The 57,671-nt window shown below is 69.1% G+C and carries 53 protein-coding genes and 1 tRNA gene (2 of these 54 cut by a window edge); 34 read left to right on the forward strand and 20 right to left on the reverse strand.

Features of this window, described 5'->3' with window-relative positions; translation table 11 throughout:
* On the reverse strand, positions 1-835 hold the 5' end (the start) of the coding sequence (locus tag VGB75_02650) for an FtsK/SpoIIIE domain-containing protein (protein ID HEY0165918.1). Its footprint begins 3,422 nt before the window's first position; only the first 835 of its 4,257 coding nucleotides appear in the window; it begins with the start codon at positions 833-835; its stop codon lies off the left edge, out of view.
* Between the two features lie 182 nt (positions 836-1,017).
* Here VGB75_02650 and VGB75_02655 point away from each other — a divergent pair, with 182 nt between their 5' ends.
* From VGB75_02655 to VGB75_02665, 3 genes are all read left to right on the forward strand, one after another.
* Complete coding sequence (locus tag VGB75_02655) at positions 1,018-1,311, forward strand: WXG100 family type VII secretion target (protein ID HEY0165919.1); 294 nt, start codon at positions 1,018-1,020, stop codon at positions 1,309-1,311.
* A gap of 36 nt (positions 1,312-1,347) precedes the next feature.
* Positions 1,348-1,926, forward strand: a complete 579-nt coding sequence (locus VGB75_02660; protein HEY0165920.1) for a suppressor of fused domain protein — start codon at positions 1,348-1,350, stop codon at positions 1,924-1,926.
* A gap of 106 nt (positions 1,927-2,032) precedes the next feature.
* Positions 2,033-2,536 carry a MaoC family dehydratase gene (locus VGB75_02665; protein HEY0165921.1) on the forward strand — a complete coding sequence of 168 codons (504 nt, stop codon included), beginning with the start codon at positions 2,033-2,035 and terminating at the stop codon, positions 2,534-2,536.
* Positions 2,537-2,539: 3 nt separating this feature from the next.
* Here the strand turns inward: VGB75_02665 and VGB75_02670 are convergent, their stop codons facing one another.
* Positions 2,540-2,935, reverse strand: a complete 396-nt coding sequence (locus VGB75_02670) for an NUDIX domain-containing protein (protein ID HEY0165922.1) — start codon at positions 2,933-2,935, stop codon at positions 2,540-2,542.
* A 55-nt stretch (positions 2,936-2,990) separates the two neighbouring features.
* Between VGB75_02670 and VGB75_02675 the strand changes: the two genes are divergently transcribed.
* The 10 genes from VGB75_02675 (at position 2,991) to VGB75_02720 (ending at position 10,234) form a co-directional block, all read left to right on the forward strand.
* The gene (locus VGB75_02675) at positions 2,991-3,620 is read left to right on the forward strand and encodes a DUF6758 family protein (protein HEY0165923.1); all 630 of its coding nucleotides are present in this window, start codon (positions 2,991-2,993) and stop codon (positions 3,618-3,620) included.
* Between the two features lie 236 nt (positions 3,621-3,856).
* Positions 3,857-4,009 (forward strand): hypothetical protein, encoded by a 153-nt coding sequence (locus tag VGB75_02680; protein ID HEY0165924.1) that lies wholly within the window; start codon positions 3,857-3,859, stop codon positions 4,007-4,009.
* 22 nt (positions 4,010-4,031) lie between these two features.
* A complete protein-coding gene (locus VGB75_02685) occupies positions 4,032-4,583 on the forward strand; it encodes a PH domain-containing protein (protein HEY0165925.1) in 552 nt (183 codons plus the stop codon).
* Between the two features lie 40 nt (positions 4,584-4,623).
* Positions 4,624-5,505 carry a PHP domain-containing protein gene (locus VGB75_02690; GenBank protein ID HEY0165926.1) on the forward strand — a complete coding sequence of 294 codons (882 nt, stop codon included), beginning with the start codon at positions 4,624-4,626 and terminating at the stop codon, positions 5,503-5,505.
* 175 nt (positions 5,506-5,680) lie between these two features.
* Positions 5,681-5,929 (forward strand): DUF6458 family protein, encoded by a 249-nt coding sequence (locus tag VGB75_02695; protein ID HEY0165927.1) that lies wholly within the window; start codon positions 5,681-5,683, stop codon positions 5,927-5,929.
* A gap of 56 nt (positions 5,930-5,985) precedes the next feature.
* Positions 5,986-6,141 carry a DUF6131 family protein gene (locus tag VGB75_02700; GenBank protein ID HEY0165928.1) on the forward strand — a complete coding sequence of 52 codons (156 nt, stop codon included), beginning with the start codon at positions 5,986-5,988 and terminating at the stop codon, positions 6,139-6,141.
* A gap of 263 nt (positions 6,142-6,404) precedes the next feature.
* Positions 6,405-7,022 (forward strand): RNA polymerase sigma factor, encoded by a 618-nt coding sequence (locus tag VGB75_02705; protein HEY0165929.1) that lies wholly within the window; start codon positions 6,405-6,407, stop codon positions 7,020-7,022.
* Positions 7,023-7,075: 53 nt separating this feature from the next.
* Complete coding sequence (locus VGB75_02710) at positions 7,076-8,089, forward strand: hypothetical protein (GenBank protein HEY0165930.1); 1,014 nt, start codon at positions 7,076-7,078, stop codon at positions 8,087-8,089.
* 19 nt (positions 8,090-8,108) lie between these two features.
* Positions 8,109-9,368: a hypothetical protein gene (locus VGB75_02715; GenBank protein HEY0165931.1), complete on the forward strand. Its 1,260-nt coding sequence runs from the start codon at positions 8,109-8,111 to the stop codon at positions 9,366-9,368.
* The gene (locus VGB75_02720) at positions 9,365-10,234 is read left to right on the forward strand and encodes a PD-(D/E)XK nuclease family protein (GenBank protein HEY0165932.1); all 870 of its coding nucleotides are present in this window, start codon (positions 9,365-9,367) and stop codon (positions 10,232-10,234) included. Before VGB75_02715 ends, VGB75_02720 begins: the two co-directional genes overlap by 4 nt.
* Positions 10,235-10,244: 10 nt before the next feature.
* Here the strand turns inward: VGB75_02720 and VGB75_02725 are convergent, their stop codons facing one another.
* The 3 genes from VGB75_02725 to VGB75_02735 are packed head-to-tail and all read right to left on the reverse strand — an operon-like array spanning position 10,245 to position 14,040.
* The gene (locus VGB75_02725; protein HEY0165933.1) at positions 10,245-11,075 is read right to left on the reverse strand and encodes an alpha/beta hydrolase; all 831 of its coding nucleotides are present in this window, start codon (positions 11,073-11,075) and stop codon (positions 10,245-10,247) included.
* On the reverse strand, positions 11,072-12,382 hold the full coding sequence (locus VGB75_02730; GenBank protein HEY0165934.1) for a hypothetical protein: 1,311 nt from the start codon (positions 12,380-12,382) through the stop codon (positions 11,072-11,074). Before VGB75_02730 ends, VGB75_02725 begins: the two co-directional genes overlap by 4 nt.
* A gap of 17 nt (positions 12,383-12,399) precedes the next feature.
* Entirely contained in the window at positions 12,400-14,040 is a 1,641-nt protein-coding gene (locus VGB75_02735) for a DEAD/DEAH box helicase (protein ID HEY0165935.1), read from the reverse strand.
* A gap of 272 nt (positions 14,041-14,312) precedes the next feature.
* Between VGB75_02735 and VGB75_02740 the strand changes: the two genes are divergently transcribed.
* On the forward strand, positions 14,313-14,963 hold the full coding sequence (locus VGB75_02740) for a ferritin-like fold-containing protein (GenBank protein HEY0165936.1): 651 nt from the start codon (positions 14,313-14,315) through the stop codon (positions 14,961-14,963).
* Positions 14,964-14,983: 20 nt separating this feature from the next.
* Here the strand turns inward: VGB75_02740 and VGB75_02745 are convergent, their stop codons facing one another.
* Both VGB75_02745 and VGB75_02750 read right to left on the reverse strand, forming a co-directional pair.
* Positions 14,984-15,283, reverse strand: coding sequence for a DUF3107 domain-containing protein (locus tag VGB75_02745; protein HEY0165937.1), 300 nt, complete (start codon positions 15,281-15,283; stop codon positions 14,984-14,986).
* Positions 15,284-15,389: 106 nt separating this feature from the next.
* The gene (locus VGB75_02750) at positions 15,390-16,046 is read right to left on the reverse strand and encodes a TetR/AcrR family transcriptional regulator (GenBank protein ID HEY0165938.1); all 657 of its coding nucleotides are present in this window, start codon (positions 16,044-16,046) and stop codon (positions 15,390-15,392) included.
* 114 nt (positions 16,047-16,160) lie between these two features.
* On the opposite strand from VGB75_02750, the gene VGB75_02755 reads away from it, so the two are divergent.
* From VGB75_02755 to nudC, 11 genes are all read left to right on the forward strand, one after another.
* On the forward strand, positions 16,161-17,255 hold the full coding sequence (locus VGB75_02755) for an alpha/beta fold hydrolase (GenBank protein HEY0165939.1): 1,095 nt from the start codon (positions 16,161-16,163) through the stop codon (positions 17,253-17,255).
* A gap of 4 nt (positions 17,256-17,259) precedes the next feature.
* Positions 17,260-18,270 (forward strand): DUF3152 domain-containing protein, encoded by a 1,011-nt coding sequence (locus VGB75_02760; GenBank protein ID HEY0165940.1) that lies wholly within the window; start codon positions 17,260-17,262, stop codon positions 18,268-18,270.
* Between the two features lie 113 nt (positions 18,271-18,383).
* Entirely contained in the window at positions 18,384-19,544 is a 1,161-nt protein-coding gene (gene moeZ, locus VGB75_02765) for an adenylyltransferase/sulfurtransferase MoeZ (protein HEY0165941.1), read from the forward strand.
* Positions 19,545-19,590: 46 nt separating this feature from the next.
* Positions 19,591-19,905: an MGMT family protein gene (locus tag VGB75_02770; protein ID HEY0165942.1), complete on the forward strand. Its 315-nt coding sequence runs from the start codon at positions 19,591-19,593 to the stop codon at positions 19,903-19,905.
* 123 nt (positions 19,906-20,028) lie between these two features.
* A complete protein-coding gene (locus tag VGB75_02775; protein ID HEY0165943.1) occupies positions 20,029-23,199 on the forward strand; it encodes an ATP-dependent DNA helicase in 3,171 nt (1,056 codons plus the stop codon).
* On the forward strand, positions 23,196-26,531 hold the full coding sequence (locus tag VGB75_02780; GenBank protein HEY0165944.1) for a UvrD-helicase domain-containing protein: 3,336 nt from the start codon (positions 23,196-23,198) through the stop codon (positions 26,529-26,531). Before VGB75_02775 ends, VGB75_02780 begins: the two co-directional genes overlap by 4 nt.
* A gap of 60 nt (positions 26,532-26,591) precedes the next feature.
* A complete protein-coding gene (locus tag VGB75_02785; protein HEY0165945.1) occupies positions 26,592-27,995 on the forward strand; it encodes a dipeptidase in 1,404 nt (467 codons plus the stop codon).
* Between the two features lie 9 nt (positions 27,996-28,004).
* Positions 28,005-28,814 (forward strand): hypothetical protein, encoded by an 810-nt coding sequence (locus tag VGB75_02790; protein HEY0165946.1) that lies wholly within the window; start codon positions 28,005-28,007, stop codon positions 28,812-28,814.
* Positions 28,815-28,840: 26 nt separating this feature from the next.
* Positions 28,841-30,157 carry a pitrilysin family protein gene (locus VGB75_02795; protein HEY0165947.1) on the forward strand — a complete coding sequence of 439 codons (1,317 nt, stop codon included), beginning with the start codon at positions 28,841-28,843 and terminating at the stop codon, positions 30,155-30,157.
* Complete coding sequence (locus VGB75_02800) at positions 30,154-31,473, forward strand: pitrilysin family protein (GenBank protein ID HEY0165948.1); 1,320 nt, start codon at positions 30,154-30,156, stop codon at positions 31,471-31,473. The genes VGB75_02795 and VGB75_02800 overlap by 4 nt, the downstream gene beginning before the upstream one ends.
* A 39-nt stretch (positions 31,474-31,512) precedes the next feature.
* On the forward strand, positions 31,513-32,430 hold the full coding sequence (gene nudC / locus VGB75_02805) for an NAD(+) diphosphatase (protein ID HEY0165949.1): 918 nt from the start codon (positions 31,513-31,515) through the stop codon (positions 32,428-32,430).
* A gap of 10 nt (positions 32,431-32,440) precedes the next feature.
* On the opposite strand, the gene VGB75_02810 is transcribed toward nudC, so the two are convergent.
* Both VGB75_02810 and VGB75_02815 read right to left on the reverse strand, forming a co-directional pair.
* Entirely contained in the window at positions 32,441-33,073 is a 633-nt protein-coding gene (locus VGB75_02810) for a hypothetical protein (protein HEY0165950.1), read from the reverse strand.
* 1 nt (position 33,074) lies between these two features.
* On the reverse strand, positions 33,075-33,323 hold the full coding sequence (locus VGB75_02815) for a mycoredoxin (protein ID HEY0165951.1): 249 nt from the start codon (positions 33,321-33,323) through the stop codon (positions 33,075-33,077).
* A 243-nt stretch (positions 33,324-33,566) separates the two neighbouring features.
* Here VGB75_02815 and VGB75_02820 point away from each other — a divergent pair, with 243 nt between their 5' ends.
* The 5 genes from VGB75_02820 (at position 33,567) to VGB75_02840 (ending at position 37,334) form a co-directional block, all read left to right on the forward strand.
* On the forward strand, positions 33,567-35,630 hold the full coding sequence (locus tag VGB75_02820; GenBank protein ID HEY0165952.1) for an ATP-dependent DNA helicase UvrD2: 2,064 nt from the start codon (positions 33,567-33,569) through the stop codon (positions 35,628-35,630).
* A gap of 205 nt (positions 35,631-35,835) precedes the next feature.
* The gene (locus VGB75_02825) at positions 35,836-36,003 is read left to right on the forward strand and encodes a hypothetical protein (protein ID HEY0165953.1); all 168 of its coding nucleotides are present in this window, start codon (positions 35,836-35,838) and stop codon (positions 36,001-36,003) included.
* A 241-nt stretch (positions 36,004-36,244) separates the two neighbouring features.
* Positions 36,245-36,532 (forward strand): WhiB family transcriptional regulator, encoded by a 288-nt coding sequence (locus VGB75_02830; GenBank protein ID HEY0165954.1) that lies wholly within the window; start codon positions 36,245-36,247, stop codon positions 36,530-36,532.
* Positions 36,533-36,715: 183 nt separating this feature from the next.
* A complete protein-coding gene (locus tag VGB75_02835; GenBank protein HEY0165955.1) occupies positions 36,716-36,913 on the forward strand; it encodes a hypothetical protein in 198 nt (65 codons plus the stop codon).
* Positions 36,914-37,154: 241 nt separating this feature from the next.
* Complete coding sequence (locus VGB75_02840) at positions 37,155-37,334, forward strand: hypothetical protein (protein HEY0165956.1); 180 nt, start codon at positions 37,155-37,157, stop codon at positions 37,332-37,334.
* A gap of 75 nt (positions 37,335-37,409) precedes the next feature.
* Here VGB75_02840 and VGB75_02845 read toward each other — a convergent pair whose 3' ends face one another.
* From VGB75_02845 to VGB75_02855, 3 genes are all read right to left on the reverse strand, one after another.
* Positions 37,410-38,720 carry an AarF/ABC1/UbiB kinase family protein gene (locus tag VGB75_02845; protein HEY0165957.1) on the reverse strand — a complete coding sequence of 437 codons (1,311 nt, stop codon included), beginning with the start codon at positions 38,718-38,720 and terminating at the stop codon, positions 37,410-37,412.
* Positions 38,721-38,724: 4 nt separating this feature from the next.
* A complete protein-coding gene (locus tag VGB75_02850) occupies positions 38,725-39,834 on the reverse strand; it encodes a hypothetical protein (GenBank protein ID HEY0165958.1) in 1,110 nt (369 codons plus the stop codon).
* Between the two features lie 774 nt (positions 39,835-40,608).
* A complete protein-coding gene (locus VGB75_02855) occupies positions 40,609-42,102 on the reverse strand; it encodes a zinc-dependent metalloprotease (GenBank protein HEY0165959.1) in 1,494 nt (497 codons plus the stop codon).
* 127 nt (positions 42,103-42,229) lie between these two features.
* Between VGB75_02855 and VGB75_02860 the strand changes: the two genes are divergently transcribed.
* Both VGB75_02860 and VGB75_02865 read left to right on the forward strand, forming a co-directional pair.
* On the forward strand, positions 42,230-42,490 hold the full coding sequence (locus VGB75_02860) for a hypothetical protein (GenBank protein ID HEY0165960.1): 261 nt from the start codon (positions 42,230-42,232) through the stop codon (positions 42,488-42,490).
* Between the two features lie 144 nt (positions 42,491-42,634).
* The gene (locus VGB75_02865; GenBank protein HEY0165961.1) at positions 42,635-43,657 is read left to right on the forward strand and encodes a S16 family serine protease; all 1,023 of its coding nucleotides are present in this window, start codon (positions 42,635-42,637) and stop codon (positions 43,655-43,657) included.
* Positions 43,658-43,703: 46 nt separating this feature from the next.
* Here VGB75_02865 and VGB75_02870 read toward each other — a convergent pair whose 3' ends face one another.
* The gene (locus tag VGB75_02870) at positions 43,704-44,285 is read right to left on the reverse strand and encodes a PPA1309 family protein (GenBank protein HEY0165962.1); all 582 of its coding nucleotides are present in this window, start codon (positions 44,283-44,285) and stop codon (positions 43,704-43,706) included.
* Positions 44,286-44,294: 9 nt separating this feature from the next.
* On the opposite strand from VGB75_02870, the gene VGB75_02875 reads away from it, so the two are divergent.
* Together VGB75_02875 and VGB75_02880 are read left to right on the forward strand one after the other, a co-directional pair.
* Entirely contained in the window at positions 44,295-47,366 is a 3,072-nt protein-coding gene (locus VGB75_02875; protein HEY0165963.1) for a UPF0182 family protein, read from the forward strand.
* Positions 47,367-47,477: 111 nt separating this feature from the next.
* A tRNA-Met gene (locus VGB75_02880) sits at positions 47,478-47,551 on the forward strand.
* A 157-nt stretch (positions 47,552-47,708) separates the two neighbouring features.
* Here VGB75_02880 and VGB75_02885 read toward each other — a convergent pair.
* From VGB75_02885 to VGB75_02915, 7 genes are all read right to left on the reverse strand, one after another.
* On the reverse strand, positions 47,709-48,284 hold the full coding sequence (locus VGB75_02885; GenBank protein HEY0165964.1) for a hypothetical protein: 576 nt from the start codon (positions 48,282-48,284) through the stop codon (positions 47,709-47,711).
* A gap of 57 nt (positions 48,285-48,341) precedes the next feature.
* Complete coding sequence (locus VGB75_02890; protein ID HEY0165965.1) at positions 48,342-48,668, reverse strand: DUF4365 domain-containing protein; 327 nt, start codon at positions 48,666-48,668, stop codon at positions 48,342-48,344.
* A gap of 1,119 nt (positions 48,669-49,787) precedes the next feature.
* Positions 49,788-51,008, reverse strand: coding sequence for a hypothetical protein (locus VGB75_02895; protein ID HEY0165966.1), 1,221 nt, complete (start codon positions 51,006-51,008; stop codon positions 49,788-49,790).
* Positions 51,009-51,108: 100 nt separating this feature from the next.
* A complete protein-coding gene (locus tag VGB75_02900; GenBank protein ID HEY0165967.1) occupies positions 51,109-51,462 on the reverse strand; it encodes a hypothetical protein in 354 nt (117 codons plus the stop codon).
* Positions 51,459-51,857, reverse strand: a complete 399-nt coding sequence (locus tag VGB75_02905; GenBank protein ID HEY0165968.1) for a hypothetical protein — start codon at positions 51,855-51,857, stop codon at positions 51,459-51,461. Before VGB75_02905 ends, VGB75_02900 begins: the two co-directional genes overlap by 4 nt.
* A gap of 431 nt (positions 51,858-52,288) precedes the next feature.
* Complete coding sequence (locus tag VGB75_02910) at positions 52,289-53,452, reverse strand: hypothetical protein (protein ID HEY0165969.1); 1,164 nt, start codon at positions 53,450-53,452, stop codon at positions 52,289-52,291.
* A protein-coding gene (locus tag VGB75_02915) for an ATP-binding protein (protein HEY0165970.1) crosses the window boundary here: on the reverse strand, positions 53,449-57,671 show its 3' portion. 1,072 nt of this gene lie beyond the right edge of the window; the window shows 4,223 of its 5,295 coding nt (coding positions 1,073-5,295); the start codon falls outside the window, past its right edge; the stop codon is at positions 53,449-53,451. The genes VGB75_02910 and VGB75_02915 overlap by 4 nt, the downstream gene beginning before the upstream one ends.

Below are 57,671 nucleotides of genomic sequence, written 5' to 3' on the forward strand. Positions count from 1 at the left end.
CCTGGTCGCGACTTCGACGCCATTCCCTACGGTCGACAGCTGCCCCTGCCAGCATGGTCAGCGGGCTCAGCAACGCGAAGGCCAGGAATTGGTTGTTGCGCATCAGAAGCGCGAAGCCGACACCGAGCACCGCGGGAGCCAACCCGGCCACCCATTGCAGACGGGGCCGGCCCAGGACCGGCTGCTCAGCGGGAAACTCGACGGGATCGCGGCTCAGGGGGTCTGCGATGTGCGGCGGCCGGTGCACGAGCAACCCACCCTGGCCGTCTGCGCTGACCGCCGCGGGCGGTTCGCCGGCGGCGAGCACGCTTAACAGCGAGTCGCCCACTCTGAGCGCCGCGCCCAATCCGACGGGGCGCGGCTCGGTGGTGACCTGAGTGCCGTTCAGCCAGGTGCCATTGGTGGAATCCAAATCACGCACCGTGATGCCTCGAAGATCGACACAGAGCTCGGCGTGCCGCCGTGACACGTCCGGGTCCTGAAGCTCCAGGTCAGACCCTTGGGCGCGCCCGATGAGGTGGCGTCCACGTGATAGCGCCCGCAGCTGGCCGCTGTCCGGGCCGCCGACCACCCGGAGCTGGAGTGCTGAGCCAGCCGAGCAGGCTCGCATTCCACTGGCGCCCAGGGTGATCACGCAGCCAGAACGCAGGCCGGGCCCACCCAGCAGCGCCTCCTCGGGCAGCGGCCTGCCTCCGCTGGCTAGGGCGGTGACCGCGGAATCTCCCGCCAACGCCGCGAACAGCGGAGCTAACTGCCTGGCTGTGGTCCCGCTCTGGGCGCGGATCTCGATGTCCCGTTCGCCATCTCGGGATCGGAGCGTCAGTTTCACCCGCATGCCGAGAGTGTCGTCGATCTCAGGAGCTGATCACCGGCTGGTCGCGGCAGCTGTGGATAACGGCGCCTTGTCCACAGGACGGCCGCGACCGCCTCCCGCCGGCCCGTGACGCGCATACGGTTGGCCCGCTGATCGCCACCTTGATCAGGCGCCTACCGGACACGAGCAGAGGATTACCGCACATGACGGGATTGAAAGTCTCACCACAGCAGCTCAGCACCCTTGGCGGCAGTTGCGCTCGGACCGCCACCGATATCCGCGGCCAACAGGCCAACCTGAAAGGTCAGTTGACGCCGCTGTTCGGCGCAGACTGGTCAGGCGCAGCCGCCACCCAGTTCGCGGCCTTGTACGAGCAGTTCAACAAGAACGCCGAAGGCCTGACGGCCGCCCTGGAAGGAATCGGCGGCCTGCTCAGCCATGCCGGTCAGAGCTATGCGGCGGTGGAGCAGCAGATCGCCGCTTCTTTCCGGGGGTGAACGGCCGGGTCGCCGGCCAAGCGATAGCGTCCAGGGGTGACTGGCGCATCCTCGGACATCCTGCACCTGGTCGAAGCGGCCTATCGGCAGCATTTCGAAACCGTTCCGGCCCGTGCCTCGGTGTCCTTTCTGGGCCTCGATCCGATCGAGGTCCTGCGCTACGCCGACGGTCGCCAGGATCACTACCTCAGCCTTGGCATGTCCCGTTACCCGATGGCAGACCCTGCCGAGCTCGTGATCGCCGCGGACAGCGCGCCCCGGGCGGAGCTGCTGTTGTCGGTGGCGGGCCGCCCGGATCTGCTGTGGCGCAAGCTGGCGGTGCTGGCAGCGGCGCCGGCGGTGGAGGGCGCGGTGTATCAGGTGGGCAACCGAGTGGACCTGACTGAGCCGCTATGCCCAGGTTCTCGTTGCACCGGCGGGGTTCTGGCAACCGCGGGACTGCAGCCGGTCACCGCCCCAGGGGTGGCGGCCGTGCAGATCCTGCGGGTGCTTCCGGCGACCCAGACGGAGCTTGCCTGGGCAAGGGTCCACGGCAGTGAGCAGCTGCAACAGCGCTGGCTGGCCGCCGGAACAGACCTGGCTGACCTGACGCGCGACCCTGTCGAGTTGAGCTGAGGCTGGCTGGCGTGCTCGGGTGACGAATGGCACGTCGCCTTGAGCGTCTTCAACGACACGGCGTCCGGCACGATAACCGCAAGCAAGCCGACCCGAGGAGGTAGCTGTGCAGTTCGGCCGTAGCTATGAGGAGTTCGAGGTCGGCACGACCTATCGGCACTGGCCCGGCAAGACCATCACCGAAGCCGACGACCACCTCTTCTGTCTCATCACCATGAACCACCACCCGTTGCACCTAGACGCCAATTACGCGGAGAACACCACTCAGTTCGGCAAGAACGTGGTGGTCGGCAACCTGATCTACTCGGTGCTGCTGGGCCAATCGGTGGCCGACGTCTCAGGCAAGGCCATCGCCAACCTGGAGATCGAGTCGTTGCGCCACGTGGCGCCGACCTTCCACGGTGACACGATCTACGGCGAGACCCTGGTGCTCGACAAGTGGGAGTCCAAGTCCAAGGACGACCGGGGGGTCGTCTATGTCGAGACCAAGGGCTACAAGCAGGACGGCACGGTGGTCTGCGTGTTCCGGCGCAAGGTCATGGTCCCCAAGCAGAACTACCTCGACGCTCGCGGCGGGGAGCAGCCCGGCCGGCCCACGCCGAGCAGTTGAGGCCTAGACCGGCAGCAGCCGCCAGTCGGTCAGCGCCTCGATCAGGCCAGCGGTCAGCGGTAGCCCGGTCATGCCTGCCAAATCGAACCACCCGGCGGCGGCGGCGTCATCACCGGCCCGCAGCGTGCCACCGAGGACTCGACAGAGAAAGTCGTCGATCACGTACTCCTCATCATTCGGCGCCGGTCGGTGAACCCGGCCCACCCATCGGATGACCTCGACGGCCAGACCGGTCTCCTCGCCGACCTCGCGCACGCACGCGGCCGCCGGCGATTCCTCAGGCTCGCACTTGCCGCCGGGCACCGACCAGCTCAGGGCAGCGGGGGGCTTGGAACGCAGGATCAGTAGCAGCCTGCCCCGCTCGTCGAAGACGATGCCGCCGGCGGCTGAGATAGACATGCGCCACAGTCTGCCAACATTGACGCGACGCCGGCCTCCGGTGCACCTTGGGCAGATGGGTTTCTCATGGTGCCCCCGATGCGGCAACGACCTCGTGGCCCCGACCGAATACGACAAGGCGTGGCGATGCTCGCGGCACGGCCAAACCTTGCCGCTCACCCTTCTCGCCAGGTTGGACGAGCCGGCGATCCGGCATCTCTGCGACCACTCGGAGGTGCCGCTCTGGCTGCCGGACCCGATGCCGGTGGGCTGGACGCTGGCGGGCCTGGCCACCGTCGGCGACGTGCCCGGCGGATTCAAGGCCACCGTCGTCTCGTTGCGCGGCCCCGCGCCGTTGGGTGGGACCGGGGAATGGCTGATCGTGGCGGAGGAGCCGGGTATCGGGCTCGGAGCGAGCTATGCCGGTGCGGAGATGAGCGCGCCGCCGCCGGTGTCGTCGGAGCTGCCTACTGCCAAAGTGCACGCGCTCGGCCACCCGACCCCGCTCTGGCCGGTCCCGGACTCTCCTGCCGACCGCAGCGCCTACGTGGGTGAGGCGGCCGGGGTGTGGCTGTGGCTGATCAGTTTTCCTGCCGACGCCGGCTACGCGGTGTTGGAGGACCTCGCCGTGACGGACCTGCGCGATCAGCACCTGCCGATCCTGGAATCCGGAGAGCTCTCCCTGCGGCTCAGGCCGGGCCACTGACGCCGCGCCCGGCCAGCGCCGCCATGCCGTGACCTGCCGGCAGCCGAGCTGGCAGGCGACTGGCACCCGGACTGCGGCCGAGCTGGCAGGCGACTGGCACCCGGACCGCGGCCGAACTGGCAGGCGAACTGGCGGCAAGGCAGGAGCGCCTCCCACCAAACCTGCCGGCATCCGGTAGACAGGTCTCGACCTGTGGTTGAGATCAATCGCGTCGAACGGGCATCGAGGAGTCAAGCGTGATCAAGAAGCTCGGCATGCTGCTCCTCATCGCGTTCCTGATCTTCTTCGTAGTCAACTCGCCCGCCGACGCCGCCGCAGTGGTGAAGAACACCCAACAGCTGCTCGCCGACGGGTTCCAGAGCCTCAGCGAATTCATCCGGAGCTTCTAGGACGACCTGGCGAGCGCGCGCCATGAAAGATCACGGCAAGTACCTGATCCCGTCGGAGCGGTCCGTCGTGGTCACCCGACGGCATTGGGCCAGCCTGGCCAAGGTCGGCGCGGTGTGCGCGGCCGTGTTCCTGGTGGCGCTGCTGATGGTGATGTACCTCGGCGACGAGCAGTTCTTCGCCGTGATCGGAGTGCTCGGCCTCCTCGGATCGCTCGGATGGTTCGGCTTCGCCTGGTGGTTCTGGGTCACCGAGGAGTTCGTCATCACCGACAAGCGGGTGCTCATCGTCAGCGGGGTGATCACCCGGCGGGTGGCCATCATGCCCCTGACGAAGGTCACCGATCTGACCTATGAACGCTCGGTTCTGGGCCGGATGCTCGGCTACGGAGTCTTCGTCATGGAATCGGCCGGTCAGCACCAGGCGATGAGCCGGGTCGAGTACCTGCCCAGGCCCGACCAGCTCTACCACGAAGTCTCGACGTTGCTGTTCGGCCCCCACTCGGTGCTCAGCCCCCGCGGACGTCCCGTCGCCGGCAGTGACCTCCCGACAACGCCGCTGCCTCCACTGGGCTGAGCGAGGTCATCGGGCGCCAGGGTGCACGTAGGGTGGCCCGATGATCGATCTGCACGCTCACACCACCGCCAGCGACGGCAGCGACACCCCGCTTGAGCTGGTGCGCAACGCGGTGGCGGCCGGCCTGCACACCTTGGCCATCACCGATCACGACACCACCGGCGGGTGGGAGGAAGCCACCACGGCAGTGGAGCAGCTGGACGTGGCGTTCACCCTGATCCGTGGCACCGAGTTCTCCTGCGTCTATGACGACCACGGCGTCCGGATCAGCCTGCACCTGCTCGGTTACCTGTTCGACCCGGACGCCGAGGCGCTCAAGGCCGAGCGCGCCCGGCTGCGCGAGAGCCGGCTGGGCCGCGGTGAGGCGATCGTCGACGCCCTGGTCGCAGCCGGTTACCCGATCAGCTGGCAACAGGTCCTCGACATCGCAGACGGCGGCGCCGTGGGACGTCCGCACATCGGCCAGGCGCTGCTGCAGGCAGGCGTCGTCGAGAGCGTCACCGACGCTTTCAGCCACCTGCTGTCCAGCTCGTCTCCCTACTACGTGCCGAAGCTCGAGATGCCCGTGCAGGTGGCGATCGAGCTGATCCGGCAGGCCGGCGGCGTGCCGGTGATCGCCCACCCCTGGGCTCGCAAGCGCGGCCGGATCCTGGACGAGGCGGCGTTGCGAAGCCTGGTGGACTCGGGGCTGCTCGGCATCGAGGTCGACCACCTCGACCATGCGGGCGCCGACCGGGCCCGGTTGGCCGAGCTCACCGCCGAACTCGGCCTGTTCGCCACCGGATCCTCTGATTACCACGGCACCCGCAAGTCGGTCCGGCTCGGCGCCGAGACCACGAGCCCGCAGTCCTTGCGACGGCTGCTCAACCTGGCCACCGGACTCGACGTCATCCGTTCGGAGCCGGCGGCCCAGGCGGTGTGAGGCGGTGGGTGTGACAAAACTCGACCGTCGGTCGCTGACGATGTGAGGGTGAGCAGACACCCCCAGGTCATCAGTAACGGCCGCCCTGGCAAGCACGGAGTTTCAGCCGGGCAGTCGGTCGCTTCACGGCTACCGTGATTGGACCGTCGCCGGTTTCTACCCCATAAGGAGTGCCATGAGGATCGGAGCGAGCCTCCTCTTGATCGCGTGCGGCGCGATCTTGACGTTCGCGGTCACCGCAGAGCTGAACGGGGTCGATCTCAGCGCCATCGGAGTGATCCTGATGATCGTGGGTTTGGCCGGATTGCTCATCACGCTGGTCATGGTGGGCACCCGCCGTCGCACCGATATCATCCACAGGGGAAACAGCACGACCTACATCGCGCCAGGGGATCCGGCCGATCCGGTCGATCCTCGGTACTAACTGATCGTCCGAACGACACCGTCCGCACGTAACGCAACAACTGCCTGGAGGCACCAGTGATTGTCCTCGGAATCATCCTGCTCATCATCGGAATCGTTGCCGACATCGGCATCCTGACGACGCTGGGAATCATCCTGCTGGTGATCGGCGCCATTCTCGCCATCATGGGAGGAATGGGCCGCGCTGTCGGTGGCCGCAAGCACTACTACTAAAACCGGGCCGGTCTCGCACCGAATTCCGAGTTTTATCCGAAGGCCCGTCCGCCAACGCGGACGGGCCTTCGGCCTTTCCCGTGCACCGGAGCCGAGACGGGCGCCTGTCGTTTCTCAGCCATGACCGGGTCGGTCACAGGCCGACACCCGCGTGTCAGCGGCCAATCCCACGCCCGGTGGATAGCTGATCCGGTACCGTCCTGCCAGTTCGATCTACGAGATCGACCTGAGCGGCAAGGTGGGTGCGTCACCGTGAACCGCGCATGCTGACGCGATTGCGTTCAGAGGGTGAGGACCTGCCCCACCAACGGCCCCTGCTGACGCCGGTCCGTGACGACGATCAGCTGAGCGCGGTCGTGCTGGCCGCCCAAGCCGGTCACGAGGAGGCTTTCAGCGAGCTCTATCAGGTGGTGCAGCCCGGTCTGTTGCGGTACCTGAGCGTGTTGGTCGGCCGGGACGCCGAGGACATCGCCTCCGAGACCTGGTTGCAGGTCTGCCGCGACCTGCACACCTTCGCCGGTGACGCCGACGGCTTCCGCGGCTGGGTCATCACCATCGGCCGGCACCGCGGGCTCGACCACATTCGCAGCCGCAGCCGCCGGCCCGCTGATCCCACGTCCTGGGAAGCGCTGCTGACGGTGGCCGGGCGCGATGACACCGCTGTTCAGGCGGAGGAGTCGTTGTCGACGGCAGCCGCGCTGAACCTGATCGGCGAGCTGCCCCAGGAGCAGGCTGAGGCTGTGCTGCTGCGCGCGGTGATCGGTCTGGACGCCAAGAGCGCCGCCGCGGTGCTGGGCAAGAGCCCCGGCGCGGTTCGCACCTCGGCCTATCGAGGCCTGAAGAACCTGGCCGTCAGGTTGGAGCAGGACCGCGCCGACTGAGGACGCGCGCGGCGGTGTGACAGATGCTCCCGCGTCGGCGCTGATCAGATGTCATGAGCAACGCTAACGGGCGCAGACCCCCACGCCATCCCGACGAGCAGCGACTCGTCGAGGCTGCCGAGGCCTCCGCCGCCCTGAGGCAGCTGCTCGCCGCCGCCTCGGCCCCGCCGTCGGCCGCTGAGCTCAAGGGCCGCTCTCAGGCGATCGCGGCTTTCCGAGGGGTGCACCGGCCCGTCATCCGTCCTCAGCCAGCCATTCCGAGGACCGGCCAACCCGCATCCGAACGGCGCACCCCCGCGAGACTGGCCCGGGTCAGCCGCTGGTCGGCCGCGCGGCTCACCGTGGCCGGCGCCGCGTTGGCAGTGCTGCTCGGGGGCACCGCCGCGGCAGCTGCGGCCGGGGAACTGCCAGCGGCGCTGCAGAACGCCGTCTCCGATCTTCTCAACCCGCCGGCTGGTGTCGGCTCGCCGCCAGCGCCGGACCGGTCCTCCGCCGTCCCCACTGCCCAGCCCACGCCAGGGCTCAGCCACGCGGTCCCGTCCCTGGTTCCGAACGGCCCGCCGACCACCGGCTCGGCTTCAGGCACGCCTACTCGGCCACCGGGCGCAGCCGCCGCCACCCCGCCGCAGCTGAGCGCGCTGTGCCGCGCCTACCAGTCGGCCGGCTCGCCTGCGGCGACGCTGGCCACGCCGGGTTTCGCGCCGCTGGTCACGGCCGCCGACGGCGTCGCAGGGGTCACAGGATTCTGCAGCCGGCTCATCGGTCCCGCCAGGACCGTTGCGCCGAGCTCCCATTCGAGCACCCCTCAGTCGGTCAGCACCCAGTCGGCCAGCTCTCAGTCAGCCAGCTCTGAGTCGGCCCGCGCTCAGCCGGCCAGCTCTGAGTCGGCCAGCTCTGAGTCGGCCACCTCTCAGTCAGCCAGCTCTCAGGCGGCCCGCGCTCAGCCGGCTTACCCGCACCGGCTGAGCGGGGGGCGCGAGGGCGGCAGCCGAGTGTCCCCGGCCGCCTCCGGCGCATGGCGTGGAGGGAACGACCAGGCTTGGCTGGCTGCCACTAGCATGGATTGATGATCAGATTGACGTGTCCGTGAGGCAGCTACGCACAGCCGTGATGCTGGCGATTGCTGTCGTGGGGCTGCTCTTGCTCACAGCCGGCCCGGCCGTGGCCGACGTCGATGAGGCGATCAGCACCCTGCGCTCGGAGCACCTCTACGTCGATCCGGACGCTGACCCGAAGCTGGATCAGGACGCCGCGGAGTCCGCGTTGAACCCCTCGATCAAGATCGCCGTGCTGCCCTCCGGCGCCGGCGACCCGGGGCGGCTCGCCAACCAGATCGGTCAAGCCGTCGACACCGGTGAGAAGCTCACGGTGGGTGTGTTCGTCGGCAACGCGTTCAACGCGGCCTCCAGCGAGTTGTGCGCAGGCCGGGCCGGTCAACTGGCCCGCAGGGCGGTCGATGACAACCGCGGCCAATTGCGGTCCGACGGCGACCTCACCGAGACGATCAAGGACTTCGCCGAGCTGGTCGACGCCGCGCCCAAGTGCACCGGTGGCCGCAGCCGGGGCGACAGCAGCGAGCAGACGCAGTCAACCGGTGGCAGCGGCTGGGCGACGCTCGGCGTGCTCGGCCTCCTGGGAGGCGGTGTCGTGGGGGCGCTGGTGTGGCGGCGCAAGCGCAGGGACCGGCAGGCGTTGGCCGACGCCCGCGCGCTGATCCAGCCCTACCATGACCGGCTCGCCGCCGATGTCGCCTCGCTGCAACCCGGCGACAACGCCACTGCCCGGCAGGCCCTGGCCGACGCCTCTGAGCGTTACAACTCCGGTGGGTCGCAACTGGCGACGGCGACCACGCTGGCGCAACTGGGCGGCGCCCGGCGCAGCATCCTGGAAGGGCTGCAGGCGGCCAGGACCGCCCGGCTGGCGCTTGGCCTGGACCCCGGCCCCGAGCTGCCGCCGCTGGCAGAGTCCAACGCTCCGCAACTGTCGCAGGCCCAGCAGGTCGACGTCGGCGGCCAGGCTGTGCAGGGTTATCCCGACTACACCCCTGGGGCGCCGTACTACTTCGCGGGCGGCGGCGGGTACCCAGGTGGTTGGTACTCGATGCCGTTCTGGCAGACCTTGCTCATCGCCGAAGCCTTGACGCCGGGTTGGGGTTTCGGCTTCGGCGGCTGGGGCGGCGGCTGGGGCGGTTACGGTTACGGCTCCGGCTACGACAGCGGCTTCGAGGCCGGGCGCGAATCGACCGAGCATGATGGCGGTGGCGGCGATTGGGGCGGCGGCGGCGATTGGGGCGGCGGCGGCGGTGACTGGGGCGGCGGCGGCGACTCGGGCGGTGGCAGCTGGTGACAAGCGCGCCTGAGCAGCTTGAGCTGGCAGGGCTTCCTCGGCCGCTGTTCGCGGCGACGCCGTCCAAGCTGGCCAACTTCGACTGCCCGCGGCGGTACCGGTTGACCTACCTGCAACGGCCCGCGCCGCCGAAGGGGCCACCCTGGGCGCACAACACCGTGGGCGCGGTCGTCCACCTGGCGCTGGCTCGCTGGTGGCAGCTCGAGCTGGCGCGACGGACGCCGCAGGCCGGATCCGCGATGGTGATCCGGAGCTGGCAGCACGACGGTTTCGCCGACCGTGAGCAGTCCGAAGCCTGGCGTGAGCAGGCCGCCCACTGGGTCGCCGGCTACCTGGCCGACGAGGCCGAACGCGGCGATCCCCACCGTGAGCCACGGGGTGTGGAGCGCACGGTGGCCACCCGCACCGACCGGTTGGCGATCTCCGGGCGGGTCGACCGGATCGACGAGCGGGACGGCGAACTGGTCATCGTGGACTACAAGACCGGGCGGTCCCGGCTGGACGCCGACGACGCCCGCGGCTCGTTGGCCCTGGCGCTGTATGCCGTGGCCGCCGAGTCGACCCTGCACCAGCGCTGCCGCAGGGTCGAACTGCACCACCTGCCCACCGGGGAGGTGGCGGCCTTCGAGCACACCGAGCAAACGCTCAGCCAGCACCTGAACCGGGCAGGCGAGACCGCGACCGACATCCTCGCCGCGACTGACACCGTGGCCGGCGGCGCCGAGCCGGAGCAGGTGTTCGCCCCGGTTCCGGGGCCGTCCTGCAGCTGGTGTGATTTCCGGCGGCTGTGCCCCGAAGGCCAGGCAAGCTCGCGTCCGCGGGCCAGTTGGGACGGCCTGGGACTGCTGGACTCCAGTCAGCCCTGATCAGCCTCGGTCAGCGCAGGCTCTGCCAGAAGTCGAGCAGCGCGCGCAGGGTCGCCCCGGGGTTCTCCACTGCCGGTGAATGCGCCGCGGCGGCGATCACGGCATGAGCGGCGCCGAGCCGGCGAGCCATGTCGGCCTGCACCGTCGGCGTCCAGGCGTCATCGGACTCCCCGTGCAGCACGAGCATCGGCAGGCCGGTCGCGGCGAGTTCGGCGGTGCGGTCGGCGACGGTGCGCAACTCCTGGCCCATGACCTGCAGGCCGACCGGGTCGGTGGCCATGAATCGCGTGCGCAGAAACGCCCGCAGCGCAGGCGATGAGTCCGCGTACTTCGAGTCGGCCTGCGCGCTGAACTCCAACTGGCTCCACAGGCCGGCCATGCCCCGCTCGGCCAGCGCCAGCTCGCCGACGTCGAGCAGGGTCCGCCGCTGGCCGGTCACCGCCGCCGGCCCGGAACCCATCAAGGTGAAGCTGTCGAACAGCTCGGCCTTGGCCAGCACCGCGGCGCGGCCGACCAGCCCGCCGAACGAGTGCCCGACCAGATGCACCCGGGACTCGGCCGGTGCCAGCTCGACGGCGAGTTGGCAGAGGTCCTCAGCCAGCGCCTGAAGGGTGTAACCGGCCGGCTCGCTCGCCCACTCCGATTCGAACTGGCCGCGCTGGTCAATGGCCACCGCGCGGTAGCCGGCGTCGGCCAGCGGCCGCAGCAGTGGCCGGAAGTCCTCTTTGCTGCCGGTGTAACCAGGCGTCAGCAGCACCACCGGATGCGGCCCGGCCGGTAACGCCTCGCTGTTGTCCAAAGCGGCGATGCTGCCGCTGGGCAGCGTGAAGCGAGCTCTCACTGGTACATCCGGGTGTCTGTTCCGGCGAGCAGCAACCCGTGGCCGACCGGGAAGACGGCGGCGCCGGCCGACGCCGGTGACAGGCTGACCCGCGCCAGGACCCGGCCGGTGGCGCCGGCGTGACGCTGGACCGTCGAGCCGGCGGCCAGAGCCAGCACGTCGGACCCCAGCACCGTCGCCGGCCCAGTGGCCGCCGAGGACCAGTTGACCGTCCCGGTCTTGGCGAAGCTGTACAGCCGTCCGAGCCAGAGCACCTCCACCGGTTCACCGCTGGCGGCGAAGCCGTCGACCGCGGTCGAGGCGCGGGGCAACCTCGACAGCGCGAGGCGCAACTCGGCGGGTTCGGCCAGCTGGCCCGATCTGGTGTCGGCGCCCTTGTCCGCGCTGTAGCTGTGCAGCATCCCGGTGCTCGGGTCCAGCGCGCCGACGAACGCGCTCGCCGCGACCGGCACCATGGCTCGGGGCACGGTCACCGTCCACTTCAGCTCGTCGGAGGTCAGCGCCCGCAGGACCAGCCGGTGCTCTGAGCCGCAGGTCGTGCTGATCAGCACCCCCTGGGACCCGGCCAGCGCCCGGTTGACCGAGCAGCGGTCTGGAGCTACCCAGTTCCAGCGGTCGAGACCGCCGGCGTTGTCGATGACGTGCACCGAGTGACGAGCCACGGTCAGCACCACATTGGGCGCGCTGGCGGCCTCGGTGACGCCGTTGTCGGTCATGGTCCGTTGCCACTTGAGGGCGCCTGTGGCGCTCACGAACCCGGTCACCTGGTCGCAGTTGCCGTGCCGGTTGTAGATCGCGATCGTCGAGGCGTCCTGCTGCAGCACCGAGCAGATCGTCTGATCCGAGCGGGTGTAATGCCAGCGGAGCTCACCGGTCCGGGCATCCCGGCCATGCACGCTGTGACTGTCATAGGTGATCACCACCCCCTCGTGGACCGGGGTTCCAGCTGCGGGGCGGTCCGCGTCGTGCCAGGCCAGGGCCAGCGCGTCGGCGGTGGGACCGGCCGGGATGGGCGCCGCCGCCGGAGCGCTGCTCCTGCTGACGTGCGTCAGCTCTCCGCGGGCGTAGGCGGTGCGCACGGCGAGCACCGCGGTCACCAGGACGATCGCCAGGACCCCGGCGTAGATCCGCATCGCCCGGGCGTTGCTGGCCTGATAGGCAAGCAACGCCGGATGAGCCGGCCGGGTGGTCGAGGCTGACACTGCCTGATCGCGGGCGGTCTGATCGCGGGCGATCTGATCGCGGCCGTCCGGATGGGCAGTCGGCTGGCGGGAGGCCGTGGGAGGCAGCTCGTCCGGTCCTGACACGTGAGGGTGATCCTGACTCAGCCGGCGCTGCTCTGCTCCGCGGAGGACGCGCCGGTCACCGGTGCGCCGGCCCGGGTGCGCCGACGGCGCCGGTTGCGACTGGCCGCCGGCTTGCGCTCGGACGGCTCGGTCTCCGAACCGCTCGCCGGAGCCTCAGCGCGGGAGCGGGAGCGCCCGGAACCCTCAGCGCGTGCCGATCCCTCAGGTCGCCCGGACCGGCTGGAACGCCCGGCGGGCCCGTGATCGCGATCGCCGCGGCCGGACTTCTTGCGGTCCGAGCCGCCGAGGTCCTCCACCGCTTCGGCGCCCAGACCCGCCCGGGTCCGCGCCGCGCGCGGCAGCACGCCCTTGACCGAGGTCGGGATGCTGAGCTCCAGGAAGAGGTGGTCGGAGGTGGAGTAGGTCTCGACCGGCTCGTGCAACGGCAGGTTCAGCGTGTCGCAGATCAGCTTCCACTTGGCCAGGTCGTCCCAGTCCACCAGCGTCACCGAGGTGCCGGACTTGCCGGCCCGGGCGGTGCGCCCGATGCGGTGCACGTAGGTCATCGCGTCCTCCGGGCACTGGTAGTTGATCACGTGCGTCACATCGTCGATGTCCAGGCCGCGAGCGGCGACATCGGTGGCCACCAGCACATCCACCTTGCCGGAGCGGAAGGCCCGCAGCGCCTGCTCGCGGGCGCCCTGGCTGAGGTCACCGTGCACCGCGCCGGCCGCGAAGCCGCGTTCGACCAGGTCGTCGGCGACCTTCTGGGCCGTCCGCTTGGTGCGGGTGAAGATCAGGGTCAGACCACGGCCTTCGGCCTGCAGAATCCGGGCGAGCACCTCGGTCTTGTCCATCGCGTGCGCCCGGTAGGCGAACTGGTCGACGTGCTCGGTGGCCGGGATGTGGCTGTCGGACTCGGCCCGGATCTGGATCGGCTGGTTGAGGAACTGCCGGGCCAGCGCCACGATCGGGCCCGGCATGGTGGCCGAGAACAGCATCGTCTGGCGGCCGGCGGGCAGCTGCGACATCAGCTTCTCGATGTCGGGCAGGAAGCCCAGGTCCAGCATCTCGTCGGCTTCATCCAGCACCAGGCAGCGAACGAAACCGAGGTTCAGGTGACCCTGCTGGGACAGGTCCAGCAGCCGGCCGGGCGTTCCGACGACCACGTCGCAGCCGGACTTGAGCGCCTCGACCTGCGGCTCGTAGGCGCGGCCGCCGTAGATCGTGACGACCTTGGCGCCGAGCCGCTTGCCGGCGGTGGTCAGGTCACCGGCCACCTGCACGGCCAGCTCGCGGGTGGGCGCGATCACCAGCGCCTGCGGCTTGGCGCCCTTGGCGCTGGGCAGCTCGAGCCGGTTGAGCATCGGGACGCCGAAGCCCAGCGTCTTGCCGGTGCCGGTCCGGGCCTGTCCGATCAGGTCCGAGCCGGCCAGCGCGATCGGCAAGGTCAGTTCCTGGATCGCGAAGGTGTGCTCGATCCCGACCGCCTGCAACGCGGCGATGATCTCGGGCTTGATGGCGAAGCTGGAGAACAGCGGGCTGTCGGGCTTGACCGGGGCGATCCCGACCAGCGGGGCCGGATCGATCACCGCGACGCTCTCGGCGCTCAGCTCGTCGACCGCCGGCTCATGGGTGTCGTGGGGGTGCGGGGCATCGCTGAAGGCAGCGTCTGTCATGGTGGGTATCCAATTCTGCGTACAGGTGCGAACAATTCGTGGGCACCTGTGGCGGGGCCATCGCTACTGGCCGCCAGCGCGGCAGACACCCGCTAGGACGTTGAAGCCGGCTCGAGGACGCTGAATCAGGCCAGCAGCCCACCAAAAAACCCAAGCTTCATCCCGCAGTCTAGCTGCCGCCGTCCAGAAAACCTTGCACCCAGGGTTAGCGTGGGCCGCGCACCCGCGCACCGCGGAGTTCGGCGAAGGGGAACCCAAGGGCCATGATGGCTGTGAACGAGCTAGACGAGGCTGCGATAGTCGACCTGCTGGGCGTGCTCGCCTACGGCGAGTTGAGCGCCTTCGACCGGTTGGCCGCCGATGCCAGGATGGCGCCGACGACGGCGTTGCGAGCCGCGCTGTCCGAGGTCGCGGCGCTGGAGATGTCTCACTACCGCAAGCTGGTCAACCGGATCGCCGAACTGGGAGCAGACCCGCAACAGGCGATGGCGCCGTTCATCGAAGCCGTCGAGACCTTTCACCACCGCACCGAGCCGCGGACCTGGGGCGAGGCGTTGGTCAAGGCCTACGTGGGGGACGGGCTGGCAGCTGACTTCTACCTGGAGGTCGCTGAGTACGTCGACCCCTCGACCCGGCAACTGGTCACCGAGGCGTTGGCCGACTCTGGCAACGCCGAGTTCGCCATCCGGGAGGTGGGCGCGCTGATCAGCAGCGACCCGACCGCGGCGTCCCGGCTGTCGCTGTGGGCGCGGCGGCTGGTGGGGGAGGCGATCACCCAGGCCCAGCGGGTGGCGGCCGAGCGGGACACCCTGACGATGCTGATCGTCGGCGGCGTGGGAGACCTGACCGGCATCAGCTTGCTCATCGATCGGATCATGGGCAAGCACACCCAGCGGATGGCCGCGATCGGCCTGTCGAACTGAGCCGGAAGGCCCGGCCTTCGTCAGCCGGCGACGAAGCCGACCCGTCGGGCGTCGGCCTGGGCGATCTCGACGTAGGCCACCAGGTTGGCCGGCACGATCACCTTGCGGCCCCGCTCGTCGGTCAGCGACAGTTGGCCGTCCACGCTCTTGAGCGCCGCGCCGATCAGTTCCTCGACCTCGGCAGGAGTCTGGGTGCTCTCCAGCACGATCTCGCGAGGGGTGTGCAGCACGCCGATCTTGACCTCCACGCGGTCCTCCAGTTCAGTTGCCGAGACGGTCGCGGTGACCGGTCCGGCTGTCAGCTCGATCGCCGGAGACATCGATCTCCGGACGCCCCCACGCTAGTCGAACGCCGGCGCCGGGCCGCCGCCCGGTCGCTGCGCTGTGAGCGAACGAGCCCGGCGAGGCCGCACCGACGTAGCGGGGTCAGCCGTTACCCGGCGGCGCCGCAGCGCCGGCCTGCAGCGGGAAGAAGGAGATGCCGCGCCATTGCAGCGTCTCCAGCAGCCGGACCGCCTCGGCCTTCGGAATCGGCCGATCGGCGTCCAGCCACCAGGTCGCGGTGATCTGGGCGGCGCCGGTGAGCGCCACCGACAGCAGCTCGGCCTGAGGCCGCCCCAGCCCGGTGTCTGCCGCCACCGTGGCGGCCACAGCCTGCATGGTGATCCGCGCCACCCGGTCGACCCGCTCCCGCACCGCCGGCTCGTTGCCCAGGTCGGACTCGAAGATCAGCCGGAACGCGCCCTCGTCACCGCGGTCGGCGCCGTCGACGAAGTCGAAGTAGGCGGTCAGCACGTTGTGCACCCGGACGCGGTTGTCCTCGGTCTCGGCCAGCGCTCGCCGGACCCGGTCGAGCACGTCCTCGGCATGGGTGTCCAGCAGGGCCAGGTAGAGCTCGAGCTTGCCGGGGAAGTGCTGGTACAGCACGGGTTTGGACACCCCGGCCCGGATCGCGATGTCGTCCATCGCCGCGGCGTGGTAGCCGTTGGTCACGAAGACTTCCTGGGCGGCGGCGAGCAGTTGCTTCCGGCGCGCCGAACGGGGTAGTCGAGCTCCTCGTGAGGCGTCCATGGTCTCGGTCATGACGAACCTCCTGGCGAACGCTGGGCAGGCTCGATGCTACCGGTGGGTAGCGGCGCCGGCCGCATGGTCGTCCGGGCGGGGCGCTCGGGGTGCTGAGAAGGTACTTTTGCTCCAATGAAGACCCCGTCGGTGGCCCAGGGCCACCCGCTGCTGGACAGTCGCCCGCTAGCTCAGGGCCGTCGGGTGCTGCAGGCCGGCCGTGGCCGGTTGCGGACGCGGCCCGACCGGCCGCTGCGCACGGCCGCCCTGGCCAGCCCGGCCGACTACCGGCTGGCCGCGCCGGATCCCCAGCGCCCGCCGTGGCCGGCCACCGAGGTTCAGGTCGGCCCGATCGCGATCAACGTCCGCAGGACGCCCTCGGCCGATCCCCACGCCGAGCCGGCGCTGTACGTGCACGGTCTGGGCGGGGCCTCGACGAACTTCACCGACCTGGCCGACCTGCTCTCACCCTGGCTGGACGGCCACGCCATCGACCTGCCGGGTTTCGGCCGGTCCGGGCCGCCGCCACGCCGGGACTACTCGATCCCGGCCCACACCCGGCTGGTCATCGACTACCTGGAGCAGAGCGGGCGCGGGCCGGTGCACCTGGTGGGCAACTCGATGGGCGGGGCGGTCTCGATCCAGGTGGCAGCCAGCCGGCCGGATCTGGTGCGCACCCTGAGCCTGGTCTCCCCGGCGGTGCCGGACCTGCGCCCGAAAAAGGGCTCGGACGCGCTGATGCCGCTGTTGCTGGTGCCCGGACTGGGAGACCGGGTGCTGGCCCGACTGGACCAGCTGCCGCCCGAACGGCGGGTGCGGGCAGTGATCGAAGTGTGCTTCGCCCATCCCGAGCTGGTCCCGGCCAATCGGCTCGCCGAGGCGGTCGACGAGCTGCGGGCCCGCCGGGGCTACGCGTGGTCCGGTGAGGCGATGCTGCGGTCGTTGCGCGGACTGGTCCGCAGCTACCTGACTGTCGGCTCCCGGTCGCCGTGGCACGCCCTGAGCCAGATCCAGGCGCCGACGGTGGTGGTGTGGGGACAGCTGGATCGGCTGGTCGACGTCGCCAACGCGCCCCGGGTCGCCCGGACCCTGCCCGACGCCAGCTTGCTGGTGCTGCCCGATGTCGGGCACACCGCGCAGCTGGAGGATCCGGTGAGCACCGCCAGGGCCATCCTGGCGCTACTGGCACGCGCAAATGACGCGCACCGACAGGCGGGTGTGGGATCGTGAGCCGGTGACCCGACCGAGCGCCCAGTCGCGCGAGCGGAATGCCGCCGGCGGCGGTTACCCGCCGGATGGTCCCGCCGGGCGTCGGGACGCCCGCTCCCGTTGGCGTGCCTTCGCCGGCCGTTACGGCTGGCGGGCATACGCGCTGCCGCTGCTCACGGCGATCAGCGTGGTGGCGATCTTCAACATCGGCACGCATCCAGACCCGCCAGCCGCCCGCGCGGTGCTCAGCACCCCGGCGCTCAGCACCCAAGCGAGCCCGCCTGCCTCGGGGACCAGCCGGCCCACCGCTGTCAGCAGCAAGCCGGCCACCAGCAAGCCGGCCACCAGCACACCCGCCAGCTCGGTCACCCGGCCGCTGCCGCTGCCCGCGCTGCCGCCAGGCGCGCCCTACTCCTTCAGCGCCCAGGGCACCTTCTCGATTCTCGCCGGCGCCTCGGGCGTGCTCGGCAAGGGGGGCCAGCTGTACCGGTTCACGATCGACGTCGAGGACGGCGTCACCGGTGCTGACCCCAAGGCGTTCGCCGCCGGAGTGATGAATGCGCTCAGCGATCAGCGGTCCTGGATCGGCAACGGCGCGGTGTCGCTGCAACGAGTGGATTCCGGACCGGTCGACTTCCGGATCACCCTGGCGGCGCCGGCGACCCTACGCCCCGTCTGCGGGTACTCCCTGCGGGTCGAGACCTCCTGCTACGCCGGCGGCGAGGGCAGGGTGATGCTCAACGTGTCCCGCTGGGTGCGTGGCGCGCAGGTGTTCGGCGCGGACCTGGCCAACTACCGCCGCTACGCCGTCAACCACGAGGTGGGTCACGCGATCGGGCACAACCACGCCCACTACTGCCTTGACAGCGGGCTGGCGCCGGTGATGATGCAGCAGAGCCTGGGAAACAAGACCGCCGGCGGCCGGGCCTGCCGAGCGAACCCCTGGCCGTTCCCGCCCGGCGTGCCGGACGCGCCGGGCGCCGAGCAGGTCGGTGACGCGGCTGACGCGGAGTTCTTCCAGCGCAACTCTTCCTGAGGCCGCGCGGCGCCGAGGCCCGAATCCACGCGAAGACGGCGAGGGAATCTGTCAGGATGGTCGCGACGTTGTGCCAGCGACCGCAGAAGTGATGCCCTTGAAGGGGAAACCTCGTGTCTTTGCCGCCGCTTGTGGAACCAGCCGAATCCCTGACCGTCGACGAGGTGCGCCGCTACAGCCGGCACCTGATCATCCCCGACGTGGCGATGGCCGGCCAGAAGCGCCTGAAGAACGCCAGGGTGCTGTGCGTCGGCGCAGGCGGCCTCGGTTCGCCGGCCCTGATGTACCTCGCCGCCGCCGGCGTGGGCACGCTGGGCATCGTGGAGTTCGACGTGGTCGACGAGTCCAACCTGCAGCGTCAGATCATCCACGGCCAGTCCGACATCGGCCGGCCCAAGGCCGAGTCAGCCCGTGACAGCGTGCGTGAGATCAACCCGCTGGTGAACGTCGTGGTCCACCCGACCCGCCTGGACAACGACAACGTGCTGGAGATCTTCGCCCAGTACGACCTGATCGTCGACGGCACCGACAACTTCGCCACCCGTTACCTGGTCAACGACGCCGCGGTGCTGCTGGACAAGCCCTACGTCTGGGGCTCGATCTACCGGTTCGACGGCCAGGCCTCGGTGTTCTGGAATCGCTACGGGCCCAACTACCGCGACCTCTACCCCGACCCGCCGCCTCCGGGCATGGTGCCCTCGTGCGCCGAGGGCGGCGTGCTGGGCGTGCTGTGCGCCTCGATCGGCTCGATCATGGCCACCGAGGCGATCAAGCTGATCACCGGAGTCGGCGACCCGCTGGTGGGACGGCTGATGGTCTATGACGCCCTGGAGATGTCCTACACCACGATCAAGATCCGCAAGGACCCGCAGGCCCGGCCGATCACCGAGTTGATCGACTACGAGTCCTTCTGCGGTGTGGTGTCGGAGGAGGCCCAGCAGGCCGCGGCCGGCTCCACCATCACGGCTGCCGAGCTGAAGACCCTGCTCGACTCGGGCAAGCCGATCGAGCTGATCGACGTCCGTGAGCCTGCCGAGTGGGAGATCGTCTCGATCCCCGGCGCGAAGCTGGTTCCCAAGGACGAGATCCTGCGCGGCGACGCGCTCTCGGGGTTGCCGCAGGACCGCCAGATCGTCATGTACTGCAAGACCGGGGTGCGCTCGGCCGAGACACTGGCGGCCGTCAAGTCCGCCGGGTTCTCCGACGCGGTGCACGTCCAGGGCGGCGTGACCGCCTGGGTGAAGCAAGTGGACCCGTCGCTGCCGTCCTACTGATCTGAGCGCCAGCGATGTCGCCGGCCGTGACCGCGCCCGCCGCGCCGTGACCGAGGACCTGTCGTTGGCGCGGCGAATCCTGGACTGCGTCGAGTCGATTCCGGCCGGCAAGGTGATGTCCTACGGCGATGTCGCCGAGTTCGTCGGCAGCCGGGCTGCTCGCAATGTCGGGCGGGTGCTGGCCGCCGACGGCGCGACGGTGACCTGGCACCGGGTGCTGCGTGCCGACGGCAGTTGCGCCGAGCACCTGCGGGCCGAGCAACTGGCCCGGCTGGCGGCCGAAGGGGTGCCGATCCGGGGGGAGCGGGTGGACATGAGCGCTGCCCGCTGGGACGGTCGCCGAGCGAGCCGCGCGAGGTGAGGTCTGAGCGGTTCGGGCGGTGAGAGGCAGGCGTCGGAGTAGGCGCTGAACCAGACGCTGGAGGCCGCTGGAACAGCAGCGCGCCTGCCAGAATCTGTCGGTGCGACATGGTGCTATTGCCATGTGTCCGCAAGCGTCACCTCCGAGCCCGTGTTCCGCCTGGTGCGCCCGCACCTGCCGGCGTTGGCGGCGCCGGTCCTCGACGCCGACCAGCAGCGGGTGCTGACCCACGGACACGGCGTGCTGAGGGTGCTGGCCGGCCCGGGCACCGGCAAGACCACCACCCTGGTCGAGTCGGTGGTCGAACGCGTCACGCGGCGCGCAGTGCCGATCGAGGACATCTTGCTGCTCACGTTCTCCCGGCGAGCTGCCGGGCAGTTGCGTGACCAGGTGACGGCCCGGCTGCAGCGCACCATCTCTGAGCCGGTCGCGCGCACCTTCCACTCCTACGCCTTCGGAGTGGTGCGCCGGGCCGCCGTGCTCGCCGGTGATCCGCCGCCCCGCTTGCTGTCCGGTTCCGAGCAGGACGTCACGCTGCGCGAGCTGCTGGCCGGCAGGCTGGCCGACCAGGTCGACTCGTGGCCGGTGGAGCTGTCGGCCGCCGTGCGCACCCAGGCGTTCGCCGAGGAGCTGCGCGACCTGCTGATGCGGGCCATCGAGCGTGACGTCAGCCCGCCGACCCTGGCCGCGCTGGGCGCCAAGCACCACCGTCCGGACTGGGTGGTCGCCGCCGATGTGCTGCGCGAGTACCTCGACGTCACCGCTCTGAAGGCGCCTGGCGCCTTCGACGCCGCCGAGCTGATCCAGCGGGCCAACGCCGAGCTGCGGCACAACCCGCAGCTGCTGGCCGCCGAGCGCCGGCAACGCCGTCGGATCTTCGTCGATGAGTATCAGGACACCGACCCGGCCCAGATCGAGCTGTTGAAGCTGATCGCCGCCGGCGCCGACGAGCTGGTGCTGATCGGCGACCCGGACCAGGCGATCTACTCCTTCCGGGGCGCGGAGCAGTCCGCGATGGCCGACATCGACCTGCACTTCGGATCGTTCACCGGCGGCGTGCGGCGCGAGCCCGAGCCGGCCGGTCAGCTCGAGCTGAGCCTGCCGGTGGAGACCGTGTCACTGAGGCAGTGCCGGCGCAGCGGGCCGGTGCTGCTCGCGGCCTCGCGGCGGATCGCCGCCCGGCTCAGCGGCCCGGCCCAGCACCGGACACTGGTGTCGGCCGGCGATCTGGGCCCCGGCACGGTCGAGGTGGCGGTGTTCGGCTCGGCCAGCCAAGAGGCCGCCCACATCGCCTCGGCGCTGCGTCGATCGCACGTCGAGGACCAGGTGCCCTGGTCGCAGATGGCGGTTGTGGTCCGGTCGGTCGGCCCGGCTGCGGACACCCTGCGGCGCGGCTTGGCGGCGGCCGGCGTGCCGGTCGGGCAGGCGGTCCGCGGGCCTCTGGCCGAGGAGCCGGTGGTGGCGCAGTTGCTGGAGTTGCTGCGGTGCGTGGCCGATCCGGCGGCCGTGCAGCCCGAGGCCGCCGAGACGCTGCTGCTCGGTGCGGTGGGCCGGGCCGACCCGCTGCAGGTGCTGCGGATGCGCCGGCACCTGCGGCACGCGCCCGCCGGCCCGCTCACGCTCGCCGACCTGATCACCGAGCCTGGCGCGCTGGCCCTGGTGCCGGCCGCGGTTCGCCAGCCGGTCGAGCGGCTGCGCGCGGTGATCGACGCCGCTGTCACCGCGGCAGCGGCGCCAGGGTGCTCTGCTGAGGACGTGCTGTGGGCGCTCTGGCAGGCCAGCGGCCTGTCGTCCCGGCTCAATAGCCGCAGCCTGGCCGGCGGTCCGGACGGCGCCCGCGCCGACCGAGCGCTGGACGCGGTGTTGGCCTTGTTCATCGAGGCGGCGAAGCTGTCTGACCGCAGCCCGGGCGGCGGGATCGACCAGCTGCGGGACTGGGTGAGCCAGCTGCAGATCACCGACACCGGGACGGGGCGGCGGGCGGTGACCGACGAGGTGTCGATTCTCACCGCGCATGCCAGCAAGGGCCTGGAGTGGCAGGTGGTGTGCGTGGCCGGCGTGCAGGACGGTGTCTGGCCAGATCTGCGTCCGCGCGGCTCGCTGTTGGGCTCGGATCTGCTGGTGGACCTGGTGGCCCATCGAGCCAGAGTCTCCAGCGGCCTGCTCACCGAGCGGTTGACCGAGGAGCGCCGGCTGTTCTACGTGGCGATCACCCGGGCCAGCCGCGCGTTGCTGGTGACCGCGGTCGACAGCGATGAGTCCCAGCCCTCGCGTTTCGTCGAGGAGCTGGACCCGTTGCCCGACACCGTCACGGCCCGGCCGGTGGCCACCGCCTCCCGCAGGTTCCTGCTCTCCGGCCTGGTCGCCGAGTTGCGCGGGGTGCTGGTCGACCCGAACGCCGATGAGGATGAGCTGGCCGCCGCCGCCGAGCAGCTGGCCCGGCTGGCTGAAGCGGGGGTGTCCGGCGCGCACCCCCGGGAGTGGTGGGGCCGGGCGCCGCTGTCCAGCGATGCCCCGATCCGGCCACAGGCGCTCGGGCCGGTGCCGATCCGGCCCTCGAAGTTCCAGGCCTACATCGACTGCGAGTTCCGGGCGCTGCTGATGGACCTCGGCGCCACCGATGCCACCGACGAGGTGGCCGCGTCCCTGGGCACCCTGGTGCACTGGGTCGCCGAGCAGGCCGAGCCGGGGGCAGGAGTCGAGCAGCTGACCGAACTGCTGGAACGGGGCTGGTCCCGGCTGGACTTCTCCGCGCCCTGGCACGCCGTCACCGAGCGGGCTCGGGCGCAGCGGATGTTGGAGGCGCTGGCGTCCTGGCTGGTCAAGAGCCGGACCGAGCTGACGTTGGTGGCTCGCGAGGAGCCGTTCACCGTGCAGATCGGTGACGCGGTGTTGTCGGGCAAGGTGGACCGGCTCGAGCGCGACCGCGACGGGCGGCTGGTGGTGATCGACCTCAAGACCGGCAAGAGCAAGCCGACCCAGAAGGACGTCAGCGTCCACCCGCAGCTGGCGGTGTACCAGCTCGCGGTGGCTGAAGGCGCCTTCACCGGCGGCGAGCCGGCCGAGCCGGGTGGAGCCCAGCTCGTCCAGATCGGCACGGCGACGACCGGTCCGCAGACCCAGCCCCCACTGGCGGAGTTCCCCGATCCCGGATCGGTCGCCGCCGACCTCGCCAGGATCGCCGCGGTGCTACGCGGCAACACGGTGACGGCGCAGCCTGGCAAGGGTTGCAGCCGGTGCCCGGTGCGCGGCTGCTGCCCGGCTCAGGACGACGGCCGGCAGGTGACCCAGTGACGGCCCAGTCCCTGACGGCCCAGTCTCCGACGGCCCAGTCCCTGAGGGCCCAGTCCCTGACGGCCCAGTCCCTGACGGCCCAGTCCCCGAAGGCCGAGATCCGCTACCAGCCTGCCGACGTAGCCCGGCTGCTGGGGCTGTTCCCGCCGACCGACGAGCAGGCCGCGGTGATCCAGGCGCCGTTGGAACCGGCGGTGGTGATCGCCGGGGCGGGTTCGGGCAAGACCGAGACGATGGCCGCCCGGGTGGTCTGGCTGGTCGCCAACGAGCTGGTCGCGCCGGACCGGATCCTCGGATTGACCTTCACCCGCAAGGCGGCCGGTGAGCTGCAGCATCGGATCAGGGCTCGGCTGAAGTCCTTGCATCGGGTGCTGGACAGGAACGTGGAGTCCGCCGATCCCACGGTTCTCACCTACGCCGCGTACTCCGGGCGGCTGGTCGAGGAGCATGGCATCGTGCTGGGCTGCGAGCCTGGAGCGCGGCTGCTCACCGAAGCGGCCCGCTGGCAGGTCGCCGACGCCGTGGTCCGGCACTATGACGGCGCGTTCTCGCTGGAACCGGGCGTGGTCGCCACGGTGACCGAGCGGTTGCTGGACCTGTCCGGCCAGCTTGCCGACCACCTGGCCGAGCCCGAGCAGGTGCGCCGGCTCGCGGCTCGGTTGCGGGCTGAGCTGCTGGCCCTGCCGCAGAAGCCGAAAACCCGCCGAGCCTTGCCGGAGAACGTCGAGAAGCTGCTGGAGAGCTTCACCAAGCGGGCTGAGCTGCTGCCACTGGTCGAGCTGTTCAGCGAGCGCAAGCGGTCCGAAGGCTTGCTGGACTTCGCCGATCAGATGGTGCTGGCGAGCAGGTTGGCCGCGATACCGGCGGTGGCGGCAGTCGAGCGCTCACGCTATGACGTCGTGTTGCTCGATGAGTACCAGGACAGCGGCCATGCCCAGATCCAGATGCTGGCGGCGCTGTTCGGCGACGGCCGGGCAGTCACCGCGGTGGGCGATCCGCTGCAGTCGATCTACAGCTGGCGCGGCGCCAGCGCGGCGAGCATCGGCAAGTTCGCAGACCGGTTCCGCACCAGCGCGGGCGCGCCGGCGCCGGCGTACTCGCTGATGACGAGCTGGCGCAACGACCGCCGCGTCCTCTCGGTCGCCAACCGGGTCGCCGAGGATCTGCGGGTCGCCGGCAGCCTGCCTCTGACGGCCCGGCCAGAGGCCCCGGAGGGCCGGGTGGTGGCCCGGTACAGCGAGTCCGTCGCCGACGAGGCGACCTGGCTGGCCGAGCGGCTGCGGGCGGAGTGGGACGGCCGGCTCAACTGGACGTCGGGGCAGCGGACCCTCGCGGTGCTGGTGCGCAAGCGCTCAGGCATCGCGCTGATCGCCCAGGCGCTGCGCGAGGCCCGGCTACCGGTCGAGGTCGTCGACATCGGCGGCCTGCTGACGTTGCCCGAGATCGCCGACGTCCGGGCGGTGTTGCAGGTGCTCGCAGATCACAACGCCGGCGGCTCGCTGGCCCGGTTGCTGACCGGAGCTCGCTGGCGGATCGGTCCGGCCGACCTGGTGGCGCTGCACCAGCGGGCCCGGGTGCTGGCCAAGATGACCGGACTGTCGATCCACGGCCCGGCCGCCGAGGCCGAGACAGTCGCCGAGGCCGCGACGGGCTCCCAGCCGGCCGGCGGCTCCGGCCGGCCCGGTGACGACGAGCGGGTCGAGCCGTCCCTGATCGAAGCGCTCGACGATCTCGGTGAGGCGTCGGGGTACTCCGCCGAGGGCTACCGCCGGCTTGCCGACTGCGCCTTCATGCTGCGGCGGCTGCGCCGGCGGCTGGACCTGCCGCTGCCGGACCTGGTCGCCGAGGTCGAGCAAGCTCTCGGCCTGGACGTCGAGATCGCTTCGCGGCCGGGCGCTGAGCACGCCGGCCGGGCCAATCTCGACCGGTTCATCGACGAGGCTGCCCGATTCGCCAACGATCGCGCCGCTGCCGGGGTGTCGGCCTTCCTGGGTTACCTGCGCGCGGCCGAGGAGGAGGAGTACGGGCTCAAACCCGCCACGCTGGAGGTGTTGCCCGACCGGGTGCAGGTCTTGACCGTGCACGGCGCCAAGGGCCTGGAATGGGACGTGGTCGCGGTGGCCGGGCTGGTCACCGACGGCTTTCCCGACGCGGCCAAGAACTATGACTGGACCAGCACCCCGGCCCTGCTGCCCTCTCCGCTGCGCGGTGACGCCGGCGATCTGCCGGTGCTGGACTTCGGCGGCTGCCAGCACCACGGAGACGCCGAGGCCCGGATCGCCGAGCACCGCGATCGGGTGAAGCAGCGGCACCTGAAAGAGGAGCGACGGCTGGCCTATGTGGCTTTCACCCGGGCTCGCAAGGCGCTCTACGCCTGCGGGGCCGCCTGGGGCGCGGGCAGCAAGTCGCGGCCGGCGTCGGTGTTCCTGGAGGAGCTGCGTTCCTCCGACGCGGTCGAGGTCGACGGCTGGTGGCAGGTGGCGCCCGACGAGCAGAATCCGATGGCGGGCAAGGACCTCGGGCAGAGCTGGCCGGCTGATCCGCTGGCCGGCCGGCGGGCGATGGTCGAGCGTGGCGCCGCTCAGGTGCTGAGCGCTCTGAACGACGCCGGTGACCCGAGCCCGCTGGCGGCTTCTCAGCGGAGCCCGCTGGCCAAGCTGTGGGAGCGGGATGTGGAGCTGCTGCTCGCCGAGCGGGCCGCGGCGGCCGAACTGGGCGTCATCGAGGTGACGGTCCCGCAGCAGCTGTCGGTGTCAGATGTGGTGGCCCTCTCAGCCGATCCGAGCGAGCTCGCCCGCCGGCTGCGCAGGCCCTTGCCGCAGCAGCCGGCCAAGCAGGCCCGCCGCGGCACGGCGTTTCACCAGTGGCTGGAGCAACGCTGGGCTGCCGAGTCGCTGCTCGACATCGAGGACCTGCCCGGAGCGGTCGACGAGCTCGCTGACGCCGGTGAGCTTGAAGCGCTCAAGGCCGCCTTCGAGCGCAGCAGCTGGGCCGACCGCACGCCGGTCGCGGTCGAGGTGGGGTTTGAGATGTCCTTCGGCGCCCGGGTGGTGCGGGGCCGGATGGACGCGGTCTTCACCGACCCGGACGGCCGTTTCACCGTCGTGGACTGGAAGACCGGCAGGCCGCCGACCGGTGCGGACGCCCACGCCAAATCGGTTCAGCTTGCCCTGTACCGGCTGGCCTGGGCCGCTATCGCCGGGATCGCCGACACCGAGCTCGATTCGGTCGCAGCGGCGTTCTACTACGTCGGCGCGGGCCTGACGGTGGCGCCTGCGAACCTCCTGGACGCCCGCCAGTTGCGCGAGTTGGTCAACGGCGCGCACGCCTGAGTGGCCACATCGTCACGGGTCAGCTGCCATCGGCAGCCGGCGCGGGATAACCTGCCGGACGTGACCAACGACGTGCGCGCATACGTGAGAGACCATTCGGCCGAGCTGCTCGCCGACCTCGACGCGTGGTTGCGGATCCCGGGCATCAGCTCCGAGCCCGACCGTCGCGACGACGTGATCCGCAGCGCCGAGTGGTTCGCCGAGGCCTGCCGGGGCGTCGGCTTCCCGACCGTCGAGATCTGGCCCACGCCCGGGCTGCCGACCGTGTACGCCGAGTGGCCGAGCGAGGACCCGGACGCGCCCACCGTGCTGGTGTACGGCCATCACGACGTGCAGCCGGTCGATCCGATCGACCTGTGGCACACCGACCCGTTCGAGCCCACTGTCGACGGCCCGGTGCTGCGAGGCCGCGGCGCCTCCGACGACAAGGGCCAGTTGCTGTTCCACCTGCTCGGCGTGCGCGCCCACCTGGCCGCCACCGGCCGCGCCACGCCTGCCGTGCACCTCAAATTCCTCATCGAGGGCGAGGAGGAGTCCGGCTCGCCGAACTTCGAGGCGTTGCTGCGGGAGCGGCGCCAGCGCCTGGACTGCGACGTGGTCGTCATCACCGACACGGGCATGGTCGCCGAGGACATGCCGAGCTCGGTGACCGGAATGCGCGGCCTGGTGCTGGCGGACGTGCGCTTTCACGGGCCCGACCTCGACCTGCACTCCGGCGTTTTCGGGGGAGCGGTGCCCAACCCCGTCACCGTGGCAGCACGCATGGTGGCGGCCCTGCACGACGCCGACGGCCGGGTGCAGATCCCCGGTTTCTACGACGACGTGGTGGAGCTGACCGATCTGGAGCGGGAGTTGATGGCGCGGACTCCCTTCGACGAGGCCAGGTTCCTGGCCACCAGCAAGTCCCGGGCGCTGGCCGGCGAGGCCGGTTACTCGACCCTGGAGCGGATCGGCGCCAGGCCGACCGCCGAGGTCAACGGCATCGGCGGGGGTTACCAGGGTGATGGCACCAAGACCATCATCCCTAGCGACGCCTTCGTCAAGCTGTCGTTCCGGTTGGTGGCCAACCAGGACCCGGCCACGATCACCGCGGCGATCGAGGCCTTCATCGCCGAGCACACCCCGGCCGGCATCTCCCACCGTGTCCGGTGGGCCGGCGACGGGGTCGCCCCCTGCCTGGTGCCTATCGGAACCCCTGCCTACCAGGCGCTGTCGAAGGCGATCTGCGCCGCCTTCGACACCGACCTGATCCTGCCGACCCGCGAAGGCGGCTCGGGCCCCGAAGCGGCCATCCAGCAGGCGCTGGGAGCTCCGATGGTCTTTCTCGGCGTCGGCCTGCCCGATGACCAGATCCACGCCCCGAACGAGAAGGTGACCCTGTCGATGCTCTACAAGGGCGCCGAGGCGGCCGCCCACCTGTGGGGGGAATTCGCAGCACTGGGCCGAAAGGGACTCACAAGCTAGTTTCAAGAGATGATCGAGCTACCGCAGCCGCCGGCGCCCGTGCCGCCCCGAAGCAGTCGCGGTCTGGCCATGGCGGCCGTGGCTGCCGTGCTGGCCCTGGTCGTGGCGGTGGCGCTCATCAACTCCCACCGCAACCGTGACAGCGCCGCGCGACTCGAGTCCGACCGGGTCAGCCAGCTCACCCAGGCGCCGTCGATCCCGTCTGCCCCCAGAAGCTCAGCGCCGGGCGACGGCCCGACCGAGCGCTTGCCGCTGGTCACCTGCCCGCGGATCCGCGACGAGCAGTCCCGGTTGGCCTATCGCTGCATCGACAACGCGCTTCGGCAGGACGGCTCCGACGTCGCTCTGGGCCTGCGGATCTCACTGAACCAGGAGGTCGAGCCCGGCTGGGTGATCAGCCAGGGCTCGGGCAACCCGCAGAGCCTGACGTCCCCGCCGTCCAACGACGTGGTGACCTTCCGGTCCGCGCGACGAGCCGCCGCCCCCGCGCCGCCCTCGGCCGCCGAGGTCCGCGCCGAGGTGCTACGTCGCACCACGCGGGCTCTGGACCGGGCCTACGGTGACACTCCGTCCAGCAGAACGCTGGCCGCGCGCTCGAGGTCCTTCGGCGGCGTGCTGGGATACCAGGTCCTCACCGAGGTGACGATCAACCCGGCGTACCGGGCGCGCCACAACCTGGCCACTCGCGTCGAGCGGTTGTGGACCGTGGGGCTGCCCACCACCGCGGGGGTCAGCATCTTCATGCTCTCGATCCCTGACAAGCGGGCTGACCTGTGGGCCAAGGCCGAGGCGACTATCGCGACCGTGCGCGTACTCTGAGCGACCGACTTGGCTAGTGTGGGCCGGTGCCCACCTCGTCGCGCATCCCCACCTTGCCCTCCTTGTCCTTCCAGTTGCAGCACCACACGCTGCGCAACGGCCTGCGGGTGGTGCTGGCGCCGGATCGACGAGCACCGGTGATCGCCGTCGCGGTGCTTTACGACGTCGGATTCCGTTCCGAGCCCGAGGGCCGGACCGGCTTCGCGCACCTGTTCGAGCATCTGATGTTCCAGGGGTCGGCCAACCTGGAGAAGCTGGAGCACTTTCACTACATCCAGTCCTCCGGCGGGATGTTCAACGGCAGCACCCACCTGGACTACACCAGCTACTACGAGCTGCTGCCCTCCCATGCCCTGGAGCGCGCGCTGTTCCTGGAAGCCGACCGGATGCGCTCGCCGCGGATCACCGAGGAGAACCTCGCCAACCAGATCGACGTGGTGAAGGAGGAGATCCGGGTCAACGTGCTCAACCGGCCCTATGGCGGTTTCCCGTGGCTGCAGCTGCCCGAGCTGATGTATGACACTTTCGCCAACGCGCACAACGGTTACGGCGGCTTCGAGGACCTCACCAACGCCACCGTGGCCGACGCCAGCTCGTTCTTCGACAGCTACTACGCCCCGGCCAACGCGGTGCTCAGCGTCTCCGGCGACTTCGACCCGGCCGGGGCCCTGGAGATGATCGAGCGCCACTTCGCCGGCATCAAGCGACGCAAGAAGCCGCAGCGGCCGAACTTCGCCGAACCGCCGCTGACCAGTGAGCGGCGGGAGGTGGTGGTGGATGAGATGGCGCCTATGCCGGCGCTGGCGATCGGCTACCGGGTCGTCGATCCGGCTGCCGACTTCAACCGCTACCTGGCCACGGTGCTGCTCGCTGAGATCCTGTCCAACGGCGACGCCTCCCGGCTGCACCGCTCGCTCGTGCAGTCCAAGGGGCTGGTGACCGACGTGAACGCCTATCTGGGCACCTTCGGCGACCCGCTGGAGGAACGCGACCCCACCAGGCTCAACATCACCACCCACTACGCCGACCGCGACGCCACCGGCGCCGTGATCGCCGCCGTAGACGAGGAGCTGGACCGGTTGGCCACCGACGGCGTCGAGCCGGGCGAGCTGCACCGGGCGGGCGTCCAGCTGGCCGCCACCATCTCCCACGAGCTGGATCAGGTGGCCAACCGCAGCCAGGAGTTCGGCAAGTTCGAGCTGCTGTTCGGCGACGCGTCGCTGATCCTGCGGCTGCCCAGCTTGCTGAGCCAAGTCACCGACTCCGACATCCGCACGGTCGCCGGCGACCTGCTCCCCACCAGCCGCGCCGTCCTCGAACTCATTCCAGGAGCCACCAGATGAGCGCGTTGTCGCAGGTCCCCGGGTTGGCCAAGGCCGCGAAGCCGAAGAAGCTCGCCTTCTCCGAGCGGGTGCTGGCCTCCGGTCTGCGGGTGGTGGCGATTCGCCGCCCCACCGTTCCCATGGTGGAGGTCCGGCTGCGGATCCCGTTCTTCTCCGCCAAGGAGCACCATCTGGCCCAGTCCTCCCTGCTGGCAGGCACGATCCGCACCGGCACCGCCGAGCACGACCGGGCGGCGCTGGCGATCGCGCTGGGTGATCTGGGCGCGGAGCTGTCGGTCGGCCTGGACCCTGACCGGCTGCAACTGTCTGCCTCGGCGATCGCGGCCGGCCTGCCGGCGCTGCTGGAGCTGTACGCCGAAATCCTCAACTCGGCCAGCTACCCCAACGCCGAGGTCGACGGCGAGCGCGGCCGGCTGCTGGAGCGGATCACCATGTCCCGGTCCCAAGCCGGCGTGATCGCCGGTGAGGCGCTGGCCGACCGGATGTCGCCCGGGCACCCCTATGGCCGGACCCTGCCGGCTGAGCAGAGCGTCGCCGCCACCACGGCGGCCCAACTGCGGCGCCTGCACGCGAGCCTGGTGCGCCCGCAGGGCTCCCTGCTGGTCATCGTCGGCGACATCTCCCCGGCGCGCGCGCTGGACGCGGCCGAGTCGGCGCTGCAGGGCTGGAGCGGCGCCGCGCCGGCCGCCAAAGCCGCCCCGCTGCCGCCGCTCACCGAGCGCCCGCTGCTGATCATGAACCGGCCCGGCTCGGTGCAGACCGCCTTCCGGTTCGCCGGCGCCGGCCTGCCAAGACAGGACGAGCGCTATCCGGCGCTGCAGCTGGCGAACCTGATCTTCGGCGGCTACTTCTCCTCCCGGTGGGTGGAGAACATCAGGGAGCGCAAGGGCTACTCCTACTCACCGCGCAGCGCGCTGGACCACTCGGCGCTGCGCTCGAGCGTGACCATCACCGCCGACGTGGCCACCGAGGTCACCACGCCCGCCCTGCTGGAGACGCTGTACGAGCTGGGCCGGATGGCCTCGACCCCGGTCGCCGAGGCCGAGCTGGAGTCGGTGCGCCAGTACGCCATCGGCGTCCTGGCGCTGTCGACGGCCACCCAGTCAGGGCTGGCCTCCACGGCGGCCTCGCTGCTGGGCACCGGGGTCGAGCTGGAGTGGCTCAGCAGCCACCCGGCCAGGCTGGCCGGTGTCACGGTGGCCGAGGTGGCCGAGGTGGCCGCCGAGTTCCTGGCGCCGCGCAAGCTGATCGGTGTCGCGGTCGGTGACGCCAGCGCCATCACAGCCGGCCTGGCGGGCATAGTGGAGGTCGAGTGATCCTTGGTCGCTGACCGGCCGGCGCGCGACCCCTGGGCGGTGCCCGACATCCCCATCCTGGCGCGCTCGGCACATGATCGGATCGCCCACCGCCGCGCCGACGAGGACTGGTGCGCCGCCGCCTGGCAGAACCCGGCCAGCCGGGTGCTGCGGCTCTCCCGATCCGGGACCGCCCCGGTGCAGTCCGACGGTGGGGCGTTGCGGTTCGCCAGCCCGGCCGAGGTCGAGCACGACGGCATCCGGGTGCTGCTGGGCGCTGTCGGGGACGTGGCCTATCTCGCGGTGCTCACGAGCCAGGACGTCGACGAGCCGGACTGGCTGGGCCTGCGCCAGCTGGCCACCGAGCTGACCGACCTCGACGTCGGGCTGCTCACCACCGCGGTGGCGTTGCAGGCCTGGCATCAGGGGCACCGGCACTGCCCACGCTGTGGCGCGGTGACCGAGGTGAGCAAGGCGGGCTGGAGCAGGAGCTGTCCGGTGGACTCCTCAGAGCACTTCCCCCGGACCGACCCGGCCGTGATCGTGCTGGTGCACGACGGCGCCGGCCGGTGCGTGCTGGCCCGTGGTCCGCAGTGGCCGGCCGGGCGGATGTCGGTGCTGGCCGGATTCGTCGAGGCGGGGGAGTCCGCGGAGGCCGCGATCGCTCGTGAGATCCGCGAAGAGGTCGGCATCGACGTGTGTGACGTGGCCTACGTGGCTAGCCAGCCGCATCCGTTCCCCGCCTCGTTGATGCTCGGCTACACCGCGCGGGTGGCAGGCGACACGCGGCTGGTGATCGACGCCGACGAGATCGCCGAGGCCGGCTGGTACACCCGTGAGGAAGTCCGCCGCACCAGCGACTGGGGCGCGGAGTCGGAGTCCGTGACCGGCGAGGGGCGTCCGGAGCTGCGCGGCCTGCCCGGCGCGATGTCGATCGCCAGGCAGCTGATCAACGCCTGGCTGCTCGCCGAGGACTGAGCCCGCCCGATCACCGCACCGAGACGGCGGGATGCCGTGGATCGTCGTAACGGATCACCACGTCGGCCAGTCCCACGGGGTCGACGTCGATGTCGTAGCGGTCGAAGGCCGGCAGCGTCCAGCGCCGGTCTTGGGGAACCTGCCGCTTCCTGGCAGCCCTGCTGAGCGCGAGGTGGACGGTCAGGTCGAAGCTCAGCCCGGCGCCGAGCAGCAACTCGCCGCACACCAGCAGGACGCCCTGCGCAGGCAGCGGCGCCGGGCTGGCGCGGCTGGCCCGGTTGGTCGCCTCGTCGCGCAGCGCGGGCAGGTAGCAGGCGCCCTCGGCCCTGGCCAGCGGGCTGAGCACCTCGCGTCGCAGGGCTCCCAGGTCCAGCCAACCGGCGTAGAACGACTCGACGTCGGTCCTGCCGTGCTCGAACCGCAGCGAGGCGTCGCGGTAGAAGTCCCTGGCGCGCACGAGGCCCACCGGGCGTCCGAGCGCTTGCAGCCCGGTGCGCAGCGCCTCGGTCAGCGGTTCCAGCTCGATCCAGCCTGGCGCGTCAAGCGCCACCCGCGACGGGTGACTGCCGGGGTGGCGCCTATCCACCAGCTCGGTGAGCTGCTGGGCCAGTGAGTGAGGGGTGACCGCGGCGTAGCGTCTCACCTCAGACCAGCGCGGCGAGCTTCTCCTGCACCTGCTGCACGGTCGGGTTGGTCAGCGCCGAGCCGTCGGAGAACTCCACGGTCGGAACCGTTTGATTGCCCCCGTTGACCTGCATGACGCGCTGGGCCGCGCTCTCGTCCTGCTCGATGTCGACCTCGGTGAAGGTGAGGCCGGCCCGCTCGAGGCCGTGCTTGAGCCGGACGCAGTATCCGCACCACGGGGTGGTGTACATCGTGAGAGTGGCAGTCATGCCAGAGCCTTCCGCAGGGGGTAGCCGGGGTTTGTCTGGATTCAACCGCCGCGACAGCCGCGGATGTTCCCGCGCCTGGGTCGGGACCGACGCGCGCAGTCACCCACGGCCTGACTGTCACCCCCCACACGGACGGACTGTCGGCCCCACGCCCGACTGTCATGCACGGCCGGACTGTCGGCCCCACGCCCGACTGTCATCCCCACGGCCCGACTTGTCAGCCCCACTTGGCAGGATGCAGGGGTGACCGCCGCCAGCTCCGCTGAGTACTCCGTCGCTGACGGCCCCCCGGCCGGCTCGGCGGCAGAACGGGTGCTGGCCGGCCTCGACCCCGAGCAGCGCGCGGCAGCCGAGGCTGTCCGTGGGCCGGTCTGCATCTTGGCCGGCGCCGGAACCGGCAAGACCCGCGCCATCACCCATCGGATCGCCTACGCGGTGACGGTGGGCGCGGTGCCTGCTGACGCGGTGCTGGCGGTGACCTTCACCGCCCGGGCAGCAGGTGAGTTGCGCACCAGGCTGCGCGCCCTGGGCGCAGGCGGGGTGCAGGCGCGCACGTTTCACGCGGCCGCGCTGCGGCAGCTCAGCTACTTCGCGCCGCAGATATTGGGTGGCCCGATGCCCGAGGTCGCCAGCAATTCGATCCGGTGGGTGTCCCAGGCCGCGAATCGGTTGCGGCTGCGCGTCGACAAGGCAGAACTGCGTGACCTGGCCAGCGAGATCGACTGGGCCAAATCCTCGCTGATCGCGGCCCAGGACTATCCGAGCGCCGCGGCGAAGGCCAACCGGGGCATCTCGGTGACGCCGGCCCGGGTGGCAGAGGTCTACGCCGGCTACGAGGAGGTCAAACGTCACAACAACGAGATCGACTTCTCCGACCTGCTGCTGATCATGGCCGGTGCGCTGGAGGAGATCCCCGAGGTGGCGCGGGCGATCCGCGCCCAGTACCGCTATTTCGTCATCGACGAGTACCAGGACGTCTCACCGATTCAGCAGCGGCTGCTGGACGCCTGGCTGGGCGGACGCGACGACGTGTGCGTGGTGGGTGACGCCAACCAGACGATCTACTCCTTCGCCGGGGCGAGACCGTCCTACCTGCTCGACTTCGCCGAACGCTATCCGAATGCCGCCATCGTGCGGTTGGAGCGTGACTACCGCTCCACCCCGCAGATCGTCGACCTGGCCAATCGGCTGATCAGCGGCGCGCCCGGTGGCCCAGCAGCGCATCTGCGGTTGATCGGTCAGCGTCCCGACGGTCCGCAGCCCAGCTTCGCCGAGCATGACGACGAGGTCGCCGAGGCCGAGTCGGTGGCCGCGGCGGCCAAGCGTCTGATCGCCGAGGGGACGCCGGCGTCCGAGATCGCGGTGCTGTTCCGGATCAACGCCCAGTCCGAGGCCTACGAGCAGGCGCTCACCGAGGCGGGCATCCCGTACGTCCTGCGCGGGGGTGAGAAGTTCTTCGACCGAGCCGAGGTGCGCCAGGCGCTGGTGTTGCTGCGCGGGGCGGCCCGAGCCGACGACGGCAGCGTGTCGTTGCCCGAGTCGGTGGCCGAGGTGCTCAGCTCGGTCGGCTGGAACGCCGAGCACCCCCCGCCAGGTGGAGCTGCTCGCGAGCGCTGGGAGTCCCTGGCCGCGCTGGTCAACCTCGCCGAGCAGTTCAGCGCCGAGCTTCCCGCCGCCCGGCTCGACGAGTTCAACGCCGACCTCGAGCAACGAGCCGCCTCCCAGCACGCCCCCACGGTGCAGGGCGTCACTCTGGCGTCCCTGCACTCGGCCAAGGGGCTTGAGTGGGACGCGGTGTTCCTGGTCGGGTTGACCGATCAGACCTTGCCGATCCAGCACGCCACGACACCTGAGCAGCTGGCCGAGGAACGCCGGCTGTTCTACGTGGGCATCACCCGCGCCCGGCAACGGTTGATGCTGTCCTGGGCGCTGGCCCGGCATCGGGGGCAGGCCAGGCGGCGGCGGCCCAGCAGATTTCTCGACGGTTTGCGGCCCGGGACGGCCGAGCGCTCCACCGGGCGTTCCGGCGGCTCGGGCAAGCGGGCCAAGACGAAGGTGCCGGCCGAGGACGCCGCGACGTTCGGACGCCTGCGAGCCTGGCGCAAGAAGCAGGCCGAGGCCCAGGCGGTGCCGGCCTTCGTGGTGTTCTCCGATGCCACGTTGGTGGCCATCGCCGACCGCGCTCCGGCGAACGAGGCCGAGTTGGCGCAGGTGCCGGGGGTGGGGCCGACCAAGCTTCAGCGTTATGCCGACGTGGTGTTGGCGGTGCTGGCCGGCCAGGATCCGGACCCGGTCGAGCTGGATTGAGCACCGCCGGCGACGAGCCCGGCCCGGTGCGGCGGCGGCCGATCGGGCTGCTGCTCGGCGGCCCAAAATAAAAGTCGGCGGGTTTTGAAGAAAATAGTTTGTGCCGATCCAAGGGGCTCCGCTAGCCTCGCCTACACAACCCCACCATCCACCTTCGCTGCTCGCAGGCAGCCCGCGTCGAGACTCGTAAAGGGAGGCGCCGAACATGTCCACTAACCCGCTGTTCTACGCAGCCGCCGAGTTCGCGGCTGCCTTCGGTGCTGTCCCGACGGGACTGGTGGCTGTTTCGGCCGTCCGCGATCACGGCATCACCGGCACCGAGATGACGAAGGACTTCGGTCAGGCTCGCCGACCTCGAAAGACACCGCTCTGATTTCGCAGAGCGAGCTCCTCGAGGCCGCGGATTCCCTGACCGGGAACCGCGGCCTTTGTTATTTCCCGGCATCGCGCAGGCACGAGGGGCGCCGATTCGGCTTCTCGCCCACAACTCCAGCAGGACAAGAAATCAGTTTCTACAACGAAGTAGGAGGTGACCCGACGTGTTCGCCACTGCAACTCTGACTGAGCCGCAGACGCAACCGTGGGTTGTAGCCGAACAGCCGGCTGCTGTCTCGATCTGTGAGCCGTTGGCTGCCACAGTCGACCCGGCCTTCGGCGCCGACATCGAGGACCTGCCCTGCCGGTCACTCGATGCCGACCTCTGGTTCGCCGAGTCGCCGACCGAGCTGGAGCAGGCCAAGGCGCTGTGCGTGCAGTGCCCGGTCCGGGCCGGCTGCCTGGCAGGCGCGCTGGACCGCCGTGAGCCCTGGGGCGTCTGGGGTGGCGAGATCTTCGATCAGGGAACCGTGATCGCTCGCAAGCGTCCACGGGGGCGGCCACGCAAGAGCGAGGTCGCCGCATGAGAAGGACGTCGCATGAAGGACGTCGCATGAAGGACGCCGCATGAAGGACGTCGCATGAAGGACGTCGCATGAGAAGGCCGTCGCGCAGCGGTGGGTGAGCCTGCCGCTGAGCGCGACGGGTTCACCCGCTCGCCACTGGGCGACGGGACTGTTCAGCAATTCCCAGACTTAGGAGTCAGACAGATGTACACGATGTATGAAGCACTTGCCCGAGAACGAACGCAGGAGCACGCGGCGCTGGCAGCTCAGCACCGGCTGTCCCAGCAACTCGTTCAAGCCCGGCGCTGGCACCGGTTGGCGGCCTACTCCGCTCACCGGGCAGCACGCTCCGAGCGTCGGCTGGCCGAGCAGTTGGGGGCCGATTACCAACTGGTCGGCTAGCCCGGCCCGTCGGCTGGCCGGCCTGGCCGTGGAGCCGGGCCGGCCTGGCCGTGGAGCCGGACCGGCCTGGCCGTGGAGCCGGCCGGTCTGGCGGTGAGCTGGGCCGGCCTGCCCGACCAAGCGGGCGGCGCGTCGGCGGACCGCCGTTGAAGTCCGTTGCACCACCGCACTCGCGGTCGCGATTTCCCGTGGCCGCGGTGTGGTGGCTTGGCGTTGTGGTCGCGGCGCGCTGAAATGAGGTGTGACTCGACCACCGGTGACCTGCCAGCGTTGTGGTCGCACGGCTGAGGCCGCCGAGGGCGATCCGCCGCTGACCTGGGTGCTGGACACCGAAGGTGAGCGGCGCAGTTGGACCTGCCCGCGGTGCGCTCGCGACAACGTCCGGTCCATGGAGGCCAAGCTTGAGCCGGACTGGTGGTGACGCCCGTAGCCGCGCGGGCCACCTGCGTGAGGCGTGACCGGCGGCGCACTGGCTACCGGCGTGACCGGGCCGGGCTCACCTGGCGAAGCCGGGCTGCCAGGCCTCCGCGATCTGACGGTAGGGCGCTCGAGCCCCGAGCTGGCACAGCACCCCTATCGATCCTATGGTCACTCGATGCAGTAGCAGGTACTCCGGCGGCAGGTTGAGCATCCGGCCGACCCGCGCAGCCTCGTTGCGGGGGTCGGCGATCCGTTGGGCTTGCTCCCGCATCCATTCCCGGCTGAAAGTGAACTCGGGCTGGGCCAAGGGCTCGAGGATCGGGCGGAGGTAGTCCATCACCTTGTCGGCGTCGATGCTCAGACCCGGCCGGATGAACCGCTCAGCGAGCATCGCGGCGATGACGGCCTCAGTCTCGCCGTCGAGCACCAGCCGGGTGATCCGCCCCAGTGGCTCGGGGGTCCCGTGCGGCAGCCGAGCCATCGCGCCGAAGTCAAGCACCCCGATCCGGCCGTCGTCGAGCAGCCTGAAATTGCCGGGATGAGGATCGGCGTGCAACAGCTGACTGCGTTGCGGAGCTGAGAAGTGCAGCAGGGCCAGTAACCGGCCGGCCCGGTCGCGTTGCTCCTGGGTGCCGGTCGCGATGATCTTCGACAGGGGGATGCCTTCCAGCCACTCGCTCACCACGACCTTGGGCGCGCTGGCCACCACGCGGGGCGCGACGATATCCGGGTCGCCCTCGTAGGCGGCGACGAACTGACGCTGGGCGCTGGCTTCCAACGTGTAGTCCAGCTCCTCGCTGACTCGCGCCTTCAGCTCCGTGAGCAGCGGCTTGACGTCCAGGCCGGGCGAGATCCTGCTGAAGACCTTGGCAAAACGGGACAGCTGGTTGAAATCGGCCATCAGGGCGGGTCCGGCGCCGGGGTACTGGATCTTCACCGCCACCTCGCGACCGTCGATCCACACGGCCCGGTGGACCTGCCCGATCGAGGCGGCCGCCGCCGGTACGTCGTCGAAGGAAGTGAAGCGAGAGCGCCAGGACGTGCCGAACTGCTCATCGAGCACCCGGTGCATGATGGCCGGCGCCATCGGGGGAGCGGCCTCCTGCAGCCGGGTGAGCGCCTCTCGGTACGGCGCCGCGGAGCTCTCGGGCAGGGCAGCCTCGAACACCGACAGCGCCTGCCCGAACTTCATCGCCCCACCCTTGAGCTGGCCCAACACCGAGAACAGCTGCTCGGCCGTGCGCTGGGCCAGGTCGGCCTGGATGTCTTCGGAGGATTGACCGGACAAGCGTCTGCCAAAGCCGACTGTCGCCCGGCCGGCGACGCCGAGGGGCAAGCTGGCGAGCCGGGCTGTTCGGGCCACGCCGCGCTGCGGGATATCTGTCACGGCTCTATTCTGCCGTGTCCGTCGGCTCTGGGGGGTTTGCCGTCGCGGCGCCGCAGTCGCAACCGTAGTGAGCAGGCCAACCACGGCGGCGTAATCGCCAGTCCGGCAGCTGCCATTCCAGGCTCGCCCCGATAGTCGCCGGGCGCTGCCGGTCCAGGTAAGCCAGCCCCTGCCCGACCGCTACACCTGCTGTCGCCACGCACAGCGCGACGTCGGAGGTGATCCGCCGCCGGGGCCTGGCGCCGAGCTGCACGGCCAGCGCCGGCCAGGCCGGGTCGCGATCAGCGCGGTGCAGGTCGGCGCAGCGCAGGCAACCGGTGCGCCCGGGCAACACCAGCGGGCCTATGACGGCACGCTGGCCGTCCACGCTGGCCGGCAGGTGCGGCACCTGGTCCTGATGCAGCGCCGAGCGCAGCGAGTCGTCCACGGGCGCGGGGTCGGTGAGCACCACCAGGTCGGTGGAACGCTCGGGTGGAATCGGGGTGGTCACCACGTCGGGGGCGTGCCGGAGCACCGCCTCATCGGCTGCGACGGCGAACCTGCGGCCCTCGTCGGCAGGCGTCACGCCACCCGGGCAGGAGTCGCTGGCTGACACCTCGCCGGCATGCACCAACTGAACCCAGCCGACCCCGGCGGCGGCGAAGGTGGCGGCCACCGACGTCGCCAGCCTGGAGGTGCCGTGCACCGCGACGGCCGCCGCGCGGCGGGCCTGCAGAACGGCCACCGCGCGGTCTCCGAACTGGGCCGTGAGCGCGCCCAGATCGGCCGACAGCCGGGCTGGTAAGGCCGGAGACCCGGATGGCTGGCCGTCGGCGCTGGTCAGAAAGCCGGCCTTGTCCAGCACAGCGGCGAGCTCATCGCAGCCTTGCGGGACGTCACGGTGCGCCGGCGCCAGCGGCCTGCGGCCAGGACGCCACAGCAGCGGCGACAGCTGTTCGGGCTCGACGCCTTCGACGACGATTCGCCGAGCGCCTAGCTCGAATTGGACCACCCGCCGCGAACGCCACAGCACGATCGCCGCGCGGTTCAGCCGCCGGGCGCCCAGTTGCGAGGACGCAGAGCTGACGCCTGAGGTCGGACCGGCGGCTGGCAGGGGGTGGTGCTCCGGTGTCATGACCAGGACGTTGGCACACCTCACCGACGCTGGCGAAGGACCGTCCACAGGGTGCAGAGAACCCTCAACCGTATGTCCACACTTGTGGAGCGCGTTGTGGATAACCTCTGGACGACGCGCCGCTCTTCCGGTTGACAGGCTGTGGACAAGTCGCGTCGCCTGCCTGGGGGCAGACCCCGTGAGGCTTGACGGGCAACGCGTTTTATCCACAATCGGCTCGCCCACGCGGGTCCTGTCACCGGCGCGGCCTAGGGTGACGTCCATGGCAGATGCATCCCCGTCGATCGAGGTACGGCGAAGCGCCCGTCGCCGACGCACGGTGTCCGCCTACCGAGACGGCGACAAGATCGTCATCTTGATGCCGGCACGCACCAGCAAAGCCGAGGAACAGCGCCTGATCACCGAGATGGTCGAGCGGGTCACCCGCCGGGAGGCCAAGATGGCCAGCACCGGCCCCCGAGCAGGCGACGATCAGCTGCTCAGCCGCGCACGGTGGCTGTCTGAGGCCTACCTGGAGGGGCGGCCCCAGCCGGTCAGCGTCCGCTGGGTGAGGAACATGCACCATCGTTGGGGCTCGTGCACCCCTGCCGATCGGACCATCCGGCTCTCACACCGGCTGCACTCGACGCCGTCCTGGGTCATCGACTACGTCCTGGTGCACGAGCTGAGCCACCTGCTCGAGCCGGGGCACGACCGCGCCTTCTGGGCGTGGGCAGAGCGCTACCCGCGCACCGAACGCGCCCGCGGGTTTCTGGAGGGCGTGGCCGTGGCGGCTCAGCTACCCGAGCTGTCCGACTGTGACTCGCCGGAGCTGGACTGCGGACCCGCTGACTCATCCGGGCTGCCCGGCCGCTTGGCCGCGTTCGGGTCCTCCGCGCCGGCGGCGCCAGATGACCCCGCGTTGCCGGCGGGGCTGGACGGCTCCGTGTCGGCGGCGGGCGGGCTGGCGCCGGCCTCGGGTGACGGCGGCGCATCCGCTCCCGCCCTCGGCGGCGTGTCGGTCAGGTCATCGGCCTGCTCGGCGGCCGGCCTGAAACTGGCGAGATCGGGATCGTCCAACTCGGGCATCCGCATGTCGTGAGCAGCGCCGTGCTCGGCCGCGAAGGCCATCGGGTCATCGAGGTCCTCGGCACGGGGGAGCAGGTCCGGGTGATTCCACAGCCCGTCCCGGGTCGAGGTTCCGTGCAGTTGGTACATCGCCGCCCACAGCGCGGCGGCATCGCGTAACCGTCGTGGGCGAAGCTCCAGGCCAACCAGGGTGGCGAAGGTCTGCTCAGCCGGCCCGCCGGAGGCGCGCCGCCGCCGCATGGCCTCGGTCAACGCCTGCCCGCCAGGCATCCGCTCGTCGGCCGCCTGGCCGACGACCGTGTCGACCCAGCCTTCGATCAGGGCTAACAGCGTCTCCAACCGGCGCAGCGCGGCGTTCTGGGCATCGGTGTTCTGCGGTTCGAACAGGCCGCCGGTCAGCGCGTTCTGCATCGACTCGGGATTGGTCGGATCGATGTCGCTGAGCGCTGCCGAGATCGCCTCAGGATCGATGGAGATGCCGCGGCCGTAGGCGTCCACGGCCTCGATCAACTGCTGGCGCAGCCACGGCACGTGACTGAACAACCGGTGATGCGCCGCTTCGCGCAAGGCCATGAACAGCCTGACATCGGCGATCGGGCGTTCGAGTCCTTCAGCCAGGGCGTCCAGGTTGGCCAGCACCAGCGCGCCGGTACCAGCCGGACCGAGCGGCAGCCCCACCTCGGTGGCCGAGACGACCTCGTCAGCCAGCGCCGCGATGCCCTGACCCAGTTGGGCGCCGAACATCATGCCGCCGAGCTGGGCCATCATCGGCGCCATCGGCCCGGCCTGGGCGGCCACCTCTGGCGGGATCGCGCCCGACATCGCGGTCACCACCCGGCTGGCGACCGGGTCACACAGCGCCGCCCAGGTGCCGATGGTCTTCTCCACCCAGTCGATCTGGCTCCACGCTTCGGTGGTGGTGATGCCCGAGGGCAGGTCGGTGACCCCGTCCAGCCAGATGTCGGCCAGCCGCAAGGCGTCGGCGACGGCGGCGTTGTCAGCCGGACCCATCCTGCGGTGCTGACCGGCCAGGCTCGAAATCGCCAGTTGCCGCGCCAGATCCCAGTTCACCGGACCGCCGGAGCTGGACAGCAGGCGTTGCAACTCGGCGAAAAGCGGGATCTTGCTCGCCAGGTCGTCTGGATCCCGGCCTGGCTCATCCTGGCCGAACTGCCCGAATCCGAATCCGAAGTTGCTCATGTCAGCCACGTTATCTGCAACGAGTGACACGCAGCGGCGGTGCCCACCAGACTGCGCCGTCAGCGAACGGCGTCGGGCCCGGCGCGCGTCCGCACCGACCGCTGACCAACGGCCTAACGTGCACCGCATGGCGTGGATGTGGTGGTTGCTGGCGCCGGTGGCCAGCACCGGGTTGGGCGCCGTCGTGATCTGGTGGCGGACCCCGGTCCAGACCGGCCGCCGGCTTCGCCGCATGGATGCGATGTCTGAGCACCAGGCGCTCCTGCGGGCACTGGAGCGGCGCTCGCCAGCCCTGTCTCCGCCGGCCCTGTCTCCGCCGGCCCTGTCTCCGCCTGCCCTGCCTCGGGCTGACATGCGGGTGCTCGCCGCCGAGCAGGGCGCGGACTGACATTCGCGCGAGCCGCCGCAGACTCCACTCGCGCCGGCCCGGGGCGCGCTTCGCCCCGGCCACCGCACCGCCGGCGCCTGGCGAAGGCGCGGATACCCACGCCGCGACGGCCTTGATCGGCATGCGGCGGCTACTGTGATCGCAATGTCTCGTCAGCTGCGCACGCTCATCTTCGGTGCTGTCCTGTGCCTGGTGCTGGGCATCCTGAGCTTCGGGCTGCAGGTGCCCTACCTGGTCGAGAGTCCCGGGCCGACGTTCAACACCCTGGGCAAGGACGACGGCAAGGACATCATCGCCATCAGCGGGCACCCGGTGACTCCCACGTCAGGTCATCTGAACCTGACGACCGTCTCTGCCGACACCCAGAAGACCACCGTCCTGGGCGCGGTCCGCGGCTGGTTGCGCAACGATGAGGTCGTGGTGCCCCACGACAGCCTGTACCCGCCGGGAACCTCGCAAGAACAGCAGAACGAGCAGAACTCCCAGGACTTCCTGGTCTCACAGCAGAACGCCGTCGAGGCGGCGGCCTGCGAGTTGGGCTACCCGGAGGGTCTGGGGGTGAACTCGGTGTCGAAGGACTCGCCGAACACCGCGCTCAAGGCCGGTGACCAGTTCGTGTCGGTGGACCGAACGCCCATCGCCGATGACACCGCCTTGCGCAAGGTCCTCAACGCCCACCGGGTCGGCGACCGCCTGCCGGCCGTCATGCGGCGGGCCGGCAAACAGGTCGAGGTGACACTGCTGCTGCAGGCGCCGGCGGCCGAGAGCGACACGCCGCGCATCGGCATCACCATCGTCCAGGGCTGCCTGCCGCCGTTTCAGATCACCCTGAGCCTGACCGGTATCGGCGGCCCGTCGGCGGGGCTGATGTTCTCGCTCGGCATCATCGACAAGATCAGCGCCGAGGACCTGACTCGCGGCAGGTTCATCGCCGGCACCGGCACCATCGACTCCTCGGGCAAGGTGGGCCCGATCGGCGGCATCGCGCTGAAGATGATCGCCGCCCGGCGGGCCGGGGCCACCGTGTTCCTGGCGCCGGCGGACAACTGCCTCGACGTCGACGGCAACATCCCTTCGGGCCTGGACGTCATCAGGGTGGCCACCCTGGATGAGGCGATCGACAACCTCAAAGCCCACGCCGACGGCGGCCCGGTGGCGCGCTGCTAGCAGCTCAGCCCGACGACCGAGCTCAAGCCGCCTCCAGCGCTGGCACTCAGTCGAGCAGGGTGGCGCTCAGCGCGGCCACCAGGTTGGGCGCCAGCTCCGGCCCGGTCAGCAACTCATCCGGCGCCTCGGCCGCGCCGCGCAGCCGCAGGACGCTGGCCGACCGGCCGCCGCGCAGCACAGCCACCACCAGCCGGGCCTCCCGGCGATCCGGGTGCTCCAAGGCGGTGGTGGCCGCCGACGCGACCGTCAGGTCGTCCAGTTCGGGCTCAGCCGACGGGGGCAGCAGGACGATCTCTTGACTGAGCGCGCAGCCGAGCACCTCCTCCGGCCAGCCGATCTGAGCCAGCACCTCGTCCAGCGGGCCCTCGGGCAGCTCCTCCTGGGCCACCGGAGTGATCGACTCGGGGGATATCTCCGACGGGTCCGAGCCCGCGGCGGCCCCTAGCAGGCCCGCCGCTGTGGGGTCGGCTGCCAGCACCCGGGTCGGCACCAGGGCGAACAGAGCCGGCGCCAGGTCCCAGCCGGCCTGGCCCACGTAGGCTTCGATCTCGGCCGCGACGGCTTCGAGCAGGATCTGCTCGGGCTCGGGCTCGGGGGCGGGGCCGGCTGAAAACTGGTCATCAGACATAGCTAGATCGTGCCATCCCTCGGAACCTGTGCCCGGCTCGGTACGTTGCTGCTGAAGGACGAGATCGAGAGCGTTCCAGACCGCGCCGGCGCAGCTGGCGGCGGCTGGGCGCCAGGTGAGGAGAACCTCGTGGCCATGCGGCCTGATATGCCGAGCATCCGGGTGTCGCGGCGCGGCAAGATCGTGATCGGGGTGCTGGCCTCGCTCTTCGTGCTGCTGTCGGCCCTCGGCTCGTTGGTGCGCGTCTACACAGACTGGCTGTGGTTCGGCGAGGTGGGCTTTCGCAGCGTGTTCAGCACCATCCTCATGACCCGCATCGTGCTGTTCCTGACGGTGGGCCTCGCGCTGGCCGCGATCATCGGCGCCAATGTGTTCCTGGCCTACCGGATGCGCCCGCCGTTCCGGCCGATCTCGCAGGAGCAGGAGAACCTGGAGCGCTACCGGGTGGCCCTGGAGCCGAGGAAGCGGTTGATCTTCATCGGGCTGGTGGGGCTGATCTTCCTCGCCTCCGGCATGTCGGCCCAGGCCAACTGGAAGGTGTGGCAGCTGTGGCGCCACGGCGAGACCTTCGGCGTCACCGACCCGCAGTTCAACCGTGACATCTCCTTCTTCGCCTGGGACTACCCCGCTTACCGGCTGATCCTCGGGCTCGGCTTCAACGCGGTGGTGTTCTCGCTGCTGCTGAGCCTGGCTGTGCACTACCTGTTCGGCGCCTTCCGCATCGCGACTCCGGGGCCCAAGCTCACCATCGCCGCTCGCCGGCACGTCACCCTGTTGGTGTTCTTCTTCATCGTGCTCAAGGCCTGCGCCTACTGGCTGGACCGCTACGGCCTGGTGTTCTCCGGCCGCGGCAAGGTCACCGGCGCCTCCTACACCGATGTCAACGCCTCGCTGCCGGCGAAGATGATCCTGTTCTGGGTGGCGGTGCTGATCGCGCTGGCGGTGCTGGCCAGCCTGTGGCTCAAGAGCGCCCAGATCCCGGTCATCTCGTTCGTGGTGCTGCTGATCCTCTCGATCGGCATCAACGGCATCTACCCGGCGATCGTGCAGCAGGTGACGGTCAAGCCGAACGCCAGTGACAAGGAAGCCCCCTACATCGACCGGAATATCCAAGCCACCCGGCAGGCCTACGACATCGTCACCGACAAAGACGGCGGCAAGGTGACCTATCAGGACTACGAGGTGACCAACCGGCCGGACAACTCCGCGCTCACCGCCTCCGATCCGACGGTGGCCAACCTGCGCATCCTGGACCCCAACGTGGTGTCACCGACGTTCAGCAAGTTCCAGCAGCTGCGCAACCAGTACGGCTTTCCGGCCAAGCTCGACATCGACCGTTACGAGGTCGACGGCGAGGTCGCCGACTACGTGGTCGGAGTCCGCGAGCTGGACCAGAGCAAGTTGACGGGCAACCAGACCAACTGGATCAACGCCCACACCTTCTACACCCACGGTTTCGGGTTCGCAGCGGCCGCGGCCAGCAGCGATGTGACCAACACCAAGCAGTTCACCGAGGGTGACATCCCCCCGAAGGGACCGCTGAAGCTGACCACGCCCCAGGTGTACTACGGCGAGCTGCTGCCCAACTACTCGATCGTCGGCGCCTCCGGCGCGCCACGCGAGTACGACGGCGCGGACGTCAAGAACACCTACGGCGGAAGCGGCGGGGTGTCGCTGTCCAACGTCATCAACCGGCTGGCGTTCGGCATGAAGTACCGCGAGACGAACTTCCTGCTCAACGACGCCGCCAGCGCCAAGGGCGCGAAGATCATGTTCGACCGCGATCCGCGTGAGCGGGTCAAGAAGGTCGCGCCGTTCCTGACCGTGGACGGCGACCCCTATCCCGCCGTGATCGAGGGCCGGGTGCAGTGGTTCGTCGACGCCTACACCACCATCGCCAACTACCCGTACTCGGAAAGGCAGAGCCTTTCCGACCTGACCACCGACTCGCTGACGGCGACCAACCGGACCGCGTCACAGGCCGACAGCCAGGTGAACTACATCCGCAACTCGGTCAAGGCAACCGTCGACGCGTACTCGGGCAAGGTGACCTTGTACGAGTGGGACGATGACCCGGTGCTCAAAAGCTGGAAGAAGGTGTTCCCGAACCTGGTCCAGGACAAGAAATCCATTCCTGCCAGCGTGCTGGCCCACGTCCGCTACCCGCAGGATCTGTTCGAGGTGCAGCGCAAGCTGCTGGAGCAGTACCACGTCGACAGCGCCACCGACTTCTACAACGTGGCTGACAAGTGGACGGTCCCCAACGACCCCTACCTGGACTCCAACGTGGCCCAGCCGCCCTACTACGTGCTCGCCAGCGCACCGGGGACCAAGGACGGCCAGCCCAAGTTCCAGCTGACCACCCCGATGAAGGTGAACAACAGCACGAACCTGGCGGCCTACATCACGGTCGACAGCGACCCGGGTGAGAACTACGGCAAGATGACGGTGCTCAACGTGCCTGACAGCACGGTGATCCAGGGGCCAGAGCAGATCGCCAACACCTTCCGCTCGAACGCCACCATCTCCCAGAACATCTCGCTGCTGGACTCCGGCGGCTCCCAGGTCATCCACGGCAACCTGCTGACCCTGCCGATCGGTGACTCGTTCCTGTACGTGGAGCCGCTGTACGTGCAGGCCTCCGGGTCGACCGGGTACCCGATCCTGCAGAGGGTCATGGTGGCCTACGGCGACAAGATCGGCTACGCCGCCGACCTCGCCGGCGCGTTGGAGAACCTCAGCCGGGGGCCGGTCGGCGTCTCGCTGCTCAACGGCGGGGTGGGCGCGGGCAGCAGTTCGCCGCCCAGCACCAGCAGTCCCAGCCCGACGCCGCCTGCGTCGGGGTCCTCCGCGCCGCCCACGGCCGAGCCGACCACCCCGCCGGTCACTGGGAGCCAGGCGCAGATCGTGACCCAGCTCAACGCGTCGCTGGCCAGGCTGCAGACGGCTTACCGCAGCGGTGACTTCGCCGCCATCGGCCAGGCGCAGGCAGAGGTCCAGCGGCTGACCGAGGCCTACCTCAAGTCTCAGTCCGGCGCGAACGGGTCGCCGTCGCCGAAGCCCTCGTCCTCGCCGTCGTAGCTGATTGCGGGCCTGAGTTCTGCCCGTTCGCTGCCCGATCGGGGTCACCTCACCACTGGGGTGACCCCGATTTGGCGGTGAGCAGGTGGGCGGGTAGGGTTGGTCTTACGACGCGGGGTGGAGCAGCTCGGTAGCTCGCTGGGCTCATAACCCAGAGGTCGCAGGTTCAAATCCTGTCCCCGCTACTGTCAGATTGAGGGCCCGGACGCGGAAGCGTCCGGGCCCTCAATCGTTGGCTTCGTCACGTCCACGAGCACCAGGTGACCGGATCGGGTCAAACCACGATCTCAGCGTCGTCGGTAGGTCTTCGAGTTCATGCGTCCGACTCCGGACAAGACTGCTCTACAACGTAAGCTGGCGAAGCCCGCTCGTCGCAAACTCGTCCACGATTAAAAAGGCCTTGCCAAGTTCGCTAAGGGTTAGTTCGAGGCGGTAGTAATCGACCTCGCCGGCCGAGTTGCTGTAGGGACGAATGCCCATTGCCACGCGACCACGACGCCAGTCGTCGAAGGACACGGTGAAGTACTGCTCGCCTTCATCCCAGGTTGAGCATTCCTGCTCGTATTGGTCGTGGTCGGCTTCGTCGTAGGTCTGCTCGTGGACGTCGACGTCCGCCCACGCGAAGAACTGTGGAATTGACTCTGCATAACTCGTAGGGCCGACCCACAGATGCCAAGCCACGAGTTCCTCTGGTTCGTTGCCGTCCTCATGGTCGATCCCAATCGAGATCGAGCCGCGACCAGAGCTCTTGTTGATCCACTCCTCGAAGTCGACGACAAGACGCGTACCGTCCGCCAACATTTCCATCCAGGGCTTAGCCAGCCGAAGTTCGCGGACGCGTAGCTCGTAGGGATCGCCGTCCGCTGCATTGCGCCATGCCTCAGCTGCATTTGCGTCGAGCAAATTTGTCTCAGGCACGCGTAGCTTCCAACCGCCGTTCTTGCTCTGCTCGAGGGTCGTAGCGTTGACGAGCTGCTAGTGGCATGCCTTGCTGACCGGGTTGTATAGCACGACGGCGATGGGCAGCGAGTGGTGCGACCAGTACGTGACATGGTCTTCGTCTGGGCGGTACCACCAGCCACCGTCGGTCGGCTCTCGAAACCAGCTTGCGCCACTCTTGATCTGAAGGGCGAGCAGGCGACCGCGGACGTTCTCGCCATCGACGATCTCGACGTGGGCATCTATGCCGTAGTCCTCTGTCGGCTGTCGGCGGAACAGCCATTCGAGTTGCTCTTCGACATACAGCTGCGTTCGCGTGACGCCGACGCTTGCGACCTTCGCTGACGGTTTTCGGATCGGCACGGACTCATTCTCTCAATTGATTGTGTTGGACACGATTTTGCAGGTAAACGGACCATGCTTGTCCCGCAGCTCCCACTCCTCGCCTTGAAGCGAGCGGTACAGCGCCTCGATGTCCTGGTTTGCCCCAGCTGCCTTACAACGAGCGCCATCGTGTGCGGTGAGGATCAGGTACGAGGCTGGACATTTACACCGCGTTATGAATGCGTAGTACCGTCCGCATCGAGCCTCCTCGACCAGCTCCGCTGGGTAGTTAACGACATGCTTGTGGCACGCCGTTGGAAGCTGGACCCGCCCGTCTACAAGTCTGCTAGCGCGGAGCTCGGTGGCAGGAGCCCAGGGCCGTATTTCGAGATGATCCTGGGCTACGACTAAATCTTTGCCAACCGCGAAGTCAAGGAAGTCCGTATCGGTAATTATTTCGCCGCTCGGCCATACCACATCGGCCGCCCCGGGCCATATCGAAGGCATCCGGTGGCGGGTCGTCAACGTAAGGTCTAGCGCTGGTGGGGTGAAGCGAACGCCCCGAAGAATCATCTCTCCCAGCAAACACCGTCATGGCGTAGCCCTGCGGCGCTTCCGGCTCGGGCATTCCTGTCGCCTCAATGACAAGGGGCGTTACCCGGACTGACCAGCCCCGGCCGCCGACATACCGACCAAGCCAGAACTGACTCGCGGGCAGCGGGCGAAGATCGTCCCGCAACCTATGCAGCGCGTGGTACTCATCGGGCGAGAGGCCGTACCCTGTGGCTCGATCCTCCTCGGCTGATACCAGCATGGCGGTCAACGCAGTTTTCTGCGTCCACGCAGCGACGGCCCCGAGGTCGGATGATGACAGTTGCGACGGCTGCCCCAGGATGCACGGCGTGAGCACGCGTTGAGCCATGCTTTCAAGCCGACTCATCCAACCGTGATTGCAGGTTCCACAGACGTCCTTAACCGTTTGCCGAAACGGTGGGCGCGTCCCCATGAGCTTTCCGACGTGGTTCAGCGGGCCTGCTCCATGCGGTACAGGTTCCAAATCCAAGCCGCTGCGAGCCACCCAGTCGCCAAAGACGTGCTCGCCCGTGAGCTTGCCGAAATAGCCGCAGAACGCGCAGGTGGGCACCAACATCCTCCGGTCTATTCGAGTGTTAACGCGAAGATCGACCCGTCGGGAGCTGCCGAGAACACTGCATCAGACGACGCTTCATGGTCGTCCGACTGTGCCCTGTCTTGAGCGAATGCAGCCTGCGCATCGGCTACTTCCTCAACTGAACCATTTGCCAGTTGCTGGTCCACGGTCGTGGCAATCGCGTGCCAGACGGCGAGCTGCCTTCCATCGATGTTGAACGTGACTCGGGTGCCGCGCGCGAGACCGAAGGGCGTCTGGATAGTCAGTCGATCTCGCTGCGGTCTCCACCGGCGTTCAAGCATGGCTGAGGGGGCCCATCGACTCAGCGCAGCTATGTTCCCGCCGAAGTCAGCGAGGACTGCCCATGATCCGCGCACTGCGACTCCGGCAGGAATTTCCTTGGACTCGTCCTGCAGAACGAAGTTGCTATATTGCTCGACGCTGTTAGAGCTGACGTCGAAAGACAGTTCACCGTCGTCTGGATCGACCGCGAGGTACGAGACGCCATCGTCTGCCGTGATCGTGCTCACGGCGAGCCCCCGCGGTATATGGCCGCCCACGCTCACGCCTTCCAGCTGCGTGACAGCTCCCGCAAGCTGTCGTATGGCGTGGCCCTTCGACTTCGTTCCTTTGCACTCCAATGCTCGTACCAGATAGCGACGCGGGTTACTAGCATTTTGGCCGATGATCAAGTAGTCAGGCCGACGGCTTGTACTCGACTGGACTACCTGCCTCCTGCCGGCGGCGTATACATACCGGTTGCTGAGGGCGACATCGATGTCGATGATCGTCATCGCGGAGCCAGCTCCGCCGGTCCGAGCGAGCCAGCGTTGACCCAGTATCGCGCCGAACCCGATCCCCATGTCCTCAGATGTCACACGGCGCTGGTTCCCGGCGATTCGGGCGCCAGCCGCGCTGAGCCGCAGGTCGACTTGCGAAGCCGCGCCGTACGAGCGATCAAAGAATCCGAGGTAGCGATGCAGGCCCCACTGCACGTATTGGTCGAAAACGTCATCTTGGTACGCGGGTGCCGTGACAAAGGAAAGCTGATGCAGCGCGTCGATCGGCCGCAATGTAATTCCCTGATTTAGCGAAGGGACGGCCATGAGAGCCTTTGAGGGAGGGACGAAGTTCGACGCGTTGCTGATGCTCGTAAGCAGGCTACGGTCACTTCGGCCCGGGACTGTGAACGACGTGCTGACGATCTGCATGGCTTCGGAAATATCCACGGCCTGCCGACCTAGCTCGTCAGCGCGCTAGCGGCTACCACGGGACAGATATGCCCAGTGAGCGAGGCCCCACGAGAGCTCACCTGGAAGTCCGGCATGCTCATGACGTCTCATCTTGGCTGGTGGCGTCTCGGACGAATCGCTCGATGTCGAAGCCATGCTCGGTCAGTCGCCGTTCTGCGGCGTCTCGCTCAGCGTCGGAGAACAATCCCTGATACCAAGGGAGCAGCACGAACGCCTCGACGCTGACATCGAGTCGACGGTGCTCCCGCAGCGTCGTAAATCCATCACTGGCGTCTCTGCCCTGCAGGAGCTGCCGTGCTGCGGCGGGCCCCCCGTGCTCGCTGACCATCTGCATGAACCGCGTCGGGTTGTAGCCGATCTCGCGCTTCAGTCGTTCTGCGCCGGTCACCGTATCTCGGTGAAATCGTTGCTCAAGCTGGGTCATGGTCATGAGTAGCGGATCTCTTGCAGCAGGCGGCCGGTCCCATCGTTGATCGTCCAGAACGACCAGCCGTTGCGGTTGGGGGAAATGCTCGGCTTATAGTGGCCGACAATGGCTCGTGCAGCGCCGGTCGGCGTCTTAAAGCTGCGGCCCGCCAGCGGACCTGAAGTCACATCGATACGCTTCGTCTGCCTGTCATACGCCGCGTCCGTCCGATGTCCTTCGTACGTGACAAAGACAGGGACGCTAGCCCCTGATACGTCGGCTGCCGCCTTTGCCGGCTCGGGCAGGCTCGCAGCCGCCACCAGCTTTGCCACGACCGCGCCGGTCGAAATGTTGCCGATGCGTGCAGCGAACTCCAGCGACCGGTAGGTCTGATCATCTACCTGAACCATTGCTGCCATGCGCCGCTCCTCGTTCGCCGTGTGCAAGGAGCCTAGTAGGCCAGAGTACGTAACGCAAATAGAGAACGCATACGGAGAAATTTGCATGGTGAGGGCATCTGCTATCCCGGACTCGTAGTGGCGGCCGGCTGGCTTATGGAAACTTCCGTGGCGTGAAGAACCTTAAGCACGGTGGCCTTGCCCATGCCGAGCGCGAGCGCGAGCGGTACGCATGGACTCGCCGCGTTCATACCTCGCCCTCACATCCCTGGCTAAGCCAGCCGTCACGCGGGTGCGAAGGTACCGGCGTGGGTTGGCGAACCTGGACGGTTCGGCCAGCACGGCGCTGACGTATGAGGTGTCCGCGGCAGGCAGGCGCGCTTCGCCTGGTTCGGGCGTGCTGCACACCAGCCCAGAATGACGCCGCGGGTGGACGTTGGTAGGGGCCGAATTCAGACGTCGGACTCGTCGTTTAGATCCTCATCAGGGCCCTCGCGAAGGGTGGCTCCGAACCGCAAATCGAATCGTTCCTTGCCCAAGGCGGCCTTGAGCTTATCGTAAAGGTCGGATCGCAGGATGAGGTCGGCGCCGTGGACTCCTGGGACGAGGGGGTCGTAGTTGCCGTCGTGGACGAGGAAGCCGCGCCACACGCGGCCGACAAGAGCAGGCCCGTCGTCGTCAACAAGAACGTGTCTCAGTGCGGGGCGCTCCGGGCGTAGCCCTAGGAGTACGACGACCTCGAACCTCGGAGTCAGAGCGAACGGGTGGAGGCCGACGCCTCGCTGACGGTGAGGCGCACCCAGCTCGAGGTTGTAGTCGACGACCGCGGCAAGCGGCCCCCCGGCCGCGAGGGCTGTGTGCGCGTCGCGCGAGTCCAGGTCGGGGTCGAGCCGGTTGTGTGGTGCAATCCAGGCCAGTGGACGTGCCGCGGCGAGCGGGAGGCTTCCGTCGGACGGGTTGCTGCCAGGTGCCTCGAGACCGGCCACGATTAGCAGCCGCCGCGTGGGAACGTCGGGGTAAGTGCTGGCGAGAGTCGCTTGCCGCTCAAGCAGCCCCAGCTGGACCCAACCGGCGTACGGTTCCTCGACAACCCGCACCGGCTCGTCGTTTGTACCGGCCAGCTGCTTGGTCTCGGCAACGGCACCAGGCGGTGGCCACTTCGAATCGTCTTCGACCCAGGGAATCGGGCTCAGTGACCACCACAAGCCCTCTGGCCGGGTCGGGGGCCGTGGCACGCGGGACGCTTCCTCACGCATCGCCCACTGCGCGGACGGCGCCAGTCGACGTGCCAGCACCTGCTCGAACCGGACAGGGTCGCGCATTCGGCCACCCTCGAGCGCTTGCGCGGTGCGAAGGCCGGCGGCTCCACGCTGGAGTTCGTCCTCGAGCACAACCTCATCGTGGAGGTACGCGTCAGGCATCCGCGTCGAAGACGCCGACCTCAACTGGCTGAGTTGCCCACTGCCCCGTTTACGGACTTCCTCGACCCTGTCCTTCAACGCTTCGACGACGGCTTGGCGAAGCCCGGGCGGTTCATTCGCCAATCCGAGTCGTTCGTCGAGGAAGGAACGGACAAGGCCCTCCGCGTGCTCGCGCGACTCGCCGTCCCGAGTCATCGCGTCTCGTCCATTAAGTCGTTAAACGCAGCTCGGACCGATGGCGCTGGCTCACTAGCGGGTAGTTCGGGCACCGGTCGGTCATGGGCTGTCAAGACCGAAGTGGCGGCTGCGCGAACCGACAGGAAGTCGGTAGCCGCCAGCTGGGTTGCGACCGCGGCCAGATCGTCGGTCAGGTCGCCCTCACGCAGGCAGGTACGAACCACGTCCAGCAGCCAGGTGGCACGGCCGCTGTCGAGGTCGGCAGCCAGGACATGTGCGACCGCGGCCTGGCCGACGTCGGGTCGGCAGGTTAGCAAGAGCGTGCTGGCAAGAAGCGCCTGGCGGAGGTCTGCGCGCATCGGCTGCGCAACCGTCGCAACTGCTAACGTTGCCATCGCAACGGCGAGCATCTCGGCCAAGTGGGGCGTCGCGGTTGGCCTGTACGTGTGGCCGAACCGGTCTGCGTCACCGGGCAGGCGGTTGCTGATGACGGCGAACGCCGCGTTCCAGCACTCGGCCGCGGTGCCACAAGCGGAGTTGTCACCGGCGCCGATCGCGCCGGTCGGGGTCACGGTGAGCGCGGCGACGATGGCCTGGGTGACGCCGTAGGTGCTCGTGGCTTTGCTGGCGACGGTTCCGGCGACTGCAGCCGCCAGCGCGGCTTCCGCGGTCCTGGGGTCTAGAGCGTGGGCAGTGGCCCATAGGTCGGCTCGCTCTCGGCCAGCGAAGGCGCGCCACCCACCCCCGCCACGGATACGGATGTAGGCGAGCGACAGACAGTACGCTGCGACCTTCCTCAGGTCCTTCTTCGGTTCTTCCTTTGCCTCCCCGTCAAGGTCCTCCGACGGCGGGCCGTCGGCCCGGAGCGCGAGACCGGCACCGATAACCGCGAAGAGCTCATTGTCGGAATAGGTGGCCACTTCGCGAGCGATGCCATCGATAAGTTCAATGCCTGCTGCGGCTCCATGGTTGATAGTCGCCTCAATGATCCGCCAGCCGATGGCGTTTGCGAGCGCATCGATCGTCCAGCTAGGCGCGACGATCTCGTCGCGGTACCGCTTTTTTTGATGCTCGCGCGCGGCTAGTACAACACCCGCACGTCCCTCGGGAATCACCGGCCGTTGGTCGCTGACGATGCGCTTCTGTAGTTCCAGCGGATCCGGGCGGGACTCGGAGTCCCAGCGCCGACTGGAGCGGTCGTCCTCGGGTCGTGGCGTACGAGATGCGAACGACGGCCCGCCGAGCGTGACGACGGCGTCCACCAGTTCCGGCGTGACGACTGCGGACGATTGGCCGCTGGCATAGCGCATCGCTTGGTCGTCGTAGCTCGCGGCGACGTTGTTGGCGACGATAGCGAGCATTGCGTCCGCGTTGGGGCTGGCTCCGAGCTCGCCGGCGAGCCGGGTCAACAGCTCGGTGTCCGTGCTCGGGTCCCGCCAGCTCATCCCAACGGTGAGGCGCAGCGCTGCGAGGACAATGGGGTCGCCGGTCGAGACTTGGTGCGCTAGGAGATGCTTGTGCGCGGCGTGTGCCCGCGAGTCTTCGAGCCCAACGGTGCTGAGCAGTACGTCAGCGCCGTCCATCGCGGCCGCGGTCGGGTCGATATCGGCCGCACGTTCCCACCACTGGTTGACGTAGTGGGAGGTGTCGCGACCGTCGGTGTGTTGTACGACGAGATAGACGAGGTCGACAAGCTTGGCAAGGCTGTTTCGGGCGACATCGAGGTCGGCAGAGGCGATGTCCTCGAGGCTGTCGGTGAGCTCGGACAAGGTCGGGTCCTTGTGTCCGCCGTAGCAAGAGAGGAAGTGGCACGCTCTGTGCCACCTCGCGGCAGCTTCGGCGGTTGCGTCCGCGGCATGGCATATACGAGCGAGGGCAAGCTCGAACGCGGCTGACTCTCCGTACCCCGCGTTGGCGTCCTCGCGCCGTTCCTCGACGACGTCCAAGAGCGCATGGACGGACTCAACTCCGATGTGGTCCGATGCCCTGGCCAAGATGTCGAGCAGGTCGTTGGTAACCAGCGGCCCGCTCGGTGGGGTGCCGAGGTTGGTGACGGTGGTGGTTCCGTCGCCGATGGAGATGAACCGTACGAGGATCTCATCGAGGTCATCGGGATCTACGACGGCGAGTGAGTTCTCGATTACCTGGTGGATGAGTGGGTGGATGAAGTAGAGCCTGCTCGCATCGGGGTCACCGATGAACGGGCTGTGCGACTGGGCGGCGAGGTCATCCAGCGCGGCGAGTACGGCGCTGGATGCTGCTTTGGGAGCGATCGCGTCGTTCGCGACATCATCGGCGAGACCGACGGTAGCGACCGCGTAGCGCAGCCAGGCGCGGTAGAAGCCGGGGCCGCCGAGCTTGCCCAACTGCTTGAGCGGCAGGGACCGGTCGATCCCGTGCGCCAGGGCGAGGAGCGACAACCAGTGCCCGACGTCCGCCTCCTTGACCGACCCGCTCGCGAGCACCGCGTTGGTCGCGGTGTTGAGCTCGTCGTCGAGGTCGGCGCACCCCATACCCGCCACGACGTCGGTCGGCGCGATGCCGTGCTTGAGGTAGCAGGCGATGTTGAGTCCCGGCGCCCTGTTCCATGCCTCGCGGGCAAGGTCGGACGCGGCGGGCAGCCCCGGTTCGCCGGTGGCGGCGAGGTCAGCGAGTGTCAGGTACACCTGCGCGGCCTTGCTTGGGTCGGTCATCGCAGCCGCAACTTCGAGCATCATTCCAGCAGGGAGCCCGGAGGCGAACACCTCGACGAGCTCGCCGAGCGATGCTTCATGGTCCCACTGGAGGTGCGCTGCGATCTCCTTGACGAATGTGGCCGGATAGTCGCGCCGCTGGGCGCGGAGACGAAGCGCACCACGTTGGAGCGCGAGCTGGAGACTGCCGTCGCTGTCGGAGGAGTACTTAGTGCTGCGCTCGGACTCGGACTTCCACGCGTCCATGTAGGCCTTCCACGGCGCGGCGGCACCGGCCCGGTCGACGGAGGCGCAGATACGCAGACCCCAGCGAGCCTCGAAAGTGGTTCTGCCCTCGTACATCATCCTCTCGGCGACGGCATCGGCGCCTAGGATGGCCACCACGACGTCTGCGTACTGGACAATGGAGTCTGTCAGCGACTCGCTCTCGTAGGTGTCGATAGACTTGCGTGTCTCCACGCAGGTGATGAGAGTGGGCCAATCAAGGCGCATCTGGCTCTCGCGAGCGACGATGCCGACCACCTTCGTGAGCGCTTCGGGCGGCTGGAATGCTTCAATGGCGTCGGCAACGAACCCAGGTTCGATAAGGGCTTTCAGCTCGTCGTATCTGTTCAGGCGCGCGAGCAGGTCAGGCAGGTGCCGGAACGCGCGGGCATCGGCGAGGAACCCCCGCGCCGTCAGCCAGGCGGCCACGGCTTGCCGGATGGATCGGACCGCTCCAGAGTCCCAATCGCGAAGGATATGTCGGCTGAAGCTCTCATGGTGGATACGGAGTCCACCGAGACTGGGCTGAGAGTTCAAAACCGGTGCCAGCGTGTCGAGCGCCGGACCAAGCAGGGGCTTGACGGCAGGCAGGACCTCGCCGAGTTCGTCGGCGGACAACGCGAAGTCACACAACGCCAGGGTCCTGATTGCGTAGTGCTGGCCTTCCGTCATTCCCGCCAATAGGTGCTTGTAGTAAGCGTCAAGGTCGTTGGCGCTAACCGGGACCTGCATGAGCCGGCCAACCATGTCGATGGCAGTCACCGGCTCGCTGCCAGCGGCTTCCAGAGGCGAGACGCGTGTGGCGTGTCGGCACAGGTAAGTGGCGTAGAGGGCGTTCCCGCCGGACCGTTCATGGACGAGGTCGACGATGGCGCGTTCGTCGTCCTCATCGACTGCGTCGCCCCTACCTGGCGGGGGAAGGACTCCGTGTTTGACGGCGAGCGTGTGCACTTCGTCCCGCGACATACGCGGCATTCGGACCGATCCACCAGCGCCGCCCGAGCCACTGAGACCGTTGGATAGGTCGAAACTAGCCAGGTGTGGACCTGGTTGACTGGCGAGAAGGAGGGATACGCCTGGGGGTAGGTCTATGCCAGCAAGCTCATCGACAAGCAATCGAGAGGGGTCGGCAGCTTGATTGGTGTTCCGTCCGAGAATGCGGTCGATGTGGTCGAGGCCATCGACGATGAGGAGTACGTTGCGCTCCTGATCGATCTCACGGCACCGGCCGACAGCCCAGGTGAGCGCGTCGATGGTCGCGGCGAACCTCGGCTGTAGTC

The sequence above is a fragment of the Jatrophihabitans sp. genome (assembly GCA_036399055.1).
Classification (GTDB): Bacteria; Actinomycetota; Actinomycetes; order Mycobacteriales; family Jatrophihabitantaceae; genus Jatrophihabitans_A.

Coding starts and splice junctions, on each gene's coding strand:
- VGB75_02655 (HEY0165919.1), top strand. CDS start 1,018: ATGACGGGATTGAAAGTCTCACCACAGCAGCTCAGCACCCTTGGCGGC.
- VGB75_02670 (HEY0165922.1), bottom strand. CDS start 2,935: ATGTCTATCTCAGCCGCCGGCGGCATCGTCTTCGACGAGCGGGGCAGG.
- VGB75_02675 (HEY0165923.1), top strand. CDS start 2,991: ATGGGTTTCTCATGGTGCCCCCGATGCGGCAACGACCTCGTGGCCCCG.
- VGB75_02685 (HEY0165925.1), top strand. CDS start 4,032: ATGAAAGATCACGGCAAGTACCTGATCCCGTCGGAGCGGTCCGTCGTG.
- VGB75_02690 (HEY0165926.1), top strand. CDS start 4,624: ATGATCGATCTGCACGCTCACACCACCGCCAGCGACGGCAGCGACACC.
- VGB75_02695 (HEY0165927.1), top strand. CDS start 5,681: ATGAGGATCGGAGCGAGCCTCCTCTTGATCGCGTGCGGCGCGATCTTG.
- VGB75_02705 (HEY0165929.1), top strand. CDS start 6,405: ATGCTGACGCGATTGCGTTCAGAGGGTGAGGACCTGCCCCACCAACGG.
- VGB75_02710 (HEY0165930.1), top strand. CDS start 7,076: ATGAGCAACGCTAACGGGCGCAGACCCCCACGCCATCCCGACGAGCAG.
- VGB75_02735 (HEY0165935.1), bottom strand. CDS start 14,040: ATGACAGACGCTGCCTTCAGCGATGCCCCGCACCCCCACGACACCCAT.
- VGB75_02745 (HEY0165937.1), bottom strand. CDS start 15,283: ATGTCTCCGGCGATCGAGCTGACAGCCGGACCGGTCACCGCGACCGTC.
- VGB75_02750 (HEY0165938.1), bottom strand. CDS start 16,046: ATGACCGAGACCATGGACGCCTCACGAGGAGCTCGACTACCCCGTTCG.
- VGB75_02755 (HEY0165939.1), top strand. CDS start 16,161: ATGAAGACCCCGTCGGTGGCCCAGGGCCACCCGCTGCTGGACAGTCGC.
- VGB75_02790 (HEY0165946.1), top strand. CDS start 28,005: ATGATCGAGCTACCGCAGCCGCCGGCGCCCGTGCCGCCCCGAAGCAGT.
- VGB75_02800 (HEY0165948.1), top strand. CDS start 30,154: ATGAGCGCGTTGTCGCAGGTCCCCGGGTTGGCCAAGGCCGCGAAGCCG.
- VGB75_02815 (HEY0165951.1), bottom strand. CDS start 33,323: ATGACTGCCACTCTCACGATGTACACCACCCCGTGGTGCGGATACTGC.
- VGB75_02825 (HEY0165953.1), top strand. CDS start 35,836: ATGTCCACTAACCCGCTGTTCTACGCAGCCGCCGAGTTCGCGGCTGCC.
- VGB75_02835 (HEY0165955.1), top strand. CDS start 36,716: ATGTACACGATGTATGAAGCACTTGCCCGAGAACGAACGCAGGAGCAC.
- VGB75_02850 (HEY0165958.1), bottom strand. CDS start 39,834: ATGACACCGGAGCACCACCCCCTGCCAGCCGCCGGTCCGACCTCAGGC.
- VGB75_02855 (HEY0165959.1), bottom strand. CDS start 42,102: ATGAGCAACTTCGGATTCGGATTCGGGCAGTTCGGCCAGGATGAGCCA.
- VGB75_02860 (HEY0165960.1), top strand. CDS start 42,230: ATGGCGTGGATGTGGTGGTTGCTGGCGCCGGTGGCCAGCACCGGGTTG.
- VGB75_02865 (HEY0165961.1), top strand. CDS start 42,635: ATGTCTCGTCAGCTGCGCACGCTCATCTTCGGTGCTGTCCTGTGCCTG.
- VGB75_02870 (HEY0165962.1), bottom strand. CDS start 44,285: ATGTCTGATGACCAGTTTTCAGCCGGCCCCGCCCCCGAGCCCGAGCCC.
- VGB75_02900 (HEY0165967.1), bottom strand. CDS start 51,462: ATGACCATGACCCAGCTTGAGCAACGATTTCACCGAGATACGGTGACC.
- VGB75_02905 (HEY0165968.1), bottom strand. CDS start 51,857: ATGGCAGCAATGGTTCAGGTAGATGATCAGACCTACCGGTCGCTGGAG.
- VGB75_02910 (HEY0165969.1), bottom strand. CDS start 53,452: ATGACTCGGGACGGCGAGTCGCGCGAGCACGCGGAGGGCCTTGTCCGT.